The sequence below is a fragment of the Herbidospora sp. RD11066 genome (assembly GCF_054661255.1).
This window is the reverse complement of sequence record NZ_BAAGDO010000001.1, coordinates 531,620-587,628: the sequence shown is the minus strand read 5'-3', so window position 1 is coordinate 587,628 and position 56,009 is coordinate 531,620. Positions and strand designations below refer to the sequence as shown.

The 56,009-nt window shown below is 70.5% G+C and carries 58 protein-coding genes and 1 riboswitch (1 of these 59 cut by a window edge); of the genes, 20 read left to right on the top strand and 38 right to left on the bottom strand.

Annotation, left to right across the window (positions count from 1 at the left end; genetic code table 11):
- The 14 genes from metK to pyrR all read right to left on the bottom strand — a co-directional run.
- On the bottom strand, window positions 1-441 hold the start of the coding sequence (metK, locus tag ACYQ78_RS02705) for a methionine adenosyltransferase (RefSeq protein ID WP_061299116.1). The gene continues 747 nt to the left of window position 1, outside the view; only the first 441 of its 1,188 coding nucleotides appear in the window; the start codon lies at window positions 439-441; its stop codon lies off the left edge, out of view.
- Between the two features lie 90 nt (window positions 442-531).
- Window positions 532-888 (bottom strand): hypothetical protein, encoded by a 357-nt coding sequence (locus ACYQ78_RS02700; protein ID WP_459799034.1) that lies wholly within the window; start codon window positions 886-888, stop codon window positions 532-534.
- Window positions 889-988: 100 nt separating this feature from the next.
- Entirely contained in the window at window positions 989-2,188 is a 1,200-nt protein-coding gene (gene coaBC, locus ACYQ78_RS02695) for a bifunctional phosphopantothenoylcysteine decarboxylase/phosphopantothenate--cysteine ligase CoaBC (protein ID WP_459799033.1), read from the bottom strand.
- Between the two features lie 239 nt (window positions 2,189-2,427).
- Entirely contained in the window at window positions 2,428-2,697 is a 270-nt protein-coding gene (gene rpoZ, locus ACYQ78_RS02690; protein WP_061299114.1) for a DNA-directed RNA polymerase subunit omega, read from the bottom strand.
- 12 nt (window positions 2,698-2,709) lie between these two features.
- The gene (gene gmk, locus ACYQ78_RS02685) at window positions 2,710-3,273 is read right to left on the bottom strand and encodes a guanylate kinase (RefSeq protein WP_459799032.1); all 564 of its coding nucleotides are present in this window, start codon (window positions 3,271-3,273) and stop codon (window positions 2,710-2,712) included.
- A gap of 146 nt (window positions 3,274-3,419) precedes the next feature.
- Entirely contained in the window at window positions 3,420-3,743 is a 324-nt protein-coding gene (mihF, locus tag ACYQ78_RS02680) for an integration host factor, actinobacterial type (RefSeq protein WP_030450375.1), read from the bottom strand.
- 161 nt (window positions 3,744-3,904) lie between these two features.
- Window positions 3,905-4,609, bottom strand: coding sequence for an orotidine-5'-phosphate decarboxylase (pyrF, locus tag ACYQ78_RS02675; RefSeq protein ID WP_459799031.1), 705 nt, complete (start codon window positions 4,607-4,609; stop codon window positions 3,905-3,907).
- Window positions 4,606-5,565, bottom strand: a complete 960-nt coding sequence (locus ACYQ78_RS02670) for a dihydroorotate dehydrogenase (protein ID WP_459799030.1) — start codon at window positions 5,563-5,565, stop codon at window positions 4,606-4,608. The genes pyrF and ACYQ78_RS02670 overlap by 4 nt, the downstream gene beginning before the upstream one ends.
- Entirely contained in the window at window positions 5,555-6,373 is an 819-nt protein-coding gene (locus ACYQ78_RS02665) for a dihydroorotate dehydrogenase electron transfer subunit (RefSeq protein WP_459799737.1), read from the bottom strand. The genes ACYQ78_RS02670 and ACYQ78_RS02665 overlap by 11 nt, the downstream gene beginning before the upstream one ends.
- A 56-nt stretch (window positions 6,374-6,429) precedes the next feature.
- Complete coding sequence (gene carB, locus ACYQ78_RS02660; protein WP_459799029.1) at window positions 6,430-9,708, bottom strand: carbamoyl-phosphate synthase large subunit; 3,279 nt, start codon at window positions 9,706-9,708, stop codon at window positions 6,430-6,432.
- Window positions 9,701-10,804, bottom strand: a complete 1,104-nt coding sequence (gene carA, locus ACYQ78_RS02655; protein ID WP_459799028.1) for a glutamine-hydrolyzing carbamoyl-phosphate synthase small subunit — start codon at window positions 10,802-10,804, stop codon at window positions 9,701-9,703. Before carA ends, carB begins: the two co-directional genes overlap by 8 nt.
- A complete protein-coding gene (locus tag ACYQ78_RS02650) occupies window positions 10,801-12,090 on the bottom strand; it encodes a dihydroorotase (protein ID WP_459799027.1) in 1,290 nt (429 codons plus the stop codon). The genes carA and ACYQ78_RS02650 overlap by 4 nt, the downstream gene beginning before the upstream one ends.
- Entirely contained in the window at window positions 12,087-13,001 is a 915-nt protein-coding gene (locus ACYQ78_RS02645; protein WP_459799026.1) for an aspartate carbamoyltransferase catalytic subunit, read from the bottom strand. The genes ACYQ78_RS02650 and ACYQ78_RS02645 overlap by 4 nt, the downstream gene beginning before the upstream one ends.
- Window positions 12,998-13,525: a bifunctional pyr operon transcriptional regulator/uracil phosphoribosyltransferase PyrR gene (gene pyrR / locus ACYQ78_RS02640; RefSeq protein WP_459799025.1), complete on the bottom strand. Its 528-nt coding sequence runs from the start codon at window positions 13,523-13,525 to the stop codon at window positions 12,998-13,000. Before pyrR ends, ACYQ78_RS02645 begins: the two co-directional genes overlap by 4 nt.
- A 423-nt stretch (window positions 13,526-13,948) precedes the next feature.
- Between pyrR and bldD the strand changes: the two genes are divergently transcribed.
- From bldD to ACYQ78_RS02620, 4 genes are all read left to right on the top strand, one after another.
- A complete protein-coding gene (gene bldD / locus ACYQ78_RS02635) occupies window positions 13,949-14,443 on the top strand; it encodes a transcriptional regulator BldD (protein ID WP_066362246.1) in 495 nt (164 codons plus the stop codon).
- A 102-nt stretch (window positions 14,444-14,545) separates the two neighbouring features.
- Entirely contained in the window at window positions 14,546-14,761 is a 216-nt protein-coding gene (locus ACYQ78_RS02630; protein WP_459799024.1) for a DUF3040 domain-containing protein, read from the top strand.
- Window positions 14,762-14,798: 37 nt separating this feature from the next.
- Window positions 14,799-16,022 (top strand): arginine deiminase, encoded by a 1,224-nt coding sequence (locus tag ACYQ78_RS02625; protein WP_459799023.1) that lies wholly within the window; start codon window positions 14,799-14,801, stop codon window positions 16,020-16,022.
- Entirely contained in the window at window positions 16,022-16,906 is an 885-nt protein-coding gene (locus ACYQ78_RS02620; protein ID WP_459799022.1) for a universal stress protein, read from the top strand. Before ACYQ78_RS02625 ends, ACYQ78_RS02620 begins: the two co-directional genes overlap by 1 nt.
- Here ACYQ78_RS02620 and ACYQ78_RS02615 read toward each other — a convergent pair.
- From ACYQ78_RS02615 to ACYQ78_RS02600, 4 genes are all read right to left on the bottom strand, one after another.
- Entirely contained in the window at window positions 16,903-17,466 is a 564-nt protein-coding gene (locus ACYQ78_RS02615) for an NADPH-dependent FMN reductase (protein ID WP_459799021.1), read from the bottom strand. The two genes, ACYQ78_RS02620 and ACYQ78_RS02615, sit on opposite strands and share 4 nt — an antisense overlap.
- A gap of 98 nt (window positions 17,467-17,564) precedes the next feature.
- On the bottom strand, window positions 17,565-17,984 hold the full coding sequence (locus ACYQ78_RS02610) for a winged helix-turn-helix transcriptional regulator (RefSeq protein WP_459799020.1): 420 nt from the start codon (window positions 17,982-17,984) through the stop codon (window positions 17,565-17,567).
- Window positions 17,985-18,035: 51 nt separating this feature from the next.
- Window positions 18,036-18,497 (bottom strand): SAV_6107 family HEPN domain-containing protein, encoded by a 462-nt coding sequence (locus tag ACYQ78_RS02605; RefSeq protein WP_459799019.1) that lies wholly within the window; start codon window positions 18,495-18,497, stop codon window positions 18,036-18,038.
- Window positions 18,498-18,838: 341 nt separating this feature from the next.
- The gene (locus tag ACYQ78_RS02600) at window positions 18,839-19,618 is read right to left on the bottom strand and encodes a L,D-transpeptidase family protein (RefSeq protein ID WP_459799018.1); all 780 of its coding nucleotides are present in this window, start codon (window positions 19,616-19,618) and stop codon (window positions 18,839-18,841) included.
- Window positions 19,619-19,750: 132 nt separating this feature from the next.
- Here ACYQ78_RS02600 and ACYQ78_RS02595 point away from each other — a divergent pair, with 132 nt between their 5' ends.
- Both ACYQ78_RS02595 and ACYQ78_RS02590 read left to right on the top strand, forming a co-directional pair.
- A complete protein-coding gene (locus ACYQ78_RS02595) occupies window positions 19,751-20,227 on the top strand; it encodes a YbaK/EbsC family protein (RefSeq protein ID WP_459799017.1) in 477 nt (158 codons plus the stop codon).
- Between the two features lie 18 nt (window positions 20,228-20,245).
- A complete protein-coding gene (locus tag ACYQ78_RS02590) occupies window positions 20,246-20,794 on the top strand; it encodes a GNAT family N-acetyltransferase (RefSeq protein WP_459799016.1) in 549 nt (182 codons plus the stop codon).
- A gap of 688 nt (window positions 20,795-21,482) precedes the next feature.
- Here the strand turns inward: ACYQ78_RS02590 and metF are convergent.
- Window positions 21,483-22,403 (bottom strand): methylenetetrahydrofolate reductase [NAD(P)H], encoded by a 921-nt coding sequence (metF, locus tag ACYQ78_RS02585; RefSeq protein WP_459799015.1) that lies wholly within the window; start codon window positions 22,401-22,403, stop codon window positions 21,483-21,485.
- Between the two features lie 128 nt (window positions 22,404-22,531).
- Here metF and ACYQ78_RS02580 point away from each other — a divergent pair, with 128 nt between their 5' ends.
- On the top strand, window positions 22,532-23,599 hold the full coding sequence (locus ACYQ78_RS02580; protein WP_459799014.1) for a polyprenyl synthetase family protein: 1,068 nt from the start codon (window positions 22,532-22,534) through the stop codon (window positions 23,597-23,599).
- Window positions 23,600-23,921: 322 nt separating this feature from the next.
- Here ACYQ78_RS02580 and thiE read toward each other — a convergent pair whose 3' ends face one another.
- From thiE to ACYQ78_RS02565, 3 genes are read right to left on the bottom strand one after another with little or no spacing between them, the layout of a single operon-like run.
- Window positions 23,922-24,584 (bottom strand): thiamine phosphate synthase, encoded by a 663-nt coding sequence (gene thiE / locus ACYQ78_RS02575; protein ID WP_459799013.1) that lies wholly within the window; start codon window positions 24,582-24,584, stop codon window positions 23,922-23,924.
- Window positions 24,585-24,608: 24 nt separating this feature from the next.
- A complete protein-coding gene (locus ACYQ78_RS02570; protein ID WP_459799012.1) occupies window positions 24,609-24,983 on the bottom strand; it encodes an Rv2175c family DNA-binding protein in 375 nt (124 codons plus the stop codon).
- Between the two features lie 43 nt (window positions 24,984-25,026).
- Complete coding sequence (locus ACYQ78_RS02565; RefSeq protein ID WP_459799011.1) at window positions 25,027-26,196, bottom strand: NAD(P)/FAD-dependent oxidoreductase; 1,170 nt, start codon at window positions 26,194-26,196, stop codon at window positions 25,027-25,029.
- Window positions 26,197-26,321: 125 nt separating this feature from the next.
- A riboswitch (TPP riboswitch) is annotated at window positions 26,322-26,436 on the top strand.
- Here ACYQ78_RS02565 and thiO point away from each other — a divergent pair.
- The 4 genes from thiO to pknB all read left to right on the top strand — a co-directional run bounded on the left by thiO (window position 26,425) and on the right by pknB (window position 30,445).
- Entirely contained in the window at window positions 26,425-27,468 is a 1,044-nt protein-coding gene (thiO, locus tag ACYQ78_RS02560) for a glycine oxidase ThiO (RefSeq protein ID WP_459799010.1), read from the top strand. (Overlaps the previous riboswitch by 12 nt.)
- A complete protein-coding gene (gene thiS, locus ACYQ78_RS02555; protein ID WP_459799009.1) occupies window positions 27,469-27,669 on the top strand; it encodes a sulfur carrier protein ThiS in 201 nt (66 codons plus the stop codon).
- A 7-nt stretch (window positions 27,670-27,676) separates the two neighbouring features.
- Complete coding sequence (locus ACYQ78_RS02550) at window positions 27,677-28,447, top strand: thiazole synthase (protein WP_459799008.1); 771 nt, start codon at window positions 27,677-27,679, stop codon at window positions 28,445-28,447.
- 72 nt (window positions 28,448-28,519) lie between these two features.
- Window positions 28,520-30,445: a Stk1 family PASTA domain-containing Ser/Thr kinase gene (gene pknB / locus ACYQ78_RS02545; RefSeq protein ID WP_459799007.1), complete on the top strand. Its 1,926-nt coding sequence runs from the start codon at window positions 28,520-28,522 to the stop codon at window positions 30,443-30,445.
- On the opposite strand, the gene alc is transcribed toward pknB, so the two are convergent.
- The 9 genes from alc to uraD are packed head-to-tail and all read right to left on the bottom strand — an operon-like array spanning window position 30,442 to window position 38,119.
- Entirely contained in the window at window positions 30,442-31,383 is a 942-nt protein-coding gene (alc, locus tag ACYQ78_RS02540; protein ID WP_459799006.1) for an allantoicase, read from the bottom strand. The two genes, pknB and alc, sit on opposite strands and share 4 nt — an antisense overlap.
- Window positions 31,380-32,660: an allantoinase AllB gene (gene allB / locus ACYQ78_RS02535; protein WP_459799005.1), complete on the bottom strand. Its 1,281-nt coding sequence runs from the start codon at window positions 32,658-32,660 to the stop codon at window positions 31,380-31,382. Before allB ends, alc begins: the two co-directional genes overlap by 4 nt.
- Window positions 32,657-33,796 (bottom strand): glycerate kinase, encoded by a 1,140-nt coding sequence (locus ACYQ78_RS02530; RefSeq protein WP_459799004.1) that lies wholly within the window; start codon window positions 33,794-33,796, stop codon window positions 32,657-32,659. The genes allB and ACYQ78_RS02530 overlap by 4 nt, the downstream gene beginning before the upstream one ends.
- A 7-nt stretch (window positions 33,797-33,803) precedes the next feature.
- Entirely contained in the window at window positions 33,804-35,132 is a 1,329-nt protein-coding gene (locus tag ACYQ78_RS02525; protein WP_459799003.1) for an 8-oxoguanine deaminase, read from the bottom strand.
- Window positions 35,129-35,605, bottom strand: coding sequence for a (2Fe-2S)-binding protein (locus tag ACYQ78_RS02520; RefSeq protein WP_459799002.1), 477 nt, complete (start codon window positions 35,603-35,605; stop codon window positions 35,129-35,131). Before ACYQ78_RS02520 ends, ACYQ78_RS02525 begins: the two co-directional genes overlap by 4 nt.
- Entirely contained in the window at window positions 35,602-36,450 is an 849-nt protein-coding gene (locus tag ACYQ78_RS02515) for an FAD binding domain-containing protein (protein ID WP_459799001.1), read from the bottom strand. Before ACYQ78_RS02515 ends, ACYQ78_RS02520 begins: the two co-directional genes overlap by 4 nt.
- Window positions 36,450-37,304: a factor-independent urate hydroxylase gene (pucL, locus tag ACYQ78_RS02510; protein ID WP_459799000.1), complete on the bottom strand. Its 855-nt coding sequence runs from the start codon at window positions 37,302-37,304 to the stop codon at window positions 36,450-36,452. The genes ACYQ78_RS02515 and pucL overlap by 1 nt, the downstream gene beginning before the upstream one ends.
- A gap of 3 nt (window positions 37,305-37,307) precedes the next feature.
- Entirely contained in the window at window positions 37,308-37,649 is a 342-nt protein-coding gene (gene uraH / locus ACYQ78_RS02505) for a hydroxyisourate hydrolase (RefSeq protein WP_459798999.1), read from the bottom strand.
- Window positions 37,646-38,119 (bottom strand): 2-oxo-4-hydroxy-4-carboxy-5-ureidoimidazoline decarboxylase, encoded by a 474-nt coding sequence (gene uraD, locus ACYQ78_RS02500; protein ID WP_459798998.1) that lies wholly within the window; start codon window positions 38,117-38,119, stop codon window positions 37,646-37,648. Before uraD ends, uraH begins: the two co-directional genes overlap by 4 nt.
- 128 nt (window positions 38,120-38,247) lie before the next feature.
- On the opposite strand from uraD, the gene ACYQ78_RS02495 reads away from it, so the two are divergent.
- Complete coding sequence (locus tag ACYQ78_RS02495; RefSeq protein ID WP_459798997.1) at window positions 38,248-39,084, top strand: deoxyribonuclease IV; 837 nt, start codon at window positions 38,248-38,250, stop codon at window positions 39,082-39,084.
- 108 nt (window positions 39,085-39,192) lie between these two features.
- On the opposite strand, the gene ACYQ78_RS02490 is transcribed toward ACYQ78_RS02495, so the two are convergent.
- Window positions 39,193-40,020: a LytR/AlgR family response regulator transcription factor gene (locus ACYQ78_RS02490; RefSeq protein WP_459798996.1), complete on the bottom strand. Its 828-nt coding sequence runs from the start codon at window positions 40,018-40,020 to the stop codon at window positions 39,193-39,195.
- Window positions 40,021-40,048: 28 nt separating this feature from the next.
- Complete coding sequence (locus tag ACYQ78_RS02485) at window positions 40,049-40,660, bottom strand: molybdopterin-dependent oxidoreductase (protein ID WP_459798995.1); 612 nt, start codon at window positions 40,658-40,660, stop codon at window positions 40,049-40,051.
- A gap of 76 nt (window positions 40,661-40,736) precedes the next feature.
- Between ACYQ78_RS02485 and ACYQ78_RS02480 the strand changes: the two genes are divergently transcribed.
- The 3 genes from ACYQ78_RS02480 to ACYQ78_RS02470 all read left to right on the top strand — a co-directional run bounded on the left by ACYQ78_RS02480 (window position 40,737) and on the right by ACYQ78_RS02470 (window position 43,505).
- Window positions 40,737-41,114, top strand: a complete 378-nt coding sequence (locus ACYQ78_RS02480; protein WP_459798994.1) for a hypothetical protein — start codon at window positions 40,737-40,739, stop codon at window positions 41,112-41,114.
- Between the two features lie 157 nt (window positions 41,115-41,271).
- Complete coding sequence (gene aroF / locus ACYQ78_RS02475; RefSeq protein WP_459798993.1) at window positions 41,272-42,306, top strand: 3-deoxy-7-phosphoheptulonate synthase; 1,035 nt, start codon at window positions 41,272-41,274, stop codon at window positions 42,304-42,306.
- 11 nt (window positions 42,307-42,317) lie between these two features.
- Window positions 42,318-43,505, top strand: coding sequence for an MFS transporter (locus ACYQ78_RS02470; RefSeq protein ID WP_459798992.1), 1,188 nt, complete (start codon window positions 42,318-42,320; stop codon window positions 43,503-43,505).
- Here the strand turns inward: ACYQ78_RS02470 and thiI are convergent.
- Genes thiI through macS form a run of 3 tightly spaced genes read right to left on the bottom strand, consistent with a single transcriptional unit; the run spans window position 43,494 to window position 46,486 of the window.
- Window positions 43,494-44,690 carry a tRNA uracil 4-sulfurtransferase ThiI gene (gene thiI, locus ACYQ78_RS02465; protein WP_459798991.1) on the bottom strand — a complete coding sequence of 399 codons (1,197 nt, stop codon included), beginning with the start codon at window positions 44,688-44,690 and terminating at the stop codon, window positions 43,494-43,496. The genes ACYQ78_RS02470 and thiI overlap by 12 nt on opposite strands.
- A 42-nt stretch (window positions 44,691-44,732) precedes the next feature.
- Window positions 44,733-45,383 (bottom strand): response regulator, encoded by a 651-nt coding sequence (locus ACYQ78_RS02460; RefSeq protein WP_459798990.1) that lies wholly within the window; start codon window positions 45,381-45,383, stop codon window positions 44,733-44,735.
- A complete protein-coding gene (macS, locus tag ACYQ78_RS02455; protein ID WP_459798989.1) occupies window positions 45,380-46,486 on the bottom strand; it encodes a MacS family sensor histidine kinase in 1,107 nt (368 codons plus the stop codon). Before macS ends, ACYQ78_RS02460 begins: the two co-directional genes overlap by 4 nt.
- A gap of 110 nt (window positions 46,487-46,596) precedes the next feature.
- Here macS and ACYQ78_RS02450 point away from each other — a divergent pair, with 110 nt between their 5' ends.
- On the top strand, window positions 46,597-47,442 hold the full coding sequence (locus tag ACYQ78_RS02450) for an MHYT domain-containing protein (protein WP_459798988.1): 846 nt from the start codon (window positions 46,597-46,599) through the stop codon (window positions 47,440-47,442).
- 28 nt (window positions 47,443-47,470) lie between these two features.
- Here the strand turns inward: ACYQ78_RS02450 and ACYQ78_RS02445 are convergent, their stop codons facing one another.
- Entirely contained in the window at window positions 47,471-48,496 is a 1,026-nt protein-coding gene (locus ACYQ78_RS02445; RefSeq protein WP_459798987.1) for an ATP-dependent 6-phosphofructokinase, read from the bottom strand.
- A 107-nt stretch (window positions 48,497-48,603) separates the two neighbouring features.
- Here ACYQ78_RS02445 and glpK point away from each other — a divergent pair, with 107 nt between their 5' ends.
- Together glpK and ACYQ78_RS02435 are read left to right on the top strand one after the other, a co-directional pair.
- On the top strand, window positions 48,604-50,058 hold the full coding sequence (glpK, locus tag ACYQ78_RS02440; protein ID WP_459798986.1) for a glycerol kinase GlpK: 1,455 nt from the start codon (window positions 48,604-48,606) through the stop codon (window positions 50,056-50,058).
- Window positions 50,055-52,601, top strand: coding sequence for an ABC transporter substrate-binding protein (locus ACYQ78_RS02435; protein ID WP_459798985.1), 2,547 nt, complete (start codon window positions 50,055-50,057; stop codon window positions 52,599-52,601). Before glpK ends, ACYQ78_RS02435 begins: the two co-directional genes overlap by 4 nt.
- A gap of 124 nt (window positions 52,602-52,725) precedes the next feature.
- On the opposite strand, the gene ACYQ78_RS02430 is transcribed toward ACYQ78_RS02435, so the two are convergent.
- Window positions 52,726-53,697, bottom strand: a complete 972-nt coding sequence (locus ACYQ78_RS02430) for a lactonase family protein (RefSeq protein WP_459798984.1) — start codon at window positions 53,695-53,697, stop codon at window positions 52,726-52,728.
- 88 nt (window positions 53,698-53,785) lie between these two features.
- On the opposite strand from ACYQ78_RS02430, the gene ACYQ78_RS02425 reads away from it, so the two are divergent.
- Window positions 53,786-54,697, top strand: coding sequence for a bifunctional helix-turn-helix transcriptional regulator/GNAT family N-acetyltransferase (locus ACYQ78_RS02425; RefSeq protein ID WP_459798983.1), 912 nt, complete (start codon window positions 53,786-53,788; stop codon window positions 54,695-54,697).
- 18 nt (window positions 54,698-54,715) lie between these two features.
- Window positions 54,716-55,780 carry an LLM class flavin-dependent oxidoreductase gene (locus ACYQ78_RS02420; protein ID WP_459798982.1) on the top strand — a complete coding sequence of 355 codons (1,065 nt, stop codon included), beginning with the start codon at window positions 54,716-54,718 and terminating at the stop codon, window positions 55,778-55,780.
- Window positions 55,781-56,009: the final 229 nt, after the last annotated feature.

Genomic DNA, 56,009 nt, shown 5'->3' with positions numbered 1-56,009 from the left:
CAGCGGCATCAGCTCGGGGGTCTCGCGGCAGGCGTACCCGAACATGAGGCCCTGGTCGCCGGCGCCCTGGCGGTCGAGGTCGTCGGCGAGGCCCTCGGCGCGGTGCTCGTAGGCGTCGTCGACGCCCTGCGCGATGTCGGGCGACTGGGCGCCGATCGAGACCGAGACGCCACAGGAGGCGCCGTCGAAGCCCTTGTGGGAGGCGTCGTAGCCGATCTCAAGGATCTTCTCCCGGATCACTCCGGGGATGTCGACGTAGGTCTCCGTCGTCACCTCTCCGGCGACGTGGACCTGGCCGGTGGTGATCATCGTCTCGACGGCGACTCGGCTCTTGGGGTCGTCCTTGAGCATGGCGTCGAGGATCGCGTCACTGATCTGGTCGGCGATCTTGTCGGGGTGGCCCTCGGTGACCGACTCGGAGGTGAACAGGCGACGGGACAACTCGTGGCTCCTCATGCAGCGGCTGCTGACGGCTAAATGGCTTCGCTGAGTGTAGCCGGACGAGCCTCACCCCCGCGAAACCGTCTCACGTTACAAATCAGGGAGGGGATCCCTCGGCAGGTCCCCCGGCGCGAACGCCTCGGCGTCCGCCGCCCCGACGACGGCGACGTACTCGTCGGCGACCTCGAACGACACGCCGCCGAGCTCGATGACGGGACCTGGCGAGAAATCGACGGGCCCGAGCCGGGTGCGGCGTGGATGACGCGCCCACACGGAAGCGGGCTCGTGGCGGCCGAACACCTTGGTGGCCAGCACCGTGATCGACCGGTCGGTCACCACGACGAGATAGCCGGCCCCGTTGGCGTAGGCCGGGAAGACGTAGCGCAGGTCCTCACCCGGCGGCAGCAGGGCGCGGCAGCGTTCCCGGATCGCGGCGGACACGGGCATCGCCATCTCCTTCATGTGCCCGGAGTCGGGGGCCCGTCCCGGAGGGACCAAACGGACCTTTTATGGGCCCCATTCCCTCTTTGTCCCGCGAACCGGCGCGTTACACCAGCCGGGCCGCGATGAGATCCCAGACGACCCCCGCGAGGTCGTCCTTGGGCCCGCGCGGAATCTCGACCGGATCCCCTCCCGCGACCAGAACGGTAGCCGCGTTGTCGGGCGTGCCGAAGGCGAGATTCTCCCCCACCTGGTTGACGACCAGCAGGTCACAGCCCTTCCGAGCCATCTTCGCCTGCCCGTTGGCGAGCACGTCGTCGGTCTCCGCGGCGAACCCCGCGATCACCGCGGGCGAGGGGACGCCGGCCCGCCGTCGCTCTCCGAGCTCCGCCAGGATGTCCGGGTTCTTGGTGAGATGGATGGCCTCGGGTTCGTCGCCGGTTTTCTTGATCTTCGTACGACTCGGCGCCACCGGCCGGAAGTCCGCCACGGCCGCCGCCATCACCACCACATCGGCCTCGACCGCCGCCGCGAGCACCTCCTCGCGCAGCTGCAACGCCGACTCCACCCGCACCAGATCGACCCCGGCGGGGTCCGGCAACGAGACGTTGGCCGCGACGAGCGTCACGGCGGCCCCGCGCGCGGCGGCGACCCGGGCCAGGGCGTACCCCTGCATCCCGGACGACCGGTTCCCGATGAACCGCACCGGATCGATCGCCTCCCGGGTCCCCCCTGCGGACACGACCACGCGCCGCCCGGCCAGATCGGGGACGACCCCCTTGAGCACGTTGCGGCAGACCTCGAAGATCGCCGAAGGGTCAGGCAGCCGCCCCTTACCGGAGTCGGCGCCGGTCAGCCGCCCCACGGCGGGCTCGATCACGATCGCCCCGCGCGCCCGGAGGGTCGCGACGTTGGCCCGGGTGGCCGGGTGCTCCCACATCTCGGTGTGCATCGCCGGCGCGAACACGACGGGACACCGCGCGGTCAGCAGCGTGTTGGTCAGCAGATCGGAGGCGAGCCCGTGAGCGGCCTTGGCGAGAATATCGGCGGTCGCGGGGGCCACCACGAGAAGATCGGCGTTCTGCCCGATCCGTACATGAGGAACCTCCTCCACGGAATCCCAGACCTCGGCCGAAACGGGATTCCCCGAAAGCGCCGCCCATGTCGGCTCTCCCACAAACCGCAAAGCATCCCGCGTAGGTACAACCCGGACAGAATGCCCCGATTCGGTAAACAACCGGAGAAGTTCACACGCCTTATAGACGGCGATCCCGGCCGAAACCCCCAACACCACCCGATTAGCCACGAGCCAAACCCTATCGACCGCCGAAAGACCCGCCCCGCCCGGCACCGCCGATGGTTCTTTTCTTCTTATCCGTTACGGCTCCGCCCACCCCGGCACCGCCCGCCGTTTCCGGCGGAACACCGTATCCGGCGCCAACCACCCGCTCCCGCTTCACCCCGTCACGAGTCATCTCAGGCGACAACACGTAAGAAGCGCGCGCCACGAACACTGGCACGCGCAGTCGAACGGGAAGGTGACGCTTAGACAGCACCCTCGATGGGCTCAGAGGTGAGGAGACCCTCGCTGACCTCGCGCAGGGCGATCGAAAGCGGCTTCTCCTGGGCGTGGGTCTCGACCAGGGGGCCGACGTACTCCAGGAGGCCTTCGCCCAGCTGGGAGTAGTAGGCGTTGATCTGGCGGGCCCGCTTGGCGCCCATGATCACCAGGCTGTACTTGCTGTCGACGACGTCGAGCAGCGAGTCGATCGACGGGTTGGTGATGCCCTCGGAATAGGCGGCGCTGGTGGTCACAGTGCGGGTCCCCTAGCTAGTCGGATCGTCAGCCATCAAATCTATCAGCCGCCGACATACCTCTTGCACCGACGTGTTGACAAGGGTGAGGTCGAACTCTTTCTCGGCCGCCATCTCGATCTGCCCGGCCTCGAGGCGGCGGGCGATCACGTCGGGTGGTTCGGTGCCTCGTCCGCGCAGGCGGCGTTCGAGCTCTTCCCACGTCGGCGGGGCGAGGAAGACGAGCAGGGCCTCGGGCATGCTGGCCCGGACCTGGCGTGCGCCCTGGAGGTCGATCTCCAGGAGGGTGGGTTCGCCGTTGGCCAGGCGTTCCTCGACCGCGGTGCGAGGGGTGCCGTAGCGGTTGCCGGCGAACTCGGCCCACTCAAGAAGGTCTCCACCGGCGATGAGCCGATCGAACTCGGCGTCGTCGGCGAAGTAATATTCCACGCCGTGGACCTCGCCGGGGCGGGGTTTCCGGGTGGTCACCGAGACCGACAGCCACACCTCTGGGTGTGCCCGCCGGAGCTCGGCGACGACCGTGGACTTGCCGACGCCGGACGGCCCTGAAAGGACCGTCAGGCGTGTCAGAGGCATGGAGCAACCGTATCGCGCCCCGTCCCCTCTGGCTTCCGCGGCCTCGTGAGCCGTGCTGCCGTCGGACCAGGACGTCGTGGTCACTCAATGCCCCCTGATGTCACGCGAACCCCGGCCACCCCGAGGGATGGCCGAAAGCGTACGCCTCAGCTTTCCGCGCCACCGAATTCGCGCTCCAGAGAAGCGCGCTGGTTGGCGCCAAGTCCACGCACGCGGCGGGATTCAGCGATGCCAAGACGTTCCATCAGCTGCTTGGCGCGGACCTTGCCCACGCCAGGGAGCGACTCAAGCAGAGCCGAGACCTTCATCTTGCCGATGACGTCATCGGTCTGCCCATCCTTGAGCACCTCGGCAAGAGACACCGCGCCATGCTTGAGGCGGTTCTTGACCTCAGCACGCTCCTTGCGGGCCTTCGCAGCCTTCTCAAGTGCTGCGGCGCGCTGCTCGGGGGTCAGGGGAGGAAGAGCCACGCCGGGTCACCTCGAATTTCTGTCGATGTACTCGGACGAGAGGGGAAATTAGCTGGTCCTTGCCCCTTCCGGCAACGTCAAGACCTGTTTCTAGCAAAGAAATTCAAATAAACTACGCCCCGTAATCGCGATTTAACTGTCCGTCGACGAAAACGGCCTCATCAGGGGCGGGACAGTGATGTGCGCCTCAGTGCCGCGGCGATGGCCGCGGCGGTCGCTCCGGGGTCCGCCGAGCCGGTGATCGGGCGTCCGATCACGAGGAGGTCGGCGCCGTCGGCAAGCGCTCTCTCGGGCGTCGCGACGCGGGCCTGGTCCTGGGAGTCGGCGCCCGCCGGGCGGACTCCGGGGGTGATGAGCGTGATCCCCTCCCCCACCTCGGCACGGACGGCCGCGACCTCCATGGGCGAGCAGACGAGCGCCTGGGCCCCCGCGCCCACCGCCAGGGCGGCGAGACGGCGTACGGCGTCCTGTGGCGGCCCCTGGAGGCCGATCGCGGCCAGGTCGGTCTCGGAGAGCGAGGTGAGCACCGTGACGGCCGCGATGCGCGTCTGAGGCGCGTTCTCGACGGCCGCGCGGATCATCGCGGCCCCGCCGGTCGCGTGGACGGTCAGGAACGCGGGCTTGAGCCTCGCCACGGCCTTGGTGGCGCCGGCGACGGTGTTCGGGATGTCGTGGAGCTTCAGGTCGAGGAAGACCTGCACGCCGCTGGCGCCTCGGACTGAGGCGATCACGTCCGGGCCGTACCGGAGATACAGTTCGAGCCCGACCTTGACGGTCGAGACGTGCGGGGTCACCAGGCTCGCCCAGCGGGCCGCGGTCTCCAGGTCGGGCGCGTCCAGGGCGACGGCGATGGGTGCGGGCGTCACAGGGAACTCTCCTCACGATCATTGCGGTGGGACGGGCGGTGGGCCAGGCCCACCGCGTCGGCGAGCCGGTCGAACCCGCGCTCCTGGAGGAGTTCCTCCAGCTCTCTCAGCACACGGTGACCGGCGTACGGGTCGTGGAACAGGACCGTACCCACCCCGACCGCGCACGCTCCGGCCAGGACCAGCTCAAGGGCGTCGCGCCCGCTCATGACGCCGCCCATGCCGATGACCGGGGTGCCGGGGAAGGCGGCGTGCACCTGCCAGACGCACTTGACGGCCAGCGGCCGGATGGCGGGCCCGGACAGCCCGCCGGTCCCTGCGGCCAGGGCCGGACGCATCCGGTCGACGTCGATGGCCATGCCGACCGGGTTGTTGATCATCGACAGGGCCTCGGCGCCGCCGTCGATGCACGCCTTGGCGATGGAGACCACGTCGGCCACGTCGGGCGCCAGCTTGGCGATCACGGGCAGGTCGTACCTGGCGGCGGTCCTGACCGCCGAGACGACCTCGCCCGCGGCCGAGGGGTCGCGCGCGAACACCCGGCCGCGGTCTTCGACGTTGGGGCAGGAAAGATTCACTTCGAGGGCGGTCACGCCCGGGGCGTCGGTGAGCTTGCGGGCCAGGGCGGAGAACTCGGCGACGCTGCCGCCGCCGATCGACACGACGGTGCGCACGCCGCGCTCGGCCAGCCAGGGCAGTTCCCTGCTCAGGAACGCCTCGATGCCCGGCCCCTGGAGCCCCACGGCGTTGAGAAGCCCTGAGGGCGTCTCGGCCATGCGGGGGGTGGGTCGGCCCGCCCGGGGCGACATCGTGATCGTAGGGGTCGTCAGAGCCCCGAGACGGGTCACGTCGGCGAAGGGGGCCAGCTCGCGGCCGGTCCCGGCGCAGCCGGAGGCGGTCAGGATCGGGTTGGGCAGCTCGACGTGCGCCAGGTACGTGCGCATGTCAGCGGGCACGGTCGCCTCCCGGCGCCCCGTGGGCGTCGAAGGGGATCGTGCCGAGGTCGCCGAACCTGACCCGTTCGCCCCGGAAGACCGGGCCGTCGACGCACGCCCTGGTCATGCGGGTGACGCCGTCGTCGCCGATCACGGGAACGGTGCAGGTCATGCAGATCCCGATGCCGCAGGCCATCAGCTCCTCGACGCTGACCTGCACGGGGATGTCGAGGTCGGCGCACACGGCGGTCACCCCGCCCAGCATGGCCATCGGCCCGCACGCGTAGACCACGTCGGCGTGCGTGTCGGCGATCACCCCGGGCAGGACGTCGACGACTGAACCGCGTACCCCCAATGAGCCGTCTCTGGTCGTGAGGGTCGCCGTCTCCGCCATGCGGCGGGCGCGGAGCGCGCCGAACACGCGGTCGGAGGACGCGGCGCCCAGCACGAAGTCGACCCGGCAGTTGCGCTGCTGCAGCACGTCGGCCAGGGCGAACAGCCCGGCGGCGCCGTATTCGGAGCCGACGAGCAGGCAGGAGGCGGGGTCGCGCGGGATCGGGAAGGGCCGCCCCAGCGGACCGATCAGGTCGAGCGGATCACGCGCCCGCCGGTCGGCCAGCCACGCCGTGCCGGGCCCGCGCACGGTGAAGACGAGCTCCACCGTGCCGCCGTAGTCGGGCTTCACGTCGTGGACGGCGAAGGCCCGGCGGGTGAGGGTGCTGGTGCGGGGCCCGCCCACCGCGACGGTGACGAAGTGGCCGGGCCGGAAGCGGTCGGCGATGCCCGGCGCGACGACGGTCAACGCGTGGTAGGCGTCGACCCGGCGCATGGTCAGCACCGTCCCCGTCACCTGCACCGGGCTCCCGGCCACGTCGTACTCCCTTGTCAGCCCCGCAGGCGCTGAGCGTGCTCCTGCAACGAACGCACGCCCACGTCGCCCCGGACGATGTGCTGGATCCCCTGCACCGCGGCGGCCAGACCCTGGACCGTCGTGATGCAGGCGATGCCGCGCAGCACGGCGGCGGTGCGGATCTCGTAGCCGTCGAGCCGCGGCCCGGCCTGGCCGGGGCTGCCGAACGGGGTGTTCACGATGAGGTCCACCTCCCCGTCGAGGATGCGCCGCACGATCGTCGGTTCGCCGTCGGCGCCCGGTCCGTCGCTCTGCTTTCGCACGATCTTGGCACGGACGCCGTTACGGCGCAGCACCTCAGCCGTACCCTCCGTCGCGAGGATCTCGAAGCCGAGCTCGGCGAGGGCCTTCACGGGGAAGATCATCGACCGCTTGTCCTTGTTGGCGACCGACACGAACGCCCTGCCCTTGGTGGGCAGACCGCCGTAGGCCGCCTGCTGCGACTTGGCGTAGGCGCTGCCGAACCCCTCGTCGATGCCCATGACCTCGCCGGTCGAGCGCATCTCGGGGCCGAGCACGATGTCGACGCCGCGGAAGCGGTCGAACGGCAGGACCGCCTCCTTGACCGCGATCGGCGAGTCCATCGGCAGGGTGCCGCCGTCACCGGAGGAGGGCAGCATGCCCTCGTCGCGGAGCCCGGCGATGGTGGCGCCCATCATCACCCGGGCCGCCGCCTTGGCCAGCGGCACCGCCGTGGCCTTGGAGACGAACGGGATCGTCCGGCTGGCGCGGGGGTTGGCCTCCAGGACGTACAGGACGTTGGCGGCCAGGGCGTACTGGACGTTGAGCAGGCCGCGGACCCCGACGCCCTTGGCGATGGCCTCGGTGGCGGTGCGGATGCGCTTGATGTCGTGGCTGCCCAGGGTGATCGGGGGCAGCGCGCAGGCCGAGTCGCCGGAGTGGATGCCGGCCTCCTCGATGTGCTCCATGACGCCGCCGAGGTAGAGCTCCTCGCCGTCGTACAGGGCGTCGACGTCGATCTCGATGGCGTCGTCGAGGAACTTGTCGATGAGCACCGGGTGGTCGGTCGCGGCCTTGCTCATGTACGTGGTCAGCGTGTCGTCGTCGTACACGATGGCCATCCCGGCGCCGCCGAGGACATAGCTGGGCCGCACGAGGACGGGGTAGCCGATCTCCTCGGCGATGGCGCGGGCCTCGTCCACGGACAGGGCGGTGCCGTGGCGCGGGGCGGGCAGACCGGCCTCGGCGAGGACCCGGCCGAACGCGCCGCGCTCCTCGGCGAGGTGGATGCTCTCGGGCGGCGTGCCGACGACCGGCACCCCGGCGTCCTTGAGCGCCTGCGCGAGCCCGAGCGGGGTCTGCCCGCCGAGCTGCACGATGACGCCCGCGACCGGCCCGGTGGCCTGTTCGGCGTGGACGACCTCGAGCACGTCCTCCAGCGTGAGCGGCTCGAAGTAGAGCCGGTCGGAGGTGTCGTAGTCGGTCGAGACGGTCTCGGGGTTGCAGTTGACCATGACGGTCTCGAACCCGGCCGCGGCCAGCTCGAACGAGGCGTGCACGCACGCGTAGTCGAACTCGATGCCCTGCCCGATGCGGTTCGGCCCGCTGCCCAGGATGATCACCTTGGGCCGGTCGCCGGACGGGACCTCGTTCTCCTCGTCGTAGGTGGAGTAGAGGTAGGGCGTCTTGGCGGCGAACTCCGCCGCGCAGGTGTCGACGGTGTTGTAGACCGGCCGCAGCCCGAGGGCGTGCCGCAGGTCGCGCACCCGCGACTCGTCGAGCCCGAGGATCTCGCCGATCTGGACGTCGGAGAAGCCGTGCTCCTTGGCCGTCTTCAGCGTCGGCCCGTCGAACTCCTGGATGCCGGTGGCCACCTCGTGGATGAGGAACAGCTGGTCGAGGAACCACGGGTCGATCTTCGTCGCCTCGAACAGCTCGTCGAGGGTGGCCCCGGCGCGGATGGCCTGCTGGATCGTCCACAGGCGGCCGTCGTGGGGAACCCGCATCTTCTGGAGCAGGGCGTCCTTCGCCAGGACCGGCCCGGCCCACGAGAACTGCGAGCCCTTCTTCTCCAGCGAGCGCTGCGCCTTCTGGAGCGCCTCGGGGAAGGAGCGCCCGATGGCCATGGCCTCGCCGACCGACTTCATGTGGGTCGTGAGGGTCTGGTCGGCCCCGGCGAACTTCTCGAACGCGAAGCGCGGGATCTTCACGACCACGTAGTCGAGCGACGGCTCGAAGGAGGCCGGGGTCTCCTTGGTGATGTCGTTGGGCACCTCGTCGAGCGTGTAGCCGACGGCCAGCTTCGCGGCGATCTTGGCGATCGGGAAGCCGGTGGCCTTGGAGGCCAGCGCGGACGACCGCGACACCCGGGGGTTCATCTCGATCACGATCATGCGGCCCGTCTTCGGGTCGATCGCGAACTGGATGTTGCAGCCGCCGGTGTCGACGCCGACCTCGCGGATGACCGCGATCGCGACGTCGCGCATGTTCTGGTATTCGCGGTCGGTCAGCGTCATCGCGGGCGCGACGGTGACCGAGTCGCCGGTGTGCACGCCCATCGGGTCGATGTTCTCGATCGAGCAGACGATGACGACGTTGTCGGCCTTGTCGCGCATCACCTCCAGCTCGAACTCCTTCCAGCCGAGGATCGACTCCTCCAGGAGGACCTCGGTGGTTGGCGAGGCGTCGAGCCCGGCCCCGGCGATGCGCCGCAGGTCGGCCTCGTCGTGGGCGAACCCGCTTCCGGCCCCGCCCATGGTGAAGGAGGGCCGGACCACGACGGGGTAGCCCAGCTTTTCCGCACCCGCGAGGCATTCGTCCATCGTGTGGCAGATCACGCTGCGGGCCGACTCGGCGTTGAGGCCGTGGTCTTCGGCGACCTTGGCGACGATCTGCTTGAAGATCTGGCGGTTCTCACCGGCCTGGATGGCGTCGAAGTCGGCGCCGATGAGCTCGACGTCGTAACGGGCCAGGATGCCCTGCTCGTGGAGGGCGACGGCGGCGTTGAGCGCCGTCTGGCCGCCGAGCGTGGGCAGGAGCGCGTCGGGGCGCTCCTTGGCGATGATCTTCTCGATGATGTCCGGAGTGATCGGCTCGACGTACGTCGCGTCGGCGAACTCCGGGTCGGTCATGATCGTGGCCGGGTTGCTGTTGACCAGGATCACCCGGAAGCCCTCGGCGCGCAGCACGCGGCAGGCCTGGGTGCCCGAGTAGTCGAACTCGCAGGCCTGCCCGATGACGATCGGCCCGGAGCCGATCACCATGATCGACTGGATATCCGTTCGCTTAGGCACCCATGACCTCACAGAACTCGTCGAACAGGTAGGCCGCGTCGTGGGGTCCGGCGGCGGCCTCGGGGTGGTACTGCACGCTGAACACGGGCCGGTCGAGCAGCCGCAGGCCCTCGACGCAGTCGTCGTTCAGGTTGACGTGGCTGACTTCGGCCCGCCCGTAGGGGGTGTCGAAGGGCCCGTCGAGGGGGGCGTCGACGGCGAAGCCGTGGTTGTGGGCGCTGATCTCGACCTTGCCCGTGCGGCGGTCCTGAACGGGCTGGTTGACGCCGCGGTGGCCGTAGCGGAGCTTGTAGGTCCCGAGCCCCAGCGCGCGGCCGAGGATCTGGTTCCCGAAGCAGATGCCGAAGAACGGCTTCCCCGCGTCGAGGACTTTTTTCAGGGTCTCCACCGCGTGGTCGGCGGCGGCGGGGTCGCCGGGGCCGTTCGAGAAGAAGACCCCGTCGGGGTTCAGCGCGAGGATCTCCTCGGCCGTCACGGTCGCGGGGAGGACGTGCACCTCGCAGCCGCGCTCGGCCATGCGGTGGGGCGTCATGCCCTTGATGCCGAGGTCGACGGCGGCGACGGTGAACTTCTTCTCGCCGATCGCCGGGACCACGTAGGTCTCGGTGGTCGCGACCTCGGCCGCGAGGTCGGCTCCGGTCATCTCAGGGCTCTTCCGAACCCTTTCGACCAGTTCCTGTACGGGAGCAAGCGCGCTCCCCGAGAACACGCCCGCCCGCATCGCGCCCCGCTCACGCAGGTGGCGGGTGAGGGCGCGGGTGCCGCGCATGGCGATGCCGACCACGCCCTGCTCGCGCAGGTAGTCGTCGAGCGACCGGTTGGCGCGCCAGTTGGAGTGGACCCGGGCGGGCTCGCGGACGACGTAGCCCGCCACCCAGACGCGGCCCGACTCGGGGTCTTCGTCGTTGACGCCGGTGTTGCCGATGTGCGGCGCCGTCATCGCGACGATCTGACGGTGGTAGGACGGGTCGGTGAGGGTCTCCTGGTAACCGGTCATCCCGGTGTTGAAGACCATCTCGCCGAAGGTCTCACCGACGGCCCCGTAGGGCACGCCTTCGAAGACGCGACCGTCTTCCAGAACCAAAAGAGCGGTCATACAAGCTTCCCATCAAGAACGGTGGGGCGACCCCGCAGGAAGGTCGCCATGACGCGGCCGGGCAGGGTCAGGCCCTCGTAGGGCGTGTTGCGGCTGCGGGACACCATCGCCGTCGGGTCGACCGGGGTGCGGACCGCCGGGTCGTACAGGGTGATGTTCGCGGGGGCGCCGACCTCAAGGGGCAGCCCCTGCCCCGACAGGCGGCCGATACGCGCGGGGCGGACCGACATGCGGTCGGCGACCCCGGCCCAGTCGAGCAGCCCGGTCTCGACCATGGCCTCCTGGACGACGCTCAGCGCGGTCTCCAGGCCGATCATGCCCATGGCCGCCGCGGCCCACTCGGTCTCCTTGTCTTCGACCGGGTGGGGGGCGTGGTCGGTCGCGACGCAGTCGATCGTGCCGTCGGCGAGGGCCTCGCGCAGGGCGGTGACGTCGTCGTGGGTGCGCAGCGGCGGGTTGACCTTGTAGATCGGGTTGTACGGGCCCACCGGCGACGCCTCGGCGCACGCGTCGGTCAGCAGCAGGTGGTGGGGGGTGACCTCGGCGGTCACGTTCCAGCCCTTGGACTTGGCCCACCGGATGATCTCGACGGACCCGGCCGTCGACACGTGGCAGACGTGCAGCCGCGACCCGACGTGGGCGGCGAGCAGGCAGTCACGCGCGATGATCGCCTCTTCGGCGACCGCCGGCCAGCCGGTGAGCCCGAGCCGCCCCGAGACCTCGCCCTCGTTGAGCTGGGCGCCCTCGGTCAGGCGCGGCTCCTGGGCGTGCTGGGCGACGACTCCGTCGAAGGCCTTCACGTATTCGAGCGCCCGGCGCATCAGCACGGCGTCGCTGACGCACTTGCCGTCGTCGGAGAACACCCGTACACGAGCCTGGGAGTCGGCCATGGCACCGAGCTCGGCCAGGTGCTTGCCCTCCAGCCCGCTGGTCACCGCGCCGACGGGGTGGACGTCGCAGTGACCGGCCTCCTGGCCGCGCCGCCAGACCTGCTCGACCACACCGGCCGTGTCGGCCACGGGCGAGGTGTTGGCCATCGCGTGGACGGCGGTGAAACCGCCCCTGGCGGCGGCGCGGGTGCCCGTCTCGACGGTCTCGGCGTCTTCGCGGCCGGGCTCGCGCAGGTGGGTGTGCAGGTCGACGAGGCCCGGCAGGGCGATGAGCCCCTCGGCCTCGATGACGGTCTCGCCGCCGAGCCCGGCGCCGATCTCGGAGATCAGCCCGTTCGCGATGAGGATGTCGCGGGGTTCGCCGCCCAGAATGCGGGCGTTCCTGATCACGATCACTGGTTCTCGCCTCCGATGAGCAGGTAGAGCGCGGCCATCCGCACGGTGACCCCGTTGCCGACCTGCTCGACGATGGTCGACCGGGGAGAGTCGGCCACCTCGGCGGAGATCTCCATGCCCCGGTTCATCGGCCCGGGGTGCATCACGATCGCGTCGTCGTGGAGCTTGGCGAAGCGGTCGCGGTCGAGGCCGTAGCGGCGGCTGTATTCGCGCGCGCTGGGGAAGTAGGCGGCGTTCATGCGTTCGAGCTGCACGCGCAGCATCATCACGACGTCGGCCTTGGGGAGGACGGCGTCGAGGTCGTAGGACACCTGGCAGGGCCAGCGCTCCACCGAGACCGGCAGCAGCGTGGGCGGCGCGACCAGGGTCACCTCGGCGCCGAGGGTGGACAGCAGCAGCACGTTGGAGCGGGCGACCCGGCTGTGCAGGATGTCGCCCACGATGGCGACCTTGAGGCCGTCGATGCGGCCCAGGCGCTGGCGCATCGAGAAGGCGTCGAGGAGCGCCTGGGTGGGGTGCTCGTGGGTGCCGTCGCCGGCGTTCAGCACGCTCCCCCGCACCCAGGTGGCCAGGCGGTGGGGCGCGCCGGAGGCCGGGTGGCGGATGACCACGGCGTCGGCGCCCATGGCCTCCAGGGTCAGCGCGGTGTCCTTGAGCGACTCGCCCTTGGAGACGCTCGACCCCTTCGCCGAGAAGTTGATCACATCGGCCGACAGGCGCTTGGCGGCGGCCTCGAAGGAGATCCGGGTGCGGGTGCTGTCCTCGAAGAACAGGTTCACGACGGTCCGCCCGCGCAGCGTCGGCAGCTTCTTGATGGAGCGCCCGGAGACCCGGGCCAGCTCTTCGGCGGTGTCGAGGATCAGCAGGGCCTCATCGCGCGTGAGGTCGCCGGCGGAGATCAGGTGCTTCACTTCGCGGCCCCCTTCAGCAGCTCGACGGCGTCGCGGCCGTCGATCTCGGAGAGCAGGACCTTGACCTTCTCGCTCTTGGCGGTCGGCAGGTTCTTGCCGACGTAGTCGGCCCGGATCGGCAGCTCGCGGTGACCCCGGTCGACCAGGGTGGCCAGCTGCACGGTCTTCGGACGGCCGATGTCGTTGAGGGCGTCGAGCGCGGCCCTGACCGTACGGCCGGAGAAGAGCACGTCGTCGACCAGGACGACGGTCTTGCCGTCGATCCCCCCGGCCGGGACGTCGGTCTTCCCGAGGGGCCGGGCCGGGCCGAGGCGGAGGTCGTCGCGGTACATCGTGATGTCGATCGAGCCGACCGGAACCTTCACGCCCTCGAACTGGGCCACGCGCTCGGCGAGCCGGTGGGCGAGGGTGGCGCCACGGGTGGGGATGCCGAGAAGGACGACGTCGGAGGCGCCCCGGGTCCGCTCGAGGATCTCGTGGGCGATCCGGGTGAGCGCCCGGTGTATGTCCGGTCCTTCGAGCACGGCCCTGGCTACGTGATTTTGGGCATGCGTCATCGGATAGTTCACCGCCTTTCCCGCCTCACAGGACGGGTCTTAAAAGGGTGTCTGGCCACCGAAACCCTACCAGGCCCCCTGCCGCCGCCTGCGGGGACGGGTCCCATGGCAGGTAGGAGGCCGACCGCAGATCAGCGCCCGAAATCCGAAGGATGTTCGGTTCCCGACGAGAGCACGGTTTCGCCATCTTTTCCCAATCGACTTGACCTTTGACTGTGGCGGCTTTACCGTCACTGTCCGTAACCACAACTCTCGACCTTCCTGGGTAAAACCCGACGCAACGGTCACCGTTGGTACCTGCCCCCAGGTGCCGCACCCGGTGAACCGGGCATACGGGACGTGGGCACACAATCAAGTAAGAACAGACATAGAAAGCCGGGGGCCCAAACGATGCCGTCTGACTACGCCAAGTCGCTTGGCGCGCGGCTGCGCGCGATCCGAACACAGCAGGGTTTGTCGCTGCACGGGGTGGAGGAGAAGTCCCGCGGCCGCTGGAAGGCCGTCGTGGTGGGCTCCTACGAGCGTGGCGACCGCGCGGTGACCGTGCAGAAGCTCGCCGAACTGGCCGATTTCTACGGGGTGCCGGTGTCCGAGCTGCTTCCCGGGGGCGCCGCGCCCTCGCCATTGCTGCCCACACCGAAGCTGGTGATCGACCTTGAGCGCCTTGGCCAGTTGCCGAAGGACAAGGCCGGACCGCTGGCCCGCTACGCGCAGACGATCCAGTCGCAGCGCGGCGACTACAACGGCAAGGTGCTGAGCATCCGCCAGGAGGACCTGCGCTCCCTGGCCGTCATATACGACCGGTCCCCGGCCGAGCTGACCGAGGAGTTCATCGCCTGGGGCGTCCTCGACGCCGAGGCGCGCCGCGCGGTCGAGTCGTTCTGATCCCACGATCACCCCACCGCGAACAGGGGTGATCGTGCTGGTCATTTCGGACAAATAACGCTAAAACTTCCTTCACGGTTTCCCCACGTGGAGGAAGATCACATGAGGCTGTCCCGGGCCGAGCGGCGCGTTCTCGACGAGATCGCGGGCCACTTCCGCCAGAGCGACCCCCAGCTCGCCCAGGACCTCTCAGAGCACGGCTCAGAGGACGCCTACGTCCCGATCCTCCCGGCCTTCATGACCGGCCGCCCCGCCATGGCCGTCGCCGGGATCGTGCTGATAACGGCCTTTTTGATGCCCTTCATCGCGATCAACTAGCGTTTGACCACATTCGGTGACGGGCAGGTCGCCGAACATGACGTTCACCGTCGCCTCCGAGGTCGGGCACCTCCACCACGTGCTGCTGCACGCCCCCGACCTGGCGCTGAAGCGGCTCACCCCCAGCAACATGGCGGACCTCCTCTTCGACGACGTGCTGTGGGTCGCCAGGGCCGTCGAGGAGCACGAGGAGTTCCAGAAGGTCCTGCGTGACCGGGGCGTCCGGGTCACCCTGCTGCACGACCTGCTCCGCGAGACCGCCGAGATCCCCGAGGCCCGCAAGCACATCCTCGACGGCGGCGTCGACGACCGGTTCATCGGCCCGATGGCCGCCGACGCGATCCGCAACACCCTCGACTCCCTCGACGCCGCGACCCTCGCCTCCCACCTCACCGGCGGGCTGACCAAGCGCGAGACGCTGGAGCTCGGCTGCGACCCCAAGTCGCTGGTCTTCCACTCGCTCGACCCCGACGACTTCGTGCTGCCGCCGCTGCCCAACCACCTCTACACGCGCGACACGTCGTGCTGGATCTACGACGGCGTCTCGGTCAACGCAATGCGCAAGCGGGCCCGGCGCCGCGAGACGGTCAACATGGAGGCCGTCTACCGCTTCCACCCGATGTTCGCCGGGGAGCGGTTCGGGGTCTGGTATCCCGGCACGTCGATGGCCCCGGCCACCGTCGAGGGCGGCGACGTCCTGGTGATCGGGCGGGGGGCGGTGCTGGTCGGGATGAGCGAGCGCACCCAGCCGCAGGCCGTCGAGATGCTCGCCAAGAACCTGTTCGCGGCCGGTTCGGCCACGGTGATCGTGGCGCTGCGGCTGCCGCAGGCGCGCGCGTTCATGCACCTCGACACGGTGATGACCAACGTCGACGTCGGGGTGTTCACCAAGTACGCGGGGCTGGGCATGCTGCCGTCGTACACGATCGAGCCCGGGGACACCGACAAGGAGCTGAAGGTCACCGACCACGCGCCCGAGGACATGCACCGCGCGATCGCCCGCGCCCTCGGCCTCGACGACATCCGGGTGCTGACCCCGACCCAGGACGTGCACGCCGCCGAGCGCGAGCAGTGGGACGACGGCTGCAACGTGCTGGCCGTCGAACCCGGCGTCGTCGTCGGCTACGAGCGCAACACCACGACCAACAACTTCCTGCGGGCCAACGGGGTCGAGGTCATCACGATCCGGGGCAGCGAACTGGGCCGGGGACGCGGCGGCCCGCGCTGCATGAGCTGCCCCCTGGAGCGGGACGGGATCTGATGAAGATCCTGAACGGATACGCGCCCGATCTGCGGGGCCGCGACGCGCTGGCGCTGTCCGGCGTCATCGCGACGGCCCTGAGCGCCCACGTGACCGTCGCGAACGTGCGCCCGGCGACCTGGGAGACGCCGGGCCACGGCCGGGTCGACGCCGAGTGGAAGGCTTATCTGCGCGACCGGCAGGCCGCCGCGCTGGCCGCCGCCGCGAAGGCCGGCGAGGAGGCGGGCCTGCGCGACGTCGCACCCGCCACCACCGTCCACCGCAGCGCCGGGCTGGGCCTGATCCGCCTGGCCGCCCAGGAGGAGTCGGACCTCATCGTCATCGGCTCCGGCCCGCACGGCCCTCGCGACCGCATCGCCGTCGGCGGCACCGCCGACGAACTGCTGCACCTGTCGCGCACCCCGGTGGGCATCGCGCCGCGCGGCTACGCGGTCGACCCGCCCGAGACGCTGACCCGCCTCACCTTCGCCTACCTCAAGTCGCCCACCTGCGACGACGGGCTCCTGCTGGCCATCAGGGCGGCGGGGAAACTCCAGCTCCCGCTGCGCCTGATCACCGTCCTGCTGAAGGAGCACGGCACCCCGCCGGTCGAGGAGGGCATCCTCGAAGAGGTCCGCGAGCAGTGTGAACGCGATCTGCGCGCCGCCGTCCAGGGCCCGCGCCGGACCGCGGCCCTCCGCTGTGGCGTCAGCACCGAGGTGGTGGCCGGCCCCGACGCGACCAGGGCCCTGGCCGAGACGACGTGGCTGCCGGGCGAGCTCCTGATCTGCGGGTCGTCGTCGGCCGGGCCACTGCGGCGGGTCTTCGTCGGCGACATGTCCCTGAAGATCGTCCGGGCCGCCCCCTGCCCGGTGGTCCTCCTGACCCGCTCGTCGACCCGCTAGGCCGGCTGGCGGAGCGGCGCCAGGGCGCGGCTCCAGGCGACGACCTCGTCGAGCATGGTGGTGAGGGTGGCCACCTGGTAGTCGCTCGGCGCGATCTTGGTGAACTCCAGGAAGTCGGTGAACAGCGACAGCGCCACGTTGGTGCGCACGTCGGCCATCTTGAGCTCGCCGCCGATCAGCCGCAGGTGCTCGGCCGCCCGCGCGCCGCCGACGCCGCCGTACGACACCACGCCGAAGGCCTTGTTGTTCCACTCGGCGAACAAATAGTCGATCGCGTTCTTGAGCACGCCCGACGTCGAGTGGTTGTACTCGGGCGTCACCATGACGAAGCCGTCGTAGGAGGCGATCTTGGCCGCCCACTCCTTGGTGTGGGTGTTCTGGTACTGCCCCATCGCCGGGGACATGGGCTCGTCGAAGTGCGGGAGCGGGTAGTCGAGCAGGTCGACGAGCTCGAAGGTGGCGTCGGTGCGCTGCGAGGCGTGCTCCAACACCCACCGGGCGACCTGCTCGCCGTTGCGGCCGGGACGGGTGCTGCCGAGGATGATGCCGATGCGCGTCATGGAAGGGGTCCTCTCACCTGCTTGGTAACCAATGAGTACTGAGTACACGTCGGTAACCGGTAACTTCAACTGAACCCAGTCACATGAAGGGGACCGACTCACCCGAGGTCGTCGAGCTCCCCGGCGGCCTCGTCGAAGGCCCTGCGGTTGGCGACGATCGTGTCCTGGTTGTCGGCGGCCCATCGGGCCAGGCCGAGAACCGGCTCGGTGAGGGTGTGGCCGAACGCGGTGACCTCGTATTCGACGCGCGGCGGGATCTCGGGGTAGATCGTGCGCTTCACGATGCCGTCGCGTTCGAGGTTACGCAGGGTGAGGGTGAGCATGCGGCGCGAGATGCCGGGAGTCGTGCGCAGCAGCTCGGTGAACCGCATAGAGCCGGTGTCGAGCAGCCCGATGAGGATCAGGCTCCACTTGTCGCCGACCCGGTCGAGCACGGATCGGAACACCTCGGGGTCGTGTTCGAGGCACATGCGGCCCATCGAACGCATCACCCGATCGGCATCGGCCTGATGGGACACGGCAGCCACCCCTCTTCGGTTACCAAAGATTACCGTCGAGGGGCGGCGCCGCTAACCCGCCATGGGCAGGGTCTCCTGGGTGGTCACGCCGAGGGTGGACTCGATGATGGTGACGAAGGCGGTCGCCTCGACGATGAGCTCTTCGGCGTCGTGGGCGCTCACCAGGTGGACCAGCCCGGCCTCGGCCGCGGCGCGCTTCTTGGCGCTGACGGCGAAGTAGGCGGCCCACTGGGACAGTTCGGGCTGGACTTCGGGAAGGAGCTCCCACGCGCTGCGCAGGCGGCGGCGCCGACCGTCGATCGGCTGGGGGCGGGCGGCGAGGATGGCCGCGGCCGAACGGAGAGCGGCCATGTGGGCGTGGATGTAGCGGTCGGCCGGGTTGCCCGCCAGTGCCGCGGCGGCGAGGCAGGCGCGTGCGTCGGTGAGATGCGCGAGGACGGTCCGCGACACCTTGGGGCCGCTGGAGGGCCCGGTCGGGGCGGCCCCGTGGCCGTTCTGCTGCGGTCCGGTCATGGTGGTTCGGCCTCCTAAACGAGTGGCCACCGGCGGTCTCGTCGCCGGTCAGGGTCAACAGTCGCAGACCCCACCGACATTTCCGCCGGATCGGTCGGCCGGACGAGGAGCTTCCCCTCTCCCCGTCCGGCCCGAAGCTGTGGGGCCGCGGCACCCGCCCTTCCGCCGATGGCAGACGCCCGGACCCACGTGGTGAGAGCGAGCCGCGAGTCCCGCTCCCACCTCATCGAACATAGATTCGACCCAGGCGAAAGTCAAGAATGTTCGAAAACTCGTTCGATCACGGGTGCGGACATGAAAAACGGGCCCCGCCGGAGCGGGGCCCGTTTCGTCGAGCGGGGTCAGCGCTGGAACTTGCCGCGCACGATGACCGGCACGCCCTTGCCCAGCAGGCCGGGGAGCACCTCCGCCACGTGCATTGGCAGCCGCACGCAGCCGTGCGACGCCGGGTAGAGCGGGACCGACAGCGCGCCGTGGAAGGCGATGCCGCCGTTGAAGAAGATGGGGTTGTAGAGCTCGCCCAGGTAGGACTTGTGCCAGCCGTCGCGCCGCCAGGTCGTCTTGAACGTCCCGGTGGGGGTGCGCGCGTCACCCGTGAACTTCTGGCGGGTGCCGTTCCACGTCGCGTATTCGACGTAGGGGATGCCGCTGCCCGACGAGATGTGCGAGATGAGCTTGATCTGGCCCTTCACGTACAGGACCAGGATCTGGGTCGACAGGTTGACCTCGGCCCGGGTCGGCTTGCCGGTCGGCACCAGGACCTTGGGCAGCTTCGGGTTCTCCAGGGCCCGCCAGGTCTTGGCGACGATGGTGCTGGTCGGCGTGATGCCGTTGACCTTCTGGAAGGCCCAGACGGCCGTCTGCGTGGCGCCGCCATACTGGCCGTCGATCTTGCCGGGCATGTAGCCCAGCGCCTTCAGGCGGGTCTGCAGCGCCTTGACGACGCTGCCCTTCTGCCCGAACTTCAGTGTCTTGCCCGGTGCGACCCAGTCGGCCGCCGTCTGTGTTGCCTGTGTCTGCGTTACCGCCACCGGTGCCGCCATGGCCGGTGGCGAGATCGCCAGCACGGCCCCCGCCGTGACCATCGCGGCGGCGACAGCCAGAGACTGCCGAACCCCCATTGCTACCAACCCCTCCAAAGTGCACAAAGCTCGGGTCAAAGGACCATAACCCAACGACTGATAGGTCCATATGCAGGGCATGGTGTCGTTATCAACACGCCATGTCCCATCCGATCTGTTTAGAGTTGGCGCGTGCCAGAAAAGTTGCCGCCGAGCGCCGTCCACATCGCCGGAATCCTCCGGGAGCATGGGGCGACCGGTGAGATCGTCCTGTTCGAGGAGGCGACGCCGACCGCCGCGACGGCCGCCGCCCAGCTCGGGTGCGAGGTCGGCGCGATCGCCAACAGCCTCGTCTTCGACGCCGACGGCGCCCCTCTGCTGGTGCTCACCAGCGGCGCCCACCGGGTCGACACCACGCTGGTCGCCTCGCTGGTCGGGGCTTCGAAGGTGCGGCGAGCGACGCCCGAATTCGTCCGTGAGCACACCGGGCACCCCATCGGCGGCGTGGCCCCGATCGGGCATCCGGCGCCGGTGCGCACCCTCGTCGACACGTGGCTCGGCAAGCATCCGGTCGTCTGGGCGGCGGCCGGTCATCCCCACACGGTCTTCCCGACGACGTTCGACGAGCTCGTCGCGCTGACCGGGGGTACACCCGCCGACGTGGCCTGATCGGCTAGGGTGCGGAGGATGATCGAGATGCGCCGGGTGGGGCCTGAGAGCTTCGCCTCGGAACTGCGCACGGTCCTGGGCATCTACACGGCCGCCATGCGCCCGCCGCCCGACCAGCTGTCGGGTCGGCTGGCCATAATGCGCAACCACACGACATATCCGGCGTTCACCGGCGTGCTGGCCACCACCGAGACCGGCGAGATCGGCGGCTTCGCCTACGGCTTCCACGGCGCCCACGGCCAGTGGTGGCACGACGTCGTCAAGCGCTCCCTGTTCGAGCGCGCCGGCCCGCTGGTCGCCGACGACTGGTTCGGCGACGCCCTGGAGCTGGCCGAGATCCACGTCCACCCCGACCACCAGAGCAAGGGCGTCGGCCGCCGCATGATCCACGCGATGTGCGAAGACCGCCCCGAACGCACCGCCGTCCTGTCCACCCACGACGCGCCCACCGCGGCCCGCCACCTCTACGCGAGCCTCGGCTTCTACGACCTCATGACCGCCTTCGCCTTCCCGGGCGGCTCTGAGCTCTACGCGATCGCGGGCGCCCGCCTCCCGCTCATCCGCTAAAAGCTCATTTTTCCGTTACGGCTCACGCCTGGCCGGCCCCGCCCACCGCCCCCGCTCCACACCGTTTCCGGCGCCAACCACCCGCTCCCGGCCCGCCCCGCAACGACGCCGGTCCGGCCGAAAACAGGCCCAGGGCAACCCCCCGACACCCGATGAAGGCGACCCTGCACCCCGGGCATCAACAGTCGCCGGAGCCCCGGGATTCAGTCGCCCGAGACCCGGCGGATTCGCAGTTCCACCAGCACCGAGCGGCCGCCATTCGGTCGCCCGAGACCCGGCGGGTTCGCCGCACCAGCACCGAGCCTTCGCCTTTCAGCCGCCCGAGACCCGGCGGATTCGCCGTTCCACCAGCACCGAGCCTTCGCCATTCAGCCGCCCGAGGCGCCCGGTTGGTTCGTCATTCCACCAGCACCGAGTGGTCGCCAGCATCAGCCCTTCGCCGACACCCCAGGTTCCAGCAGTCGCCGGAGCCCGGGATTCAGCAATGGCCGACATCGTAGGGATCAGTCGTCGCTGACGTCGCGACCATTAGCAGTCGCCGGAAATACAGGCATCAGTCGTCGGTGACATCGCGGGCATCAGCGGTCGGCGGCGCCTCAGGCTTCAGCGTTCATGGAGGGCAAGATCACCCTGACCGGCCGAATCAGCGCCTGGCAGGTGTGGCCAGGCGCCGATCAACGGGCTTCTCTCAGGCCAGCGGGACCGCCGGCATCAAGGCCTGGTAGACCTCGCGGGTCGCGTTCGAGCGGTTGAAGGTGATGAAGTGGATGCCCGGTGCGCCCTCGTCGAGGAGCTTGCGGCACAGTTCGATGCCGTGTTCGATGCCGATGCGGTAGACCGCGTCGGGGTCGTCTTTGAACTTCTCGAAGCGCGCCGCGACCTTCGGCGGGAACGGCGCCCCGGACAGCTGCTCGGAGCGGGCGATCGTGCCGAACTTGGTGACCGGCATGATGCCGGGGATGATCGGGGTGCCGCAGCCCGCCGCCGCGACCCGGTCGCGCAGGCGCAGGTAGTCGTCGGCCTCGAAGAACATCTGGGTGATCGCGTAGTCGGCGCCCGAGCGGCACTTGCGTACGAAGAACTCGACGTCGGACTCGATCGAGGGCGACCGCGGGTGCTTGTAGGGGAAGGCCGCCACCCCGACGCAGAACTCGCCCGACTGGCGGATCAGCCGGACCAGGTCTTCGGCGTAGTGCACGCCCTCGGGGTGGGCGATCCACTCGCCCATCGGGTCGCCGGGCGGGTCGCCCCGGACGGCCAGGATGTTGCGCACACCCGCGTCGGCGAAGCGGCCGATGAGGTGGCGCAGTTCGCGGATCGAGTGGTTGACGGCGGTGAAGTGGGCGACCGGCGTCAGCGTGGTGCTGTGGGCGATGCGCTCGACGATCTCGACGGTGCGGTCGCGGGTGGACCCTCCGGCGCCGTAGGTGACCGAGACGAACGTCGGCTTCAGCGACTCCAGTTCCCGGATCACCCGCCAGAGCTGAACCTCCGCCTCAGGAGTGCGCGGCGGGCCGAACTCGAACGAGAACGACCGTTCGCCTGCCGCGAGCAACTCCTTCACGGTGGCGACGCGGTCGGGAAAGCGTGAGGGGAGACCCAGAGCCATGCGGCCAAGGCTACTAGTCCCGCGGGAAAGAGGCGGGAACGCCTTCGCATGAAGATCGAATTCAACCTCACCTATAACAACCACCCCGGCAGATGAACGAATCGATCACCTCCAGATACCCTCATTACATGACAAATGCCACCGCGCCTTTGGACTTCATCCGCCCCGAGGTGGATCGGGCCCTCAAGCGCTTCATCGACCGCCACCGGATGGCGTTCGACGACCCCGATCTGGCCGTTGTGCTGGGCGCGGTGCAGGACTTCCTCACGGGTGGCAAACGCCTGCGCCCGGCCTTCTGCTACTGGGGCTGGCGCGCCGCCGGGGGCGCCGACGACCCGGGGGTGATCTCGGCCGCGGCGGCCCTGGAGCTGCTCCAGGCGAGCGCGCTCGTCCACGACGACGTCATGGACTCCAGCGACCTGCGGCGCGGCATGCCCTCGGCGCACCGGCGCTTCGAGAAGCTGCACGTCGACTCCGGGTGGCACGGGTCGGCGGTCCAGTTCGGCGAGGGCGCGGCGATCCTGGTCGGCAACCTGCTCCTCATCTGGGCGGGCGAGCTGTGGCGGACCTCCGGCGTGCCCGCCGAGGGCGTCGAGGCCGCGCAGCCGGTCTTCGACCACATGCTGACCGAGCTGATGAACGGCCAGTACCTCGACCTGCTCGCCCAGGCCCACGGCGAGAACTCCTTCGAGAGCGCCCGGCGGGTGGCCCTGTTCAAGAGCGGCAAGTACTCCGTCGAACATCCGCTGCGCCTCGGCATGACCCTGGCGGCCCGGTCACGTGAAGACTGGATCGACCAGGTCTGCGCGGGCTACGGCCAGAACGTCGGCATCGCCTTCCAGCTGCGCGACGACGTCCTCGGCGTCTTCGGCGACCCCGCCGAGACCGGCAAGCCCGCCGGAGACGACCTGCGCGAGGGCAAGCGCACGATGCTCATCGCCCGCACCCTGGAGCTCGCGTCCGCCTCCCAGGCCCAGACCGTGCGCACCCTCGTCGGCGACCCGAAACTCGACTCCGAGGGCGTGGAAACGCTGCGAGGCGTCATCGTCGACACGGGCGCCCTCGCCTCGGCCGAGGACCTCATCACCACGTACGTAAAGGAGGCCCTGTCGGTCCTCGACGCGGCCCCCATCACGGCCGACGCCCGAGAAGCCCTCAAAGCCCTCGCCATCGCGGCGACGACCCGGCGCAACTAGACGAGTCCGGAAATATCCGGCCCATCGGGCCGGATACAGCGGCGACCGCGCACCCCTCGATACCGCGATACATCCGGCGCAACAGGCCGGGTCACCTCCGACCGCGGACGGCTCAATCTCGCGACATATCCCGCCCAGCAGGCCGGATCCCAGACGACGACGCCAACATGAAAGAACGCGCTGCCGCGCACACCTCGATACCGCGACACATCCCGCCCAGCGGGCCGGATCCCAGACGACGACGCCAGCGTGAAAGAAGGCGTTGCCGCGCACAACGCGATACCGCGTCCCGCAACGGCCGTCGCGGTCGCGGGAAGCCGGTTCAGGCCGTCTTGAGGCGGTTGCTCAGCTCTTGGGCCGCCGCCTTCGGGTCTTCGGCCTCGGTGATGGCGCGTACGACGACCACGCGGGTCGCGCCCTGGGCGAGGACCTCGTCGAGGTTGCCCAGGTCGATGCCGCCGATGGCGAACCAGGGCCGCGCGGCACCCAGGCCCGAGGCGTGGGCCAGCAGTGGGAGGCCCGGTGCGGGCCGGCCTGGCTTCGTGGGTGTCGGCCAGGTCGGGCCGCAGCAGTAATAGTCCACGCCCGGTTCCGACGCTGCCACGGTGGCCTCGTCGAAGGCGTGGGTCGAACGGCCGATCACGATCTCCTCGCCCAGGAGGGCGCGGGCGATCGGTACGGGTAGGTCGTCTTGACCCAGGTGAAGCACGTCGGGACCGAACCCGGCGGCCGTGGCCGCGTAGGCGATGTCCGCCCGGTCGTTGACCGACAGAAGGGCTCCGTGCCGGTCGCAGGCCGCGCGGAAGACCTCGAGGAGGGCGAGTTCCTCCCGCGCCTCCAGGCCCTTCTCACGGAGCTGGACGATGTCCACCCCGCCGGAGAGCGCGGCGTCGAGGAATTCGACCAGGTCGCCACGCTCTCGGCGGCCATCGGTGCACAGGTACAGGCGGGAGTTGGCGAGTCTGCGCCGGGAGGGATCGGTCACCCGCCCCACGATGCCATGGGGCCGTTAGAACCCGAGTGCCTGGGCCCGCCGCTTCACCTCGGTGTGGCGCCCGGCCTTGATGGCGTCGATCGGGGCGCCGGGCAGCGACTCGTCGGGAGTGAAAAGCCATCTGATGGACTCGAGTTCGCTGAAGCCCGCGTCGGCGAGCACGGTCAGCGTTCCCGGGAGACCCTTGATGACGTCGCCTCCGGCGATGAACACCGCCGGGATCTGCGGCTCCCCGCCGCCCCTGCGGGCGCCGACGAGCTTCTTGTCTTTGATGAGCTGCTTCGCCCTGCCGATGCTGAGCTGGAGCTTCTTCGCTACGTCCGAGAGAGGGAGCCACTCCCCCACGAGCTGGTCGGTGTCTCGGTCGATCTGCGCAACTGTAAGCGTCACGAATCCACCATTACCACACGGCCGCCTCCACGAAACACCCAGTTTACGCCACGGTGCAGTCTCGAAGGGTAACGCTTGGGTCGGCGAGGCGGGTGGCGTCGAGCCTTTGCCGTCCTTCGACGAGACGTCTGCCTTGCACCAGATCGCGTGGTCTGTCGACCGTGAGGATGGCGACCAGGCGGTGGTCGGCGGTCAGCCAGCAGGCCGCCCACTTGGCGTCGGTCTCGGGGTCGCCGCGCAGGACCAGGTTGGCGCCGTGGTGGTGACCGGCGTACTGGACCATGCGGCCGAACTGCTCGGACCAGAAATAGGGCACCGGGTCGTAGATCGCGTTCTCGCCCATCAAGGTCGCCGCGGCGGTGTCGGGCGCGCCTAGGGCGGTGTCCCAGTGTTCGACGCGCATGCGGCGGCCGAAGCGGCGGCTGTACCAGTTGGCGCAGTCGCCCACGGCGACCACGTTGGGCGAGAAGCTGCGCAGGTGCTCATCGACCAGCACGCCGTTGTCGAGTTCGACGTCGGAGCCGTCGAGCCAGGCGACGTTGGGGCGTACCCCGACCCCGGTGACGACCACGTCGGCCGGGATCCTGTCGCCGTTCATCAGGGTGAGGCCGTCGGGGTCGACGGTGCCCACGGTGGCGTCGAGCAGCAGGTCGATGCCCGCCTCGGCGTACCAGGGGATCATGTACCTGCCGATGGGCAGGGCGGTGGAGACGGGGGCGTCGCCCGCCTCGACGACGGTCACGCGGCAGCCCGCCCGCGCGGCGGCGGTGGCGACCTCGGCGCCGATCCAGCCCGCGCCGATGACGGCGACGCGGGCGCCCTCGACCAGGCTGGCCCGCAGCGCGAGGGCGTCGTCAATGGTGCGCAGGACATGCTGGTGGCCCTCTCCGCGCAGGCGGATCGGGGTGGCGCCGGTGGCGACGACCAGGCCGTCGAAGGAGAGCTCGCCGTCGGTCGTGGACAGGACGCCGTCGCGCAGGCCCTTGGCCGCGGTGCCGAGCATGAGGCGGACGTTCAGCGCCTCGAGATCGGAGTCGACGACCGTGGAGTCGGCGTCGCCGAGGAGGACCGCCTTCGACAGGGGCGGGCGGTCATAGGGACGATGAGGCTCCTCGCCGACCAAAGTGATGCGCCCTGGGTATCCGTGGGCCCTTAACGCCTCGACACTCCGGACGCCGGCCAGGCCGGCCCCCACCACCACGACGTGATCCACGAGTAGACCCTAGATTGCCGACGGGCCCACCCGCCAATGGAGATTCGGTAACGAATTGAGTAAGTAGCTCGCACATCAGAGCGATTCCGTGTTGTGCGCATCAGATCAATTCGCATTACTCTGGGACAAAGACGCGCGGGAGTCCGGCTGACCGGGCTGAGAGGGGAACTCCACAGGTTCCCGACCGCTATCGAACCTGATCCGGATCATGCCGGCGAAGGGAGCGCGATGAACGCTTCAGATGTATTCGTGATCGGCGGCGGTATCGCCGGTCTGTCGATCGCGTGGCGGGCCGCCTCGCGGGGCCTGACCGTCACGCTGGCCGACCCCGACCCGGGTTCGCGGGCGACGCGCGCCTCGGCGGGCATGCTGGCGCCGGTCAGCGAGGTCACCTACACCGAGGAACCATTGCTGCGCCTCGGCCTCGCCTCGCTGGAGCGGTGGCCCGAGTTCGCGGGCGAGCTCGAACAGGCCAGCGGGGTCCCGGTCGATCTCCGTTCCGACGGCACGGTCGAGGTCGCCTACGACGCCGACGACCTGGCCCAGCTCGACGAACTGGCCGCCTTCGAGGAGAAGCTCGGGCTGCGGGTGGAGCGGCTGACCGGGCGCCAGTGCCGCCAGGCCGAGCCGATGCTCTCGCCCAACGTCCGGGGCGGGCTGCTGGCCCGCGACGACCTGTGGGTCAACCCCCGCAGGGTCACCCAGGCCCTCCAGAAGGCCTTCCAGAACGCGGGCGGGAAGATCGTCAAAGAGCACGTCACCTCTCTCGACGGGATACCGGGCCAGATCGTGGTCGCCGCCGGTGCCTGGACGCCGAGCCTGCTCCCCGGGCTGCCGGTCCGGCCGGTGAAGGGGCAGATCCTGCGGCTGCGCGGCCCGCGCGGCCTCCTCCAGAAGTGTGTACGCGGCAAGGTGCGCGGCTCCGACGTCTACCTGGTCCCCCGCGACGACGGCGAGATCGTGGTCGGCGCGACGATGGAGGAGCTCGGGTTCGACACCCGGGTGACCGCGGGCGGCGTCTACGAACTGCTGCGCGACGCGCGCGAACTCGTCCCGGGGATCACCGAGCTCGACCTGGCCGAGACCTTCGCGGGGCTGCGGCCCGGCACCCCCGACAACCTCCCCTACGTCGGCAGGCACGGCGGCGTGTGGGTGGCGGCCGGTCACCACCGCGCGGGCGTGCTGCTCGCGCCGCTGACGGCCGACGCCGTCGTCGCCGGTCTCCACGGCGACCCCAACCCGATGCCCGAGTGCGACCCGGCGAGGATCTGAATGCGCATCACGATCAACGGCGACCCCTGCGACCTCGACGACGGGGCGACGGTGACGAAGGCCGTGCACACACTGACCTCGCAGGCCGCGGGGATCGCGGTGGCGGTCAACGACGAGGTGGTCAGCCGGGGCGCGTGGGACGCGACCCCGCTGGCCGAGGGCGACCGGGTCGAGGTTCTGACCGCGGTCCAGGGAGGCTGAGGCACCGATGGACGATCCCCTGCTGATCGGCGGCGAGGAGTTCGGCTCGCGGCTCATCATGGGCACCGGCGGCGCTCCGTCGCTGGAAGTGCTCGACCGGGCGCTGGCGGCCTCGGGCACCGAACTGACCACGGTCGCGATGCGCCGGCTCGACCCGGCGAGCCGCGGTTCGGTGCTGGACGTGCTGCGCGAACGCGCCATCAAAGTGCTGCCGAACACCGCCGGCTGTTTCACCGCGGGTGAGGCGGTGCTGACCGCGCGACTCGCCCGGGAGGCGCTCAATACCGATTGGGTCAAGCTCGAAGTCATCGCCGACGAGAGAACCCTGCTGCCCGATCCGATCGAGACGTTCGACGCGGCCGAACGCCTGGTCGCCGACGGTTTCGTCGTGCTTCCGTACATCGGGGACGACCCGATCCTGGCCCGGCGGCTGGAACAGGTGGGATGCGCGGCGGTCATGCCCCTGGGCTCCCCGATCGGATCCGGACTGGGCATCCGAAACCCCCACAACATCGAGCTCATCGTGGAATCCGCTCAGGTGCCGGTGATCCTGGACGCCGGGATCGGCACCGCGAGCGACGCCGCGCTGGCCATGGAACTGGGCTGCTCGGCGGTGCTGCTGGCCACCGCGGTGACCAGGGCGCGGAAGCCCGATCTGATGGCGGCGGCGATGCGCGGCGCGGTCGAGGCGGGGCGCCGGGCGTTTCTGGCGGGCCGAATTCCCCGGCGGCGATATGCTGAGGCGTCCTCGCCGGGGCGACCGTTCCAAGACGGGTAAACCTTCCTGTTTCGGTCTCGGTTTGGGATTCCTGCACTCAGCACGTGGCAAATCACCCGTAAACTCGAGGCCGTGGACACGACGCTTTCCGATCCGCTCGTCGGGCATGTGCTCGACGGTCGCTACCGCGTCGAGTCCCGGATCGCCCGGGGCGGCATGGCGTCCGTCTATTTGGCTCTGGACGTCCGGCTCGACCGCATGGTCGCGATCAAGGTGATGCACCGGTCGCTGGCAGAGGACCCCGAGTTCGTGCGGCGGTTCATCGGCGAGGCCAAGTCCGTCGCCTCGCTCTCCCACCCCAACATCGTGCACGTCTTCGACCAGGGCACCGACGGCGACCACGTCTACCTCTCGATGGAGTACTTCCCCGGCAAGACGCTGCGGGCCGTGCTCGACGAGCGGGGGCCGCTGGCGCCACGTGAGGCCCTGGAGATCATGATCCCGGTGCTGGCGGCGCTCGGGAGCGCCCACCAGGCCGGGCTGATCCACCGCGACGTGAAGCCAGAGAACGTGCTGATGACCGAAGACGGCCGGGTCAAGGTCGTCGACTTCGGGCTCGTGCGCGCCATCGAGGGCGGCAACCAGACCCGCAGCGGCGTGATGATCGGCACGGTCGGCTACATGGCGCCCGAGCAGGTCACCTCCGGCCAGGCCGACGTCCGCAGCGACGTCTACGCCGCCGGGATCATGCTGTTCGAGCTGCTCACCGGGCGTCAGCCGTTCGGCGGCGAGAGCCCGGTGTCGGTGGCCTACCGGCACGTGCACGAATCGGTGCCCGCGCCTTCTTCGTTCTCCTACGACATCCCGCCGTCGCTCGACGGGCTCGTCGCCAGGGCCACGGCCAAAGAACCGGTCGACCGGCACCACGACGCCAACGCGATGCTGGTGGCGGCCGTCGAGGTGCACCGCACCCTCCCCGCCGCCACGACCGGGCGCCACTCGGTGCCCGCCCGGCAGCAGTCGGCCGAGCAGGCGTTCTTCTCCGGCTCCCACACGATGATCCAGCCGGCCATCGAGGTCCCGGCGACCCGGCCGCCGAGGTCCCCGGCCCGGCGCGGGTTCCGCATGAACTGGTTCATCGTCGGGCTGGTCGTGGTGATGGTGGGCGGCATCGCGTTCAGCGGGTGGTATTTCACGCTCGACCGCACCGCGATCGTGCCCGACCTGGTCAAGCGCAACATCGAGGCGGCCCGCCAACTCGCCGAGAGCAACGGCTTCACCATCAAGATGGGCGAGGGCCGCTTCGACCCCAAGGTGCCCAAGGACATGGTGCTGGAGACCAGCCCGGTCAAGGGCGTCGAGGCCGAACGCGGCACGGTCATCACGATCATCGCCTCGCGCGGCCCCGAGATGGTCGGCGTGCCGAAGACCGAGGGCATGACCGAGGCCGACGCCCGGGTGGCGATGTCCGAGGCGGGGCTCAACGTGTCCCGCATCCGCCGCACCCCGAGCGACACGATAGGGCGTGGCCTGGTCATCCGCACCGATCCCGTCGTCGGCAAGAAGGTCGAGAAGGGCTCCAACGTCATCCTGGCGATCAGCATGGGCCTGCTCCTGCCCGACGTGGTGAACCTGCCGCGCGACCAGGCCGAGGCGCTGATGCGGGAGAACGGCTTCGACCCGAGCTGCATCAACGAGGTCGTCGACGACCAGCAGGCCAGCCTCGTCATTGCCCAGGAGCCGGCCGCCGGCGCCGAGGTCGACAAGGGCGCCCGGGTCTGCCTGACCGTCTCGCGCGGCCCCGACACCGGCTTCAAGTGGCCCTGGGAGCAAGACCCGTCGGTGGCCGCCCCCGACTTCGTGAACGTCCCCGACGTGCGGTTCAAGAACGTCGAAGAGGGCAAGCGCGAGTTAGAGGCGGCCGGGTTCAAGGTCCAGGTGCACAAGCTGTTCTCGCGGGGCCGTCCCGGCGGCGACAAGGGCCAGGGGCAGCGGATCCGCGGCCAGCAGCCGTTCGGTCAGCAGCCGGCCGGCAGCACCATCCATCTGTGGTTCTAGCTCAGCAGGTTTCCCAGCAGGCGTAGCCGGGCCAGGCCCCCGTCAGGGTAGATGTCGCACCTGACGTGGGTCACCGGCCGGTCGCTGTCGAGCCGGAACCGGTGCTGGGCGTCGGGCTGGAGACGGGTCTTGCCGAGGAGACTGAACCAGTCACCATCGCCGTCACGGCCCGACAGCGACAGCCAGCCGGGCGCGTTGAAGACCAGGTGGCTGGTGTCGACCTCGGCGACGGTGATCGTGCCGCGCCCGGCGAGGCGCACCGTCAGCCAGTCGTTGCCGTCGTCGCGGCGGCGCGCGGTCTCCCAGCCTTCGGCCTGGTGGCGGGCCAGGCCGGGGGCGATCACGTTGTTGGGCGAGCTGTAGAACTCGTTGGAGCACTCGATCACGCGGGCGCCGTTGGCGAGCGCGGCCAGGTCGATGGTGAGGCCGTGCAGGAACGCCGGGTCGGGCACCACCTCGCCGTGCACCCGCAGCCGGGCCACTCCCCCGTCGGGGAAGATGTTGAGCCGCACGTGCGTGTAGCGGTTCGGGTCGTCGACGGTGAACTCGTGTTCGCGGTCGCCGCCGAGGGGGCTCTTGGGCAGGATCTCGGTCCAGCCGGTCAGTTCGTGGGCGTCGAGCGGCTCGTCGACGGCGCAGGCCTCGACCGAGGCGTAGGGCGGGTAGTTGCCCTTGAACCAGGCGGTGTCGATCACCAGGCCGTGGATGCGGCCGGGCAGGCCGAGCCGGACGACCGCCCAGTCGTGCCCGGTGGTGCGCCGCCGCCGGGTCTCCCAGCCGTCGTAGATCTGGCCCTTGGCGCCGAAGTCGTGGGTCTGGAACTGGGCGGGGTAGGGGCGGATGAGCGCCTGGCGTTCGGCGAACGCCTCGTCGTTGGCGGCGATCACGGAGCCGCCGAGGCCGCGAACGGCCAGGTCGGGAAGGTGGCGGAAGGTCATCGGGCACCTCTCGTCAGGAACCGGCCGCGGCCGGGGGCCGCACCGCGGAGCCAGGTCTGCTGGACGACACCGCGCAGCGACCGCCCCTGGTAGGCGGTCACGGGGTTCTTGTGGGCCAGGTCGCCGGCCTCGACGACGAAGCCCGCCTCGGGGTCGAAGGCCACCAGGTCGGCGTCCGCGCCGACCTCGATCCGGCCCTTGTACGACAGCCCGGCGAAGTCGGCGGGACCCCGGGCCATCCATCTGACGACGTCCTCCAGAGTGAACCCCCGGGAAGAGGCCTCGGTCCAGATGGCGGGCAGGCCGAGCTGCAACGACGAGATGCCGCCCCAGGCCACGGCGAAGTCGTCGGCGCTCTTCATGTCGGCCGGGCAGGGCGAGTGGTCGGAGACGATCCCCATCAGGGTGCCGTCGGCCAGGCCCGCCCACAGGGCGTCGCGGTTGGCCGCCTCGCGGATCGGCGGGCAGCACTTGAAGGCGGTGCCGGTGACCTCCTCCGCGCTGAGGGTCAGATAGTGGGGGCAGGTCTCGGCGGTGATCCGCACCCCCGCCGTCTGGGCCTCGCGGAGCACCGCGATCGCGTCACCGGCGGAGACGTGCACGATGTGGGCCCGCGCGCCGGTCTCCCTGGCCACCGCGATCACCGTCTCGATGGCCCTGACCTCGGCCTCCTGGGTGCGCGAGCCGAGGAACTCGGCGTAGGAGGGGCCGGTGGGCTCGGTGAGCGTCCAGGGGTCTTCGGCGTGGGCGATGAGCAGGCCGTCGAAGCGGGCCAGTTCGCGCAGGGCCAGGGTGAGGCCGTTGCCGTCGAGGGCGGGGAACTCGTCGACGCCCGAGGGCGACAGGAAGCACTTCACGCCGAACACCCCGGCGTCCCACAGCGGGCGCAGGTCGCCGAGGTTGCCGGGGATGGCGCCGCCCCAGAAGCCGACGTCGACGGCGATCTGGCCGTACGCGGCCTTCTTCTTGATCTCCAGGTTGGGCACGGTCGTGGTCGGCGGCAGCGAGTTGAGCGGCATGTCGACCACCGTCGTCACGCCCCCGGCCGCCGCCGCCCGGGTGGCGGTGGCGAAGCCCTCCCAGTGGGTGCGGCCGGGTTCGTTGATGTGGACGTGCGTGTCGACCAGGCCGGGCAGCAGCGCGACGTCACCGAGGTCCAGGCCTTCTTGGGTGGTGTACGGCACCAGCCCCGCGATCCGCCCGTCGACGACGTCGACCCCGAGTGGCCGTACCCCTTCGGGGGTCACCACCCGGCGTGACCGCACCAGAACCGTCATACGCGCTCCTTCACCACACTCGCCACGAGTCGCTCCAGAAGTGGCCCCGCCTCGGCCATGCACCGGGCGGGGTCGGGCTCGATGTCCGTCAGGGCGTACGCCGCCTCGATCCCGGCCTTGCGCAGGTCGTCGTCGGAGACGTCGCGCCGCCCGCAGACCGCCACGACGGGCACGCCGTGCCGCATGGCCGCGTTGGCGACCCCGACCGGCGCCTTGCCGCGCAGCGACTGCTCGTCGAGCGAGCCCTCGCCGGTGATGACGAGGCGGGCGCCCTCGACGTGGGTCTCGAAGTCGAGCAGGCCGAGCAGGTAGGCGATGCCGGGCCGGATCGACGCGTTCAGGAAGGCGAGCGCGGCGAAGCCGACGCCTCCGGCCGCCCCGGCTCCGGGCTGCCCGGCCACGCCCATCGCGCGGACGATCCCGTCGTGCTCGATGGCCCCGGTCAGCCCGTGGGTGTGGACGGCGACGGCGGCGAGACGGGCCAGGCCGGTCTCCAGCAGGGTCACCTGGTCGGGCGAGGCGCCCTTCTGCGGGGCGTAGACGGCGGCGGCGCCGTGCGGGCCCAGCAGGGGGTTGTCGACGTCGGAGGCGACCACGTATTCGGCGGCGCCCGCGTCGAAGCCGGACAGGTCGATCTTGGCCAGGTCCTTCAGCGAGCCCCCGCCCAGCGGCAGTTCCGCGCCCTCGGCGTCGAGGAAGCGGGCGCCCAGGGCGCGGGCCAGGCCGGTGCCGCCGTCGGTGCAGGCGCTGCCGCCGAGACCCAAGACGATCTTGGTGGCGCCCTGTCGCAGGGCGTGGGAGATCAGTTCTCCGGTGCCGTAGCTGGAGGCGGTCAGGGGTTCCAGCCCGGCGGGCAGGCGGCGCAGCCCGGACGCCTCGGCCATCTCGATGACGGCGGTGTCGTCCTTGACGGCGTACGAGGCCCGGATCGGCTGTCCCGTCGGGCCGGTCACCTCGACCTCGACACGGGTGAAACCGCAGGCCGCGACGGCGTCCACGGTCCCGTCGCCGCCGTCGGCGACGGGGAGCAGCACCACGGGGACGTCGCCGAGCCCGGCGGCGACGTGGTGGGCGACCTCGGGGGCGGTCAGCGAGCCCTTGAACTTGTCGGGGGCGATGACGACGTGATCCTTCATGCCGTCATCATGACCGAAGGAGTCTGGCGTGCGCCCGCGCCCCCGCCGCCCCGGCCGCATCGCCGGAGACGGTCCGCAGATCGCCGTCTTCGACCACGGTCACGCCGTTGACGATGAGCCTGGCCAGCGGGGGTGTCTGACCGTAGCTCAGCGCCACCACGGGGTCGTCGGCGGCGGCATAGGGGCCGTCGATCCGCCACATCGCGAGGTCGGCGAGCTTGCCCGGTTCGAGGGTGCCGATCTCGTTCTCCCGGCCCAGGCAGCGGGCGCCGCCCAGCGTGGCCATCTCCAGGGCCTGGCGGGCGCTGACGGCCTGGGGGCCGTAGCGGGCGCGCTGCATCAGGAGGGCCTGGCGGATCTCTCCGGCGAGCGGGATGAACTCGGCCGAGCCGGGGCCGTCGACGCCGAGGCCGACGGTCGCGCCCGCGCGCAGCAGTTCGGTGACCCGGGCGATCCCGGCGCCCAGCCGGCCGTTGGAGGAGGGGCAGTGGGCGGTGCCGGTGCCCGTCTCGGCGAAGCGGGTGATGTCGGAGTCGGTGAGGTGGACGCTGTGCGCGATCCACACGTCGGGGCCGAGCCAGCCGAGCGATTCGAGGTACTCGACCGGGAGCATGCCGAACTGCTCCTTGCAGTGGTCGTCCTCGTCGAGGGTCTCGGCGCCGTGGGTGTGCAGGCGGACCTTCAGGTCGCGGGCGAGGGCGGCCGACTGGCGCATCAGGTCGCCGCTGACCGAGAAGGGTGAGCAGGGGGCGACGGCGACGCGGAGCATCGAGTCGAACAGCGGGTCGTGATACTTCCGGACCGCGCTCTCGGTCTCGGCGAGGATCTCGTCGAGCGTCTCGACCACCTCGTCCGGCGGGAGGCCGCCCTGGGAGCGGCCCCGGTCCATCGAGCCCCGGCAGGGGTGGAAGCGCAGGCCCACCTCGGCCGCCGCCTGGATCTCGGCGGCGAACAGGTCGCCGCGGCCCTTCGGGAAGACGTAGTGGTGGTCGGTCGTGGTGGTGCAGCCCGACAGGGCCAGCCAGGCCAGGCCTGCGGTGGCGGCGCCGTGCACGACCTCGGCGTCCATCCGCGCCCACACCGGGTAGCTGGCCACGAGCCACTCGAACAGCGTGCCGTCGGGGGCGAGGCCCTGGGAGGCCCACTGGTAGAGGTGGTGGTGGGTGTTGACCAGCCCGGGGGTGACCAGGTGGCCGCGCCCGTCGATCCGCTCGGCGTCGCCGGGGTAGGGGTCGGCGCCGACGTACACGATGCGGTTGCCCTGGATCGCCACGTGGCCGCCGGGGATCTCCGGACCGGCCACGGGGGCGATGTGGGCGTTCTCGATGACGATCACGAACCGGCCTTCCGGCGGGCGGCCAGGCGGACCGCGTCGAGGATCTTCTCGTAGCCCGTACAGCGGCAGAGGTTGCCCGCGAGGTGTTCGCGGATCTCCGCGTCGGCGGGCACCCCGTCGTGCTCCGCGAGGAGCGCGTGGGCCTGGACGATCAGACCCGGCGTACAGAAACCGCACTGGACGGCGCCGCACTCGACGAACGCCGCCTGCACCGGATCGAGGTCGCCCTCCTCGGAGGCGAGCCCCTCGACGGTGAGGACCTCGCGGCCCTCGGCCTGACCGGCCGCGACGAGACAGGAGCAGACCGGCACGCCGTCGAGATAGACCGTGCAGGAGCCGCATTCGCCCTGCTCACAGGCGTTCTTGGCGCCCGGCAGGCCGAGCCTCTCGCGCAGGACGTAGAGCAGGCTCTCGCCCGGCCAGACGTCGTCGGCGGTCATCGGCGCGCCGTTCACGGTGACGTTGACCCTCATGACCTTCCCCCGTTCAGGTGTTCGTTCCAGGCCCAGCCGAGCGTGCGGCGGGCCATCACGGCCAGGGCGTGGACGCGGTAGTCGCGGCTGCCCCGGACGTCGTCGATGGGCGAGGCGGCCGCGGCGACGAGTTCGCCGAACCGCTTGCTCACCTCGGGGTCCCCCGGCGACCAGTTCTCGGCCAGGAAGGCCTCCGCTTCGAGGGCTCGGCGCGGGGTGGGGGCGGCCGACCCGATCCCGGTGCCGACCTTGCGCGCCTCGACGTCGAGCGCGAGGCCGAACGAGCAGACCGCGATGACCATCGCGTTCCTGGTGCCGATCTTGGAGAAGTACTGCGGGCCCTTCCTGACCGGCACGTGGATCGCCCGGATCAGCTCGTCGGCGGCCAGGGCGTTGCGCTTCACGCCGGTGTAGAAGTCGCCGATCGGGATCATCCGGGTGCCGTGCACCGACTCGGCCTCGACGGTCGCGCCGGAGGCGAGCAGCGGCGGATGGCTGTCGCCCGCCGGGGAGGCGGCGCCGAGGTTGCCCGCGACGGTGCCCCGGTTGCGGATCTGCGGCGAGCCGACGGTCCGCGACGCCTGGGCCAGACCGGGCAGCCGGTCAACGAGCTCGGCGATGATCCTGGTGTACGTGACCCCGGCACCGATCCTGATATTTCCGGATTCGGCAGACCATTCGGTCAGCTCGGTGACCGGCGTGAGGTCGAGGAGCGCCTTCGGGCGGCCCTTGTCGAGATTGATCTCGACCATGACGTCGGTGCCGCCCTGGACCGGGGTCGCGTCGGGCCGGTCGGCCTTCATCCGGAGGGCCTCGGCCCAGGTGGTGGCGCGCAGGAAGTCCATCAGTCCCACGCCTTCCCGGCGCCGGGCGCGTCCTCGCGCAGTACGGCGCCCTCGATCAGCCCGTAGGGGCGGTCGGCGGCGAAGTAGACCTCGCCGTCGTTGTCGAGCCCGAACGGGTCGAGGTCGACGAGGAAGTGATGCTTGTTGGGCAGTTCGAGGCGGACCTCGCAGACGTCCGGGCGGTCGGTCAGCACGCGGGTGCCCATGGCGTAGAGGGTCTGCTGGAGCGACAGGCTGTAGGTGGTCGCGAAGGCGTCGAGCAGGGCCTGTCTGGCTTCGCCGTAAGCGGTGTCCCAGTCCTTTTCGAAAGCGGAGTGGCGCCAGCGGGCGGTCACGGCCGTCGCCAGCACCCGGTCGCGGGTCTCCGGCAGGGTCGTGTACTGGTCCTTGAGGTAGCCCCAGAACTCCGAGTTGGTCGTGTTGAGGACGACCAGGTCCTTCAGCCCCGAGACCACGGTGGCCCGCTCGCCGTCGTAGTGGACCAGGCAGGTACGCACCTCCTGGCCCTTGCGGGCGAACGACTGGCCGCCGAGGCGCTCCCACGCGTATTCGTCGATCTCGACCCGGGCGTGGTGGATCGTCGGCTGCGAGTCGACGAAGTGGCGGGCCAGCAGCAGGGCGAACTCCTCGATCGCGCCGACGCCGTACTTCTTGGCGAACGCGTAGGCGGTGTTCTTCTGCGTGTCGGTCGGCAGCACCGTCGCGTTGTCGCCCGTCAGGTGGACCGCGGTCATGTCACCCGACAGCGACGTGGAGACGTTGAGGTCCTTGATGTGGTGGGCGTCGCCGTGCCGGGTGACCCGCACGACCCGGGTCTCGGCTTTGCCGTAGCGGTTGGGGCCGAGCACGAACACTGTCTAACTCCCGCGATAGGTCGAGTAGCCGAACGGGCTCAGCAGCAGCGGCACGTGGTGGTGCTGCTCGGCGTCGGCGATGGCGAAGACGACCGTGACCTCGGGGAAGAACGCGTCGTCCCCCAGGTAGCCGCCGGTGTCGAAGATCAGCCGGTAGGTCGCCGCCTCCAGCTCGCCGGTCCATTCACGGCCGAGCGGCGTCCACTCCTTGATCCGGCCGTCCTTGTCGGTACGGCCCTCGGCGAGGGCGACGTAGCCGTGGGCGGCCCGCCGGGCCAGCCTCACACGGACGTCGGCGGCCGGACAGCCGCGCGCGGTGTCGAGCACATGGGTGGACAGGGTCACGCGGTCTCCTTCCACAACTTGGCCAGCCGCAGCCGGACGATCTTCCCGAGCTCGTCCCTGACGACCATCCGTTCCTTCTCCGGTACGTTGCCCAGACGATCCTCCAGAATCGCCAGCATCTCCCCGGCCGACTTCCCGGTCGCGTAGACCAGGTACACATGCCCGAACCGGTCTTCGTATGCCCGGTTGTTCTTCCGGAGACCTTCGAGGACGTCCTGCTCGGCCGCGGCGGTCCCCGACTGCTCGTTGCGCGACCAGGCCGACTCCCGGTCGGCGCCCTCCGAGCGGTCGCCGATCCGGGGGTGCGCGGCCAGCGCCTCCTCGACGTCGGCCCAGTTCAGCATGGCCAGCACCGAGTCGCTCCGGTCGAGAAGGGCGGTGAGATCGGAGTAGGGCCGCCCGGCCACGCCGTCGGCCCAGCGGGCGGACGCGCAGCACGCCAGCAGGCCGTCCCGGCTCAGTTCACGCATGGTGGCCAGTACACAACGGCGCCCCGGCCGAATCCAGCAGCGGGAGCTCCCAAAGCCCCGTCCATGAGCGGCCGATGGTTTGTACGTTGCCACAAACCGGCGAAACCCCCGGGTAACCTGAGGGCACTATGAGCACAGGAAACGCGATCGGCGGCCACGTCCTGGTGGCCGGCGGCCTGGCCACCGGCGGCCTCAAGTACGCCGCCGAGATCGGCGCCGAAATGGCCCAGGTCTTCGTCTCCAATCCGCGCGGCTGGGCCCTCAACGACGGCAACCCGGCCGAAGACGAGAAGATGCGGGAATCGGGCCTTCCGGTCTACGTCCACGCGCCCTACCTGATCAACTTCGGCTCGCCGACCGAGGCGACGCTGGAGAACTCGATCGCGTCGGTCCGCCACACCCTGCGGCGCGGCCGGGAGATCGGGGCGCTGGGCGTGGTCGTCCACACCGGCTCGGCGGTCAGCCAGCCCCGCGAGGCGGCCTTGCGGCAGCTCCACGACCATCTGCTGCCGCTGGTCGAGGAGATCCCCGACGACGGCCCCGACCTGCTGCTGGAGCCGATGGCCGGGCAGGGGCAGATGCTCTGCGCGACCGTCCAGGACCTCGGGCCCTACCTGTCGGCGCTCGAATGGCACCCGAAGATCGGCATCTGCCTCGACACGTGCCACGCCTACGCGGCCGGCCACGACCTGTCGACGGCCGACGGGGTGAAGGAGACCTTCGACGCCCTTCACGAGATCGCGCCCGGCCGGCTGAAGCTGATCCACGCCAACGACTCGAAAGACCTGCTCGGCCTGAAGAAGGACCGCCACGAGAACATCGGCGCGGGCCACATCGGAACGCTCGGCTTCACCGAGATCATGCGCCATCCGGCGATGGCCGGGGTGCCGCTGTGCATCGAGACGCCCGGCAAGGCCGACCAGCACCGCGAAGACATCGACCTGCTGAAGAAGCTGCGCGGCTGAGCCTCGCGAAATGGAGGCGGATCCGGCCGTCCCCCGAACGACCGGATCCGTGCCGCAACCTTATTTCCCAGGTCAGCGCCACACCGGCTGATCGCGACAGACGGCGTGTCAGGCGCGACGAGCGGTCAGCCGCTCCCTGACCTGCCGGGTGTGCCGCCGCGAGACGGGCAGCGTCTCGGTCCCCACCAGCAGCAACGCCCGCCCGTCGGCGAACCGCAGCTCGCTGACATGGCGGGCGTTCACGAGCGTGCTCCGGTGCGCCCGGATGAACCCGGCCCCGGCCCACCGCTGCTCCAGCGCCGCCATCGAGGTCCGCACGAGATAGCCGCCCTCGGCGGTCCGCAACCTCACGTAGTCGCCGTGCGCCTCGGCGTACCAGACGGCGCCGGGATCGATGAACCGGGTCCGCCCCCCGAGCTCCACCGGAATCGACTCCATGGCGGCCTTCCTCCGCAGATGATCGAGTTCGAGCTGGTCGGAGAGATGCCGAGCCGCTTTGCGCAGATCGCAGGCGTCTATCGGCCCGCCGGAACTATCGAGGGCACCATCGCGGGCCGCTTCGGATCGCGGAGTCGTCCCGTGCTCGACCACCACGGGACCCGGGAGCCCGAAACCGTCGGCGGCCCGTTCGCGTTGCGGGGTCGGCTCGTGAGCGGCCTGGATCCGGACCCCGCTCACAACGTGGTCGTATCTCGGAACCTGGCCGTGAGTGACCAGGGCGCCCACGACCATGCCCATGATCGTCAAGGGCACCGCGCGCGCCGAGGGTCTCCCCTGCATGGCCGCCACCGCCGCCTGCCAGCCCTCGGCGCGGCCCGCCAGGACCGTGCTCGTGGAGGTGATCGTCATCGGGGCGCCGACGGCCTTCTCCAGGTGGGGCAGGGCCGCGCGGGCGGCGTCGGGGGTGAGCCGGAAGGGCAGGTCGAAGCAGCACACCCGGGCGAGACTAGACCTCCGGGCGGGGCTACGGCGGGCCCTCGCCCGGGTCCTCCTGGTATGAGTAGCGCTGCTCCCGCCAGGGGTCGGCGATGTTGTGGTAGCCCCGGTCCTCCCAGAAGCCGCGCCGGTCTTCAGTCAGGTATTCGATGGCGCGCACCCATTTGACGCTCTTCCACGCGTACAGATGAGGGACCACGACGCGGACCGGGAAACCGCGCTCGGGGGTGAGCGGCTTGCCGTCGAGTTCGGTCGCGAAGACGGTCGAGTCGCGGTCGAAGTCGGACATCCGCACGTTGGCGCTGTAGCCGTACTCCGCCCAGATCATCACGTGGCGCACCCCGGGAGCGGGCGGCACGGCGGCCAGGAACGCCGCCGCCGGGACCCCCGACCACTCGGTCCCCATGATCGAGAACTTGGTCACGCAGTGGACGTCGGCCAGCACCGTCGCCCGGGGCAGGAGCTCGAACTCGTCCCAGCTCAGGAAGTGCTGCTCACCCGACGCGGTCGCGCCGAAGATCTGGAGCCGCCAGGTCGCCGGCCGGAACGCCGGAACCCTGCCGTAGTGCACCACGGGCCTGCCGCGCGGGACGTACTGACCCGGGGGCAGCCGGTTGTCCTCCTCGGTCGTCTCCGGCATCCGCCCATCCTGTCACCCCCGGCCAAGCCGCCCGCTCTCGGGTTCGCTCCCGGAACCGGCCGTTATGATCATGGCCGTGTGGACCTTGGCGATCCTGATCTCGGCGATCGCGTACACCACGGTGCTGCCGTTCGACACGGGCATCCACCTGTGCGTCTGGCGCGGCCCCGAACCCCAGGGACCCGCCGCCGACGTGCTCGCCGCCGTCTTCCCGATCCTGGCGCTGACCTTGCCGCTCCTGCTGATCTTCCTGGCCGCCCGCCCCCGGCCGTTGCGGGCGTGGATCGGTGCCGGGGCCGCGCTGGCGACCGCCGTCGCCTATGGGATCTCGTTCGAGGTCCTGTACGTCTACTGCGCATCGGGGTCGCAGGGGCCCGAAGTGGTGCTCCCGGCGTACGGGATCGTGGCCCTGCTCGTCGTCATGGGGGGCCGGAGATCGGGTCTGCGGGGATGAGGTATATTCCAGACATGCTTTGCGCTTTCTCGTTTTGGTATGGCGACGGACCCGTGTGGACCGCTCGCCATGAGGTTGTGCGCTAGCAGCCAAAGGCGAACGAAAAGCCCCGGGTCCCATCGAGGACCCGGGGCTTTTCGCATGTTAAGGAGAAGAAATGGTCATCGTCATGGCCCCCGAGGCCACCCAGGAAGACATCACCGCGCTCGTCGCGCTCGTCGCGACGGCGGGCGGTGAGGCGTTCGTGTCCCGTGGAGTGAACCGTACGATCATCGGGCTGATCGGCGACGTCGAGCAGTTCGCCAGCCTGAATCTCCGCGGGCAGCGCGGGGTGGCCGACGTCATGCGCGTGTCCACGCCGTTCAAGCTCGTGAGCCGCGACAACCATCCCGAGCGCTCGACGGTCAGAGTGGGCGGGGTGCCGATCGGGCCCGACACGGTCACGCTGATCGCGGGGCCGTGCGCGGTCGAGACGCCGCAGCAGACGCTTGAGGCCGCCCAGATGGCCAAGGCGGCGGGGGCCACGTTGCTGCGGGGCGGCGCCTTCAAGCCGCGCACCTCGCCGTACGCCTTCCAGGGGCTCGGCGAGCAGGGGCTGCGCATCCTGGCGGACGTCCGGGAGAAGACCGGCCTGCCGATCGTGACCGAGGTGGTGAACGCGCAGGACGTGCCGCTGGTGGCCGCCTACGCCGACATGCTGCAGGTCGGCACCCGCAACACGCAGAACTTCGCGCTGCTCCAGGCGGTCGGCGCGGCCGGGAAGCCGGTCATGCTCAAGCGCGGCATGAGCGGCACGATCGAAGAGTGGCTGATGTCGGCCGAGTACATCGCCCAGCGCGGCAACCTCGACATCGTGCTGTGCGAGCGGGGCATCCGCACCTTCGAGACGGCGACCAGGAACACCCTCGACGTGTCGGCGGTGCCGGTGGCGCAGCGGCTGTCGCACCTGCCGGTGATCATCGACCCGTCCCACTCGGGCGGGCGGCGTGACCTGGTGCTGCCGCTGACCCGGGCGGCCATCGCGGTCGGCTCCGACGGCGTGATCATCGACGTCCACCCGCACCCGGAGCAGGCGCTCTGCGACGGTCCGCAGGCCCTGGTCGACGGCGACCTCGAAGAGCTGGCGACGATCATGCGGGCCTTCCCGCCGCTGCTCGGACGCACCCTGGCCGGGGAGTCCGTGGCCGTGTAGCGTGCGCCCCCGTGGCGTTCTCGGGGGATCTATATAGAAACAAGAACTTCGTCCTTCTCCTCGGCGTGCAGACGCTGTCCGTGCTGGGCGACGCGTTCTCGACCGTGGCGGTGCCGCTGCTGGCGCTGCACGCGACCGGGTCCGTCGCCCAGATGGGCATCCTGACCGCCCTCGCCGGGGTCGCCTCGGTGGTGACCGGGACCTTCGCCGGGGGCATCGCCGACCGGTTCGACCGGCGGCGGGTGCTGGTCGTGTGCGACATCGGGCGCTTCTTCCTGTACGGCTCGATCCCGCTCATCTGGTGGATGGCCCCCGCCATCTGGCCGCTGTACGTGATCGTGCCGCTGGCGGCCTCGCTCGGCATGATCTTCTCGGTGGCCTATGTGACGGCGCTGCCGTCGATCGTGGACGCGGCCGACATCACCCGGGCCAACGGGCGGCTCTACGCGACCTACGCTGTGGCCGGGGTCGCCGGGCCCGCCCTCGCGGGGGTGGTCTCCGGGGCGTTCGGACCGGCCACCGCGATCGGGCTGGACGCGGTGACCTTCCTGATCTCCGCGCTCGGACTGCGGTTCATCAGGCTCAGGCCGTACAAGAAGGAAGAGACCGGAGGTCGGCTGGCCGGGGCGCGGTTCCTGCTCGGGAACCCGGTGCTGCGGACCATGACGATCCTGCTGACCGCGCTCATCTTCCTCACCGCGGGCCTCGACGACCTGATCGTCTTCCACCTGAAACAGGACCTGGAGCAGCCGGACGCGGTGGTCGGCTACGTGCTCGGCGTGGGGGCGGTCGGCACGATCATCGGGTCGAGCGTGGTGGCCGGGGTGCGCCGACGGCTGGGGTTCGGGCCGACGTGGCTGTGGTCGACCGCGCTGGCGGGCCTGGCCGCCGCCGCCATCGCGCTGTCACCCGGGGTCGCCGGGATCGGCGCGCTCATGGCGGTCTTCTCACTCGCCCTGGCGGTGGGCGCGATCTGCTCGCTGTCGCTGCGGCAGGAGATCACGCCCCCCCACCTGCTCGGCCGGGTGACGGCGGCGTTCTGGACCATCCACTTCGTGCTGGGGCCGGTCGGGGCGACCCTGGCGACGTTCACGGCGGCGGGTCAGGGGGTGCCGGTCGTGCTGGCGCTGATCGGCGGCGGGCTGGTGCTGGTCGCGCTGGGCGGGGTGTTCAGCCCGGTCAGGCGGTCAGGCGTCTAGCTTGTAGGCCTGGATCGAGTCGGCCAGCTGGACCGCGAGCTCCTCGGCGTCGAGGCGCTTCTCGATCAGCTTCAGGTCTTCGATCTTGGCGGCCAGCTCGGGCTGGCGGGAGGCCAGGATCGTGCAGCAGTCTTCGTCGGGCAGCTCGGAGATGGCCAGCGTGCCGATGCGGCGGGCCTCGGCGATGACCTCCATCTTGTCGAGGCCGATGAGCGGGCGCAGGATCGGCATCTCGGTCGCGCTGTCCTGGGCGACGATGTTGGCCATCGTCTGCGACGACACCTGGCCGAGCGAGTCGCCGGTGATCAGGGCGCTGGCCTTGTGGCGGATCGCGACCTCTTCCGCCGTCTTCAGCATCAGGCGGCGCTGGGCGATCATCGCCAGCTTGTCGGAGCCGGAGACGCGGATCGACTGCTGGGCCTTGCCGAACGGCACCACCCACAGGCGCGAGCGGCCCTGGAAGGCGTCGAGCCGCCGGACCAGCGCATAGGCCTTGTAGATCGACTCGGTGGTGGTGAACGGGATGCCGGAGAAGTGCAGGAAGTCGACCCGCAGGCCGCGCCGCATCATGCGGTAGGCCGCCACCGGGGAGTCGATGCCGCCCGACAGCAGGGCCAGGCCGCGGCCGCTGGTGCCGACCGGCAGGCCGCCCTGGCCGGGGCGCGAGTCGATGTAGATGAACACCTCGTCGCGGTCGACCTCGATCGACACGAGCAGCTCGGGCCGCTTCAGGTCGACCGGCAGGCCGTAGGTGTCGTTGATCTCGCTGCCGACGTGCCAGTCGAGCTCGTTGGACTTCATCGGGAAGCGCTTGTCGCGGCGGCGCGACCGGACCGCGAAGCGGGCCTTGCGGGCCACCTCGGGGGTGTCTCTGATCAGTTCGAGGGCGGCCTTGGTGACCACGGCCGGGTCTTTGGCGACCCGCCAGGCCAGGTGGACCAGCACGATGCCGGGCACCTCGCCGACCCGGTCGGCCACCTGCTCGGCCACCTCGACGGAGGTGCCGTCGGGCAGGAACAGGGCGATCACGCCGTGGCGCTGGCGCAGGTCGATCTCGAAGCCGGTCAGCGCGAACTTGATGTTCGCGCGCAGCCGTTGCTCGAAGATCTCCCGGTTCTTTCCCTTGAGGACGATCTCGCCCAGTTTGAGCAGCACGCAGGGCTCACCCAGAGCGGTCATGGTCATGGTGATGGTCCTTCGGGAACGACTGGCGGGAACCTTTTAACTCTAGTCGAGGTCCGCCAGACCTTTTTCGATCGCGTACCTGACCAGCTCGACGCGGTTGTGCAGCTGGAGCTTGCTCAGGGTGTTCTGCACGTGGTTCTGGACCGTGCGGTGCGACAGCACGAGCCGTTCGGCGATCTGCCGGTACGACAACCCCTTCGCCACCAGCCGCAGCACCTCGGTCTCACGGTCGGTCAGCCGGGGGCCCTCCTCCTCGGCCTTCGGCTGGGCCGCCAGGCGGCGGTACTCCCCCAGCACCAGCCCGGCCAGGCCCGGCGTGAACACGGCGTCGCCCTGGGCGGTGCGGGCCACCGCCTCCAGGAAGTCGGCCTGGCTCGCCGACTTCACCAGATAGCCCGACGCGCCCGCCTTGACCGCTTCCAGCACGTCGTCGTGCTCGGCGCTGGCCGACAGCACCAGCACCTTCGGCGGGTTCTCCGAGGCGCCCAGGCCCCGGGCCACCTCGACCCCGGGCAGGTCGGGCAGCTGGAGGTCCAGCACCACCACCTCGGGCCGGACGGCCGCCGCGACCCGCAGCGCCTGACGGCCCTCACCGCAGGTCGCCACGATCTCGTAGCCCGCCTCGGCGAGGTCGCGGGCGACGCCCTCCCGCCACATCGGGTGGTCGTCGACGACCATGACGCGCACGCTCATGGCGCCACGATAACCATTTCGATCTCGGTCCCATCAGGGGAGGAGACAATCGTGACCGTGCCGCCCAGCGCGGCCACCCGGCCCTTGATGGCCTGGGAGACGCCCAGGCGGCCCAGGCGCTCGGCCTGCTCCAGCCGGCCCTCGGGGATGCCGGGCCCGTCGTCTCTCACGGTCACCGTCACGGCGCCGTCCTCGGCCTCGACCAGGATCCACGCCTTCGTGCCCTCGGGGCAGTGGTGGTGGACGTTGCTCAGCGCGTTGGCGACGGCGGCCTCCAGCTCGTCGACCGTACGGGCGGGCAGGTCGACGGGGGTGGCCGGGGTGGCGACGGTGACCGTGGCGGAGGCGTGCAGCCGCAGGGCGGCGTTGAGGTCGGCCGTCTCGGCCAGGCGGGGCCGGGGGGCGGTGCGGACCAGCTCGCGCAGGACGGCCTCCTGCTCGCCCGCCAGCCTCCCCAGTTCGGCCGCCTCGCCGCCGATCTCGGCGCCCCTGCGCTGGACGAGGGCCAGCACCTGGAGGACCGAGTCGTGGATGCCCCGGGCCAGGCGTTCGCGTTCGCGTCCGGCCGCCTCGATCTCGACGGCCTGCTGCATGCGGGCCTCGGCCTGCTTGGCCAGCCGGGTGACGTGGCCGATCACGACCCCCGCGAGGAACAGCAGCACGGCGCCGTTGACCTGGACGGTGTTCAGGTCGAGCACGCCGATCCCGCGCAGCCAGATGTCGAGCGAGGCGATCACGGCCGCCGCCACGGCGCCCGCGCGGCGGCCCGCGTAGACGGCCCAGGAGACGACCGGGGCGGCCACCCACGTCGCGGTGATCGGCATCGTGCCGGGCGAGCCCTCGAACCCCTGGACCCAGATCGACGACAGCAGGCAGCCTGCGGTGACGGCCAGGTCGGCGGTCAGCAGCGGCCAGCCGCGCAGCCTCTCCCGCGAGTAGGCGTAGGTGGCGAAGGCCGTCCAGAGGGCCATGAGGGTGATCACCGACCAGGCGGCGACCGGGCGGGCGTACCCGCCCCCTTCGACCACGAGCACGGCGGCGTAGCCGAGCGAGCACACCCGGAAGACGGCGATCGCCCGCCAGAACGGGGTCTCGATGGTCATTCCGGTCATCGGACGACTACATAACGAACAGAACATGAACCCCTGAAAGGGATAAAGACACCCAATGGAGCGGTGCAATAATTTTGTTGCAACCACAACCGGGAGAACGTATGTCCCATATCAATCACTTCTCGCATGGTGCCCTGACACCGCTCCTCGCGTACCTGATGTCCGTCGTCGGCTCACTGCTGGGCCTGATTCTGACGGCCAGGGCGCGCTCCGCACAGGGCGCCTCGCGGTACCGCTGGCTCGCCGGGGGCGCGCTGGCCATCGGCGGTACCGGCATCTGGGTCATGCACTTCATCGCCATGATGGGCTTCGAGGTCACGGGTTCGGAGATCCGCTTCAACATCGGCCTGACCACGGCCTCGGCGATCATCGCCGTCGCGGTCGTCTACGGCGGCCTCTACGTCGTCTCGCAGGGCGACGGCTTCCCCCGCCTGCTCGCCGGCGGCCTGCTGGCCGGCATCGGCGTCGTCACCATGCACTACATGGGCATGTTCGCGATGAGCATGTCGGGCCACGCCTCCTACGACCCGGCCCTGGTCGCCCTGTCGGTGCTGATCGCGATCGTGGCGGCCACCGTCGCGCTCTGGTTCACCCTGAAGGTCGAGGGCCCGCTGGCCATCACCGGCGCCGCTCTCATGATGGGCGTGGCCGTCAACGGCATGCACTTCACCGGCATGTTCAGCCTCAGCGTCTCGCCCGGCGACAACGCGATCTCCGGCGCCCCCGCCATGGCCTTCCTGCTCCCGCTCATCGCCGGGATCAGCCTCATCACGGTGGGCCTGCTGCTCGCCATCCTGCTGTCGCCCTCGGCGCGGGAGATGCGCGAGGACACCGAACTCCTGGAGCGCCTGCAGCAGCGGCGCAACGCCCCGCCGGCTCCGCCCATGCCCAGCAGGGGCGGGCACCGGAAGCCGGAGGGCGACGACCTGTTCACGCCGCGCAGGTAGTCCCCCCGCGCGGCGCATCAGGGTCGGTTTAACCGAAGAAGACCTCGGCCTCGGCGTAACGGTGGACGGGCACCGTCTTCAGCTCGGCCGTCGCGGCGTCGAGGCCGTTGCGCACGATCTCGGTGCCCTGGAGGCCGACCATCTTGCCGAAGTCGCCCTCGTGGACGGCGTCGATCGCGGCCAGGCCGAAACGGGTGGCCAGCACGCGGTCGTACGCCGTCGGGGTGCCGCCGCGCTGGATGTGGCCGAGGACCGTGGTGCGGGCCTCCTTGCCGGTGCGCTTCTCGATCTCCTGGGCCAGGCGGTCGCCGATGCCGCCGAGGCGGACGTGACCGAAGGCGTCGAGCTCGCCGTGGGTGAGCTCCATCTGGCCGTCGATCGGGTGGGCGCCCTCGGCGACCACGATGATCGGGGCGTACTTGGTCTTGAAGCGCGACTCGACGTATTCGCAGACCTTGTCGATGTCGAACGGCTTCTCGGGGATCAGGATGACGTTGGCGCCCGCGGCCATGCCGGCGTGCAGCGCGATCCAGCCCGCGTGACGGCCCATGACCTCGCAGATCAGGGCGCGGTGGTGCGACTCAGCGGTGGTGTGCAGCCGGTCGATGGCCTCCATCGCGATGTTCACCGCGGTGTCGAAACCGAAGGTGTAGTCGGTCGCGTTGAGGTCGTTGTCGATCGTCTTCGGCACGCCGACGACGTTCACGCCGCGGTCGAAGAGCTGCTTGGCGACGCCAAGGGTGTCTTCACCGCCGATGGCGACCAGGGCGTCGATGCCGTGGGTCGCCAGGTTCTCCTTGATGCGCTCGACGCCACCCTCGATCTTGATCGGGTTGGTGCGGGACGAGCCAAGGATGGTGCCACCCCGCGGCAGGATGCCGCGGACCGATGCCACGTCGAGGGGCATCGTGTCGCCCTCGAGCGGGCCGCGCCAGCCGTCGCGGAACCCCACGAACTCGTGACCGTAGACGGTGACGCCCTTGCGGACCACGGCCCGGATCACGGCGTTCAGACCGGGGCAGTCGCCGCCACCGGTGAGCACTCCAATACGCATGTCGGGTTCCTCCATATGAGATAGCGCGGCCAGACTGTGTCTGGACGCCGACGGTGGCATTCTGCCGTGACGGCGCAACAATGGTCTAGACCAAAAAGTGAGGCGCCGTGGCGGTTTTGGCGATAGACGCTGGTACGACCGGTGTGACCGCACTCGTGGTGGGTGAGGACGGCCACATCGACTCGCGCGGATACCAGGAGTTCGAGCAGCGATTCCCGGAGCCCGGCTGGGTCGAACACGCGCCAGACGACATCTGGCGCGCGACGCTGGCAGCCTGCCGCACCGCTCTGGCCAGGGCAAGCACCACTGTGCGGTGCGTCGGCCTGACCAACCAGCGCGAGACGGCGGTGCTCTGGAACACCACCACTTTGGACGCCCCCCGCAATGCCATTGTCTGGCAGGACCGGAGGTCCTCCGGCATCTGCGCCCGCCTTCGTGACGAAGGTCACGAACCGCGTGTGACCGAACTCACCGGCCTGCGGCTCGACCCCTATTTCACCGGTACCAAGCTCACCTGGCTGGCCGAGCACGACCCCGACGCCTGGGCGGCGAAGGACCTGGCGATCGGAACGGTCGACAGCTACCTCGTGGCACGGTTGACCGGCGGCGCCCGGCATGTGACCGATCCGTCCAACGCGTCCCGCACGCTTCTCTATGACATCCACGCGGGCGCCTGGTCACCGGAGCTGTGCGACCTGTTCGGGGTGCCGATCGAGGCGCTGCCCGAGGTGGTGCCCAACTACGGCGAGTTCGCGCGCACCAGCCCCGACCACTTCCTCGGGCTCGACCTGCCGATCTCCGGCATGGCCGGCGACCAGCAGGCGGCCCTGTTCGGCCAGACCTGCTTCGAGGTGGGCGACGTCAAGTGCACGTACGGGACCGGCTCCTTCGTGCTCGTCAACACCGGCCACGAGGCGGTGGGCTCCGATGCCGGGCTGCTGACCACGGTCGCCTGGCAGGAGCCCTCGGGTGAGCTGACCTACGCCCTCGAAGGGGCGATCTTCGTGACCGGCGCGGCGGTGCAGTGGCTGCGCGACGGACTCGGCCTGATCGGGACGGCGGCCGAGTCGGAGGAGCTGGCCCGGTCGGTGCCCGACGCCGGCGGCGTGGTGTTCGTGCCCGCGCTGACTGGCCTCGGAGCGCCACATTGGGATCCGGACGCCCGGGGGACGATCACCGGCCTCACACGGGGTACGACCAAGGCACACCTGGCGCGGGCCACGCTCGACGCCATCGCCTACGAGGTGCGCGACATCGTCGCCACCATGTCCGAGGAGGTGACCGTGCTGAAGGCCGACGGCGGCGGCAGCGCCAACGACCTGCTCATGCAGGTGCAGGCCGACCAGCTCGGCATCCCGGTCGAGCGCCCCGAGATCCAGGAGACGACGGCCCTGGGCGCGGCGTTCCTGGCCGGGCTCGGAGCCGGGGTCTGGTCGACCCGCGAGGAGCTCAAGCACACCTGGAAGCTCGACGAACGGTTCGAGCCCGGGGTCCGCGACGAGCGGGCCTACGACGACTGGCTGCGCGCCGTGCAGCGATCGCGGGGGTGGGCCGCGCGGTGACGGCGGATCTGCGTGGCGACTTAGCCGGGTTCCTCCGGCGTCCCTGGTTCTGGCGGCGCGACCAGCAGCTGCCCGTCGTGCTGGTGACGGGCGGCGGCGCGAACGCCCTGGTCAACGAGCTGACCGCGCCCTTCGCCGAGCACCTGCCGAGCGCGCTGGTCCGTGAGGGTGAACACGGCTCGGTGCTGTCGCTCGTGGGGGCGCTCACCGGGCCGCGCGGCCAGCTCGGGCGGCCGGTCGGAGGCTCGTTCCTGCCGCCGCCCCGGTTCCCGCTGGCCCAGTTCGTGCTGTGGGCCGCCTCGCAGCGCAACCCGCCGGAACCGCAGTCCCATGAGGGCTACCAGGACTTCCGGCGGCGGCTGCGCGACCGGCGGCGCGGCCCGGCCGACGCGTCGCTGCGCCTGGTCGCCGACTTCTTCATCGGCCGCGCCGCGCTGACCTGGGTGCCGATCGGCACGATCGTGGTCTGGCTGCTGGCCGGGCCGACCGACCTGGTGGGCGTGCTGCCGTGGGTGCTGGGCGCGCTGGTGGCCGTGCTCGGCGTCGGGGCGCAGGGCTTCGCGTCGATCCGGGGCTGGTTCTTCTACGGCTGGTTCCGCCGCCAGCCGGTGCTGCGCCGCCATCGCTGGGAGAAGATCGCCTGGTACGCGCTGCGGCTGGCCAACGCCTCGCCCGAGGAGATCGAACGGCTGGCGGTCAACGCGATGTGCGAGGACCTGCGGCAGGCGTACAAGAAATGGCGCATCCCGTGGCCGAGCTGGGGGCGCGGGCTCTACTGCCTGCTGCGATTACAGATCGGCGACCCCCACGGGGTGAACGCCCGGTTCCTGCGCCTGCTGGAGGACGCCGCGGCGCTGACCGGTCATCCGGTCCCGGTGGTCGTGGTCGCCTCCGTGCCCGACGCGCTGGCCGACCCGCGGCCGATCGCGGCCACCCCGCTGGCCGACATCACCGGCCAGGTCGGCACCTGGCGGCGGGAGCACCGGCGGCGCCGGATGCCGGTCAGGCTCGTGGTCGGGCCCGGCGACCACACCGCCCACCCGGGGATCCCCCACCGCTTCAGGCCCCTCGCGCACCAGGCGCGGGCGTGGGTCTACTGGGCGGTCGTGCTGGCGGTGCTGCCCGGCCTGATCATCGGGTTCGTGGTGATCAACCTGTCGGAACGCGCCGCCCACTGCGGCGGCCTCCCCTACGTCGACCGCATGGGCAGTGAGTGCGTGGGGGTGGTCAACGCCACCGACGAGGCCCCCGACGGCCTGTTCGCCAAGCCGATCGCCGACCTGGTCGCCCACATCGACGCCAACAACGCCTACGCCGTCGAATCGGCGCAGTACGTCACCGTGGCCCTGTTCGGCGAATATTCGGTGCGCCAGACCGCCCAGGACGACACCCGCTTCCCCAGCATGGTCGCCGAGCTCACCGCCGCCGAGGAGTATCAGCGCACGCTCCAGAACCCGCTGCGGCTGCGGATACTGATCGTCAACGCGGGCGACAACTACGCCCACGGCGGCCGGGCCGCCGACCTGGTCGCCCGGCTGGCCGACGACGACCCCCACCTCGTCGGCGTGGTCGGGCTCGGGCGCAGCGTCGGCGGGGTCGAGGCGGCGGTCGACCGCTTCGACGCCGCCAAGATCCCCAACATGACCACCACCGCCACCGCCGACGACCTCGGCATCGTCGGCGAACGGCCCTCGCCCTACTTCTTCCGCGTCGGCCCGACCAACTTCCGCGAGGCCACCCTGTCGGCCCGGTTCGCCCGGCGCACCCTCAAGGCCGAGACGGCGGTGATCGTGCAGGACGGCACGGCCGACGACACCTACACCAACAACCTCGCCGACGACTTCGCCAAGGCGCTCACCACCGAGGACGTCGAGGTGGGCCCGCCGGTCGCCTACGGCGCCTCGCGCGACGGCATGTCGGGCGCGGTCGCCACGGCCTGCGCCAGAAGGGCCGACGTCTTCATGTACGCCGGTCGCGCCCGCGAGTTCGTCGGCTTCCTCAAGGCGATCGAAGGCAGCAGCGCGTGTGGCGCCGGGGTGCTCAAGGTCGTCGCCGGCGACGACGTGATCAGGGTGGTCGCCGACCACCGGGCCGAGATCGCCGCGATGCGCCAGGTGGAGGTCTACTACGTGGCCCTGGCCAGCCGTGAGATGTGGGGCGAGGTCAACCCGACCGGCCTGATCAGCGCGCTGCGCGCCGGAACCCACGCCGACCTCCCCGACGACAACCTGATCCTGACCTACGACGCGGTCGACGTGGTCTACCGCGCCGCCGACCGCGCCTTCCGGCCGGGCGACGACCTGCCCAGCCGGGGCGACGTGCTGTATCGCCTGGCCCGCACCTCGGGGCCTTCGGCGTGGAACGGTTCGAGCGGCGTGATCGACTTCGGCCACGGCGAACGCCACGACCCGGTGGACAAGGCGGTCGGCATCGTCCAGGTCGCGGAGAAACCGACCCCGCCGTTGGTCCGCTGCGGCCCGCTCGACGCCGAGGAGCCACCGGTCTCCGACCCGCGCTGCAAGGACCTACCGGACGCGCCTTAGGAGATCCGCTCGGGAGCGGACTCCAGGTCGGCCCGCACGCCGTGGGCCGACCGTAATGCGCCCTACAGGGCATGGCCAGGACATGGCCGGTCGGCTCAGGGAGTTGGGAACTGCGGGTCGGACCCTACGGGAGAACGCAGGTCGGGGTCGGCACGGCCAGGACGTGGCCGGTCGGCTCCGGCACGCCGTCGGCCAGTCGGAAGTGCACCACGTCGCCCGATCGCTGGTTGGCGACATAGAGGTCGTCGCCGTCGATGGCGAAGTGGCGGGGCCAGTCGCCGCCGCAGTCGACCTCGGCGATCATCTTCTGCGTCTCGGGGTCGAAGACACTGATCGTGTTGGGGCCGCGGTTGGCGACATAGAGCCGGTCGCGGTGGATCTGAATGTGGGAGGGGTAGTTGACGCCCTCACGCCCGCTCGCCGCGAACCGGCCCGCAGGGTTCCAATTCCGGTCGAAAGCGTGGACCTGGCCGTCGAGCTCGCCCGTGACATACCAGCCCAGAAGGCCACTGGCCAGGTGGCGGGGGCCGATGCCCGGGGTGAGGACGACGGGCTTCATCTCGGTGGTGGTGAAGTCGGTGCGCCCGGGGCCGGGGACGCGCCAGAGGCGGACCTGGTCTGCGCCGAGGTCGGTCACGAAGAGGATGCCGCCTTCGAAGAAGGCCTGGTGGGCGTGGGGGCCGCGCTGGCGGTCGGGGTCGGGGCCGCTGCCGTCGCCCGGGAACAGCAGCGGCGGGCCGGTGAACAGGCCCTCGTCGTCGAGCGAGTGGAGGGCCACCATGCCGTCGGCGTAGTTGGCCACGGCCAGCCAGTTGTCGGTCACGGCCACGTGGCAGGGCGAGCTGCCGCCGCTCGATCGGGTCGCCAGGCGCTCGGGGTCTTCGGTGGCGCTGAAGGCGGTGATCGTGCCGTGGTCGGCCTCGCCCACGGCGTACAGGACCGGGAGTGAGGGGTGCGCGGCGAGGAACGACGGGCCCGAGATGGCGACCGAGCGGACCTCGGTCAGGGCCCCCGAGGCGTCGCGCGCGGCGACGGTCACGCCCGTGCCCGCCCCTCCGGTGTCCGGCGTGTAACCCCCGATGTAGACCGTGTTCACGTCGCTCCTTCGAAAAGGCGGGCGGGTTTCGAACCCTAGCGCATCCATATTATCGTTGCCCAAAGCAACGGTTCACTTGAGGAGAGCAATGGATGCGGTCGCGGAGGTCAGGGCGTTCAACCGCTTCTACACCGAGGTCATCGGCGTGCTGGGGCCCGGCATGCACGATTCCCCCTATTCACTGACAGAAGCCAGGATCTTGTACGAACTGGGCCAGACCTCCAGCCCCATGGAGACCGGCGAGATCCGGCGCCTGCTCGGCATCGACGCGGGCTATCTCAGCCGGTTGCTGACCCGGCTCGAGTCCGAGGGGCTGGTGGCCCGGCAGCGCGCCGGCCACGACGCCCGCCGCCAGGTCGTGTCACTGACGGCGGCCGGGGCGACGACGTACACCGATCTCGACGAGAAGTCGGCGGCGCAGGTCACCGCCCTGCTCGACGGGGCCGACCTGTCGCGGCTCCTGGGGAGCATGGCCGCGATCAGGGAGATCCTGGGCGGCGGACCCAAGAGCGACACCGTGGTCATCCGGCCGCCCCGGCCCGGCGACCTGGGCTGGGTGGTGCAGCGGCACGGCGCGATCTATGTGCGCGAGCAGGGGTGGGGGCCCGAGTTCGAGGCGCTGGTGGCCCGCATCTGCGCCGACTTCCTCGACAACCTCGCCGACCCCGGCCAGGGCGGGTGGATCGCCGAGGTCGACGGCCGCCCGGCGGGGTGCGTGTTCTGCGTCAGGAAAGACGACCAGACGGCGCAGCTGCGGCTGCTGCTGGTCGAGCCGTGGGCGCGCGGGCGCGGGGTCGGCGCCCGGCTGGTCGAGGAGTGCCTGCGGTTCGCCGCCGACGCCGGATACGACCGCATCATGCTCTGGACGCGCGACGTGCTGACCTCCGCCCGGCGGATCTACAAGGCGGCCGGTTTCCAGGTCACCGGCACCGAGCAGGCCGACGGGTTCGTCGACGAGATCTGGGAGCGCGATATTTCCGGCTTTACTGATAGGAATTAGCGGAATATGATCCGGGGCATGCGGTTCCACTGGTTCCTCCCGACCTCGGGCGACGGCCATTACGTGCGCCCGGCGACCACCACGGTGGCGGCCGGCGCGGCGCCGGTCCGCGTGCCCACGCTCCGATACCTGACCCAAGTGGCCCTCGCCGCCGAGCAGGCCGGTTTCGAGGCCGCGCTGACCCCGGTCGGTCTGGGCTGTCCCGACCCGCTCGTCACCTGCGCGGCCGTGGCGGCCAAGACCGACCGGCTCGGCCTGCTGGTCGCGTTCCGGCCCGGCTTCACCCTGCCGACCCTGCTCGCGCAGCAGGCCGAGGCGTTCCAGGAGATCAGCGGCGGCCGGCTGCGGCTCAACGTGGTCACCGGCGGCGACCCCGCCGAACAGCGCGCCTACGGCGACTTCCTGAACCACGACGAGCGCTACGCCCGCACCGCCGAATATCTCCACGTGCTGCGCCGCACCTGGGAGGGCGAGCCGTTCTCCTTCACCGGCGACCACTACCGCGTCGAAAACGCCGGGCTGTCGACGCCGCTGGCGAACCCGCCGGAGATCTACTTCGGCGGCGCCTCCCCGGCCGCCGAGCGGGTCGCGGCCGAACACGCCGACGTCTACCTGATGTGGGGCGAACCGCCGACGATGATCGCCGAGCGGCTGGAACGCATGCGCAAGCTCACCGCCGAGACCGGCCGCACCCTGCGCTACGGCATCCGCCTCCACATCATCGCCCGCGACACCTCGGAAGAGGCCTGGGCCTACGCCCGCCACCTGCTCTCGGGCATGGACCCCGAACGCATCACCGCCGCCCAGGCCCGCTTCGCCCGCATGGACTCGGTCGGCCAGGCCCGCATGGCCGGTCTCCACGGCGGCAGCACCGACGACCTCGAGATCTCCCCCGGGCTGTGGGCGGGTGTCGGGCTCGTTCGCGAAGGCGCCGGAACGGCCCTCGTGGGCTCCTATGCCGAGGTCGCCCATCGCATTCGTGAATACGCGGCCTTGGGCCTGGAGGAGTTCATCCTGTCGGGCTGGCCGCACCTGGAGGAGTCGGTCCGCGCCGGCGAGTTCCTCCTGCCCCTGCTCCGATGAACTCCACCTTGCTCACGGAAGCCACCGAACAGACGGCGGGCCTTCCGAGAGTCCGCCCGCGTCCAAGACCCACCCCGCCGACGGTCCATCCGCGCCCAAGATCCGCCCGGCCAAGGGTCCGTCCGAGCCAAGAATCCGCCCCGCCGACGGTCCATCCGCACTCAGGATCCGCCCGGCCAAAGGTCCGTCCGCGCCCAAGATCCGCCCCACTGAAGGTCCGCCCCCGCTC

Coding starts and splice junctions, on each gene's coding strand:
- ACYQ78_RS02605 (WP_459799019.1), bottom strand. CDS start 18,497: ATGACCGGACCGCAGCAGAACGGCCACGGGGCCGCCCCGACCGGGCCC.
- ACYQ78_RS02515 (WP_459799001.1), bottom strand. CDS start 36,450: ATGGACTTCCTGCGCGCCACCACCTGGGCCGAGGCCCTCCGGATGAAG.
- metF (WP_459799015.1), bottom strand. CDS start 22,403: ATGGCTCTGGGTCTCCCCTCACGCTTTCCCGACCGCGTCGCCACCGTG.
- ACYQ78_RS02445 (WP_459798987.1), bottom strand. CDS start 48,496: ATGCGTATTGGAGTGCTCACCGGTGGCGGCGACTGCCCCGGTCTGAAC.
- ACYQ78_RS02580 (WP_459799014.1), top strand. CDS start 22,532: ATGACAAATGCCACCGCGCCTTTGGACTTCATCCGCCCCGAGGTGGAT.
- ACYQ78_RS02520 (WP_459799002.1), bottom strand. CDS start 35,605: ATGAGGGTCAACGTCACCGTGAACGGCGCGCCGATGACCGCCGACGAC.
- ACYQ78_RS02550 (WP_459799008.1), top strand. CDS start 27,677: ATGGACGATCCCCTGCTGATCGGCGGCGAGGAGTTCGGCTCGCGGCTC.
- ACYQ78_RS02620 (WP_459799022.1), top strand. CDS start 16,022: ATGAAGATCCTGAACGGATACGCGCCCGATCTGCGGGGCCGCGACGCG.
- bldD (WP_066362246.1), top strand. CDS start 13,949: ATGCCGTCTGACTACGCCAAGTCGCTTGGCGCGCGGCTGCGCGCGATC.
- carA (WP_459799028.1), bottom strand. CDS start 10,804: ATGACCGCTCTTTTGGTTCTGGAAGACGGTCGCGTCTTCGAAGGCGTG.
- ACYQ78_RS02700 (WP_459799034.1), bottom strand. CDS start 888: ATGCCCGTGTCCGCCGCGATCCGGGAACGCTGCCGCGCCCTGCTGCCG.
- ACYQ78_RS02615 (WP_459799021.1), bottom strand. CDS start 17,466: ATGACGCGCATCGGCATCATCCTCGGCAGCACCCGTCCCGGCCGCAAC.
- allB (WP_459799005.1), bottom strand. CDS start 32,660: ATGACGGTTCTGGTGCGGTCACGCCGGGTGGTGACCCCCGAAGGGGTA.
- ACYQ78_RS02420 (WP_459798982.1), top strand. CDS start 54,716: ATGCGGTTCCACTGGTTCCTCCCGACCTCGGGCGACGGCCATTACGTG.
- ACYQ78_RS02425 (WP_459798983.1), top strand. CDS start 53,786: ATGGATGCGGTCGCGGAGGTCAGGGCGTTCAACCGCTTCTACACCGAG.
- alc (WP_459799006.1), bottom strand. CDS start 31,383: ATGACCTTCCGCCACCTTCCCGACCTGGCCGTTCGCGGCCTCGGCGGC.
- ACYQ78_RS02665 (WP_459799737.1), bottom strand. CDS start 6,373: ATGCGCCGGGTCGACGCCTACCACGCGTTGACCGTCGTCGCGCCGGGC.
- ACYQ78_RS02485 (WP_459798995.1), bottom strand. CDS start 40,660: ATGCCGGAGACGACCGAGGAGGACAACCGGCTGCCCCCGGGTCAGTAC.
- ACYQ78_RS02625 (WP_459799023.1), top strand. CDS start 14,799: ATGACGTTCACCGTCGCCTCCGAGGTCGGGCACCTCCACCACGTGCTG.
- ACYQ78_RS02590 (WP_459799016.1), top strand. CDS start 20,246: ATGATCGAGATGCGCCGGGTGGGGCCTGAGAGCTTCGCCTCGGAACTG.
- ACYQ78_RS02495 (WP_459798997.1), top strand. CDS start 38,248: ATGAGCACAGGAAACGCGATCGGCGGCCACGTCCTGGTGGCCGGCGGC.
- ACYQ78_RS02600 (WP_459799018.1), bottom strand. CDS start 19,618: ATGGGGGTTCGGCAGTCTCTGGCTGTCGCCGCCGCGATGGTCACGGCG.
- aroF (WP_459798993.1), top strand. CDS start 41,272: ATGGTCATCGTCATGGCCCCCGAGGCCACCCAGGAAGACATCACCGCG.
- ACYQ78_RS02530 (WP_459799004.1), bottom strand. CDS start 33,796: ATGAAGGATCACGTCGTCATCGCCCCCGACAAGTTCAAGGGCTCGCTG.
- uraD (WP_459798998.1), bottom strand. CDS start 38,119: ATGCGTGAACTGAGCCGGGACGGCCTGCTGGCGTGCTGCGCGTCCGCC.
- ACYQ78_RS02450 (WP_459798988.1), top strand. CDS start 46,597: ATGTCCCATATCAATCACTTCTCGCATGGTGCCCTGACACCGCTCCTC.
- macS (WP_459798989.1), bottom strand. CDS start 46,486: ATGACCATCGAGACCCCGTTCTGGCGGGCGATCGCCGTCTTCCGGGTG.
- gmk (WP_459799032.1), bottom strand. CDS start 3,273: ATGCCTCTGACACGCCTGACGGTCCTTTCAGGGCCGTCCGGCGTCGGC.
- thiS (WP_459799009.1), top strand. CDS start 27,469: ATGCGCATCACGATCAACGGCGACCCCTGCGACCTCGACGACGGGGCG.
- thiI (WP_459798991.1), bottom strand. CDS start 44,690: ATGACCATGACCGCTCTGGGTGAGCCCTGCGTGCTGCTCAAACTGGGC.
- ACYQ78_RS02630 (WP_459799024.1), top strand. CDS start 14,546: ATGAGGCTGTCCCGGGCCGAGCGGCGCGTTCTCGACGAGATCGCGGGC.
- thiO (WP_459799010.1), top strand. CDS start 26,425: ATGAACGCTTCAGATGTATTCGTGATCGGCGGCGGTATCGCCGGTCTG.
- ACYQ78_RS02460 (WP_459798990.1), bottom strand. CDS start 45,383: ATGAGCGTGCGCGTCATGGTCGTCGACGACCACCCGATGTGGCGGGAG.